This window comes from uncultured Sphingomonas sp., assembly GCF_964021865.1.
Taxonomy (GTDB): Bacteria; Pseudomonadota; Alphaproteobacteria; order Sphingomonadales; family Sphingomonadaceae; genus Sphingomonas.
On record NZ_CAXIAM010000027.1, the window covers coordinates 1 to 40,423 of the forward strand.

The following is a 40,423-nucleotide window of genomic DNA, read 5'->3' on the forward strand; positions in this document are numbered from 1 at the left end:
CGGTAACGTCCTCTCCCCTGCGGGGAGAGTGTTGGGAGAGGGGCTGTGTCTCACGGAGGGCAGCGTCTGCGGCGACCCCTCACCCAACCCTCTCCCCGCAGGGGAGAGGGCTATTCGGGCGCTTGTTGTGGAAAGCAGACGTCAGCTAAAATGGAGTTTAGCGGGGAAGCGAGATCACTGTGATTGCCAATTTACCGAGCTTAACCGCTTGAAACTGGATATCCCCGTTCGCGTAACCTATTTCAAGATGCGTAGGATCACGCCAGTGTAGCTCTATCCGGGCAGGACCGTTCATTTGTCCGATTGTCAAAATATTGATTGGCTCGTCAGAAAGTCGCGCTTTAACCTGAATGGTTTCAGTAAGATCGCCCGCGCCCGGCCCGGATGTGTTCGAGCGTTCTATGCGGGTCAGCCACTCTCCAGAAGGCGAAGGCTGCCAAGGCGTTTCAGTTACTTGCGTTGCAGAGCAGGCGCAAAGAGCGGCGATTGCGAACACTGGGAGAGAACGGAGTAGCATAGCAGCAGGGTGCCTCGGCTCCGACACGTCCGCAACTGGGGCGATAGCCGTCACCGTCTTGGCGACTACCTCACCTCAGCGCGCAATCCCCCCCGCCGCGAGCACCGCCAGCGTCACCAGATCGCCGGCGGTCGAGGTCATCGGCGCGATCTGCACCGGCTTTTCCATCCCCACCAGCATCGGGCCGATCATGTCGTCGCCGCCCAGTTCGCGCAGCAGCTTGGCGGAGATGTTCGCCGATTGCAGCCCCGGCATCACCAGCACGTTCGCCGGCCCGGACAGCCGCGCGAACGGGAAGTTCTTGAGCTGGCGCGGGTTGAGCGCGACGTCCGGCGCCATCTCGCCCTCGTACTCGAAGCTCACCTTGCGCTCGTCGAGCACCTGTACCGCGCCGCGGATGTTGTCGAGCCACTGGCCGTTCGGGTTGCCGAAGGTCGAATAGCTGAGGAACGCCACGCGCGGTTCCTGCCCGAGCCGGCGCGCAACCGCGGCGGTCTGCTCGGCGATGTCGGCGAGTTCCTCGGCGGTCGGGCGTTCGTTGACCGTCGTGTCGGCGATGAAGACGGTGTGCGACTGGCCGACCAGCACATGGATGCCGAACGCGGTGCGTCCCGGCGCGGGATCGATCACGCGCTTGATCTCGCGCATCGACTGCGCGAACGGGCGCGTCACGCCGGTGATCATCGCATCCGCCTCGCCGAGCTGCAGCAGCACCGAGCCGAAGATGTTGCGATCCTGGTTGATCATCCGCTCGACCTCGCGGCGCAGGAAGCCGCGGCGTTGCAGGCGCGCGTAGAGGAAGTCGACCATCTTGGGCACCAGCGGCGAGACGCGGCTGTTGTGCAGCTCGTACTCTTCCGGGTTGGCGATGCCGAGCGCGCGCAGCCGGTCGTAGACGTCCTCGCGCCCGACCAGCACCGGCGTGCCGTACCCGCCTTCCTTGAACGCGATCGCCGCGCGCAGCACGACTTCCTCTTCCCCTTCCGCGAACAGCACGCGCTTCGGATTGGCCTTCGCGCCTTCATAGGCGAGGCTGAGCACCGAGGTGGTCGGGTTGAGCCGCGCGCGCAAGGCGGCGGCATAGGCGGCCATGTCGAGGATCGGCTTGGTCGCCACCCCCGAGTCCATCGCCGCCTTGGCGACCGCGGCGGGGACGATCTCCATCAGACGCGGGTCGAACGGCGACGGGATGATATATTCGGGGCCGAAGCTGTGCTGCACCCCGTACGCGATCGCGACTTCCTCGGGCACGCGCTGCCGCGCGAGTTCGGCGATCGCGTTGGCGGCGGCGATCTTCATCGCGTCGTTGATGCCGGTCGCGCGCACGTCGAGCGCGCCGCGGAAGATGAACGGGAAACAGATCACGTTGTTGACCTGGTTCGGATAATCCGAACGCCCGGTGGCGACGATCGCGTCGGGGCGCGCCGCCTTGGCGAGTTCGGGGCGAATCTCCGGCTCCGGGTTGGCCATCGCGAAGATGATCGGGGCGGGGGCCATGTCGACCACCATCTCCGGCTTGAGCGCGCCCGCCGCCGACAGGCCGAGAAACACGTCGGCGCCGCGCAGCGCCTCGGTCAGCGTGCGGCGATCGGTGTTGGCGGCGTGCGCCGACTGCCACTGGTTCACGTCGTCGCGACCCTGATAGATCACGCCGGTCCGGTCGCAGATCAGCACGTTGTCGTGGCGGACGCCCATCGCCTTGATGAGTTCGGTGCAGGCGATCGCCGCCGCGCCGGCACCGTTGACGACGACCTTGATCTCGGAAAGCTGGCGTCCGGTCAGCAGGCAGGCGTTGATGACGCCCGCGGCGCAGATGATCGCGGTGCCGTGCTGGTCGTCATGGAAGACCGGAATGTTCATCCGTTCGCGCAGCGTCTGCTCGATGATGAAGCATTCGGGAGCCTTGATGTCCTCCAGGTTGATCCCGCCGAAAGTGGGCTCCATCAGCTCGACCGCGTCGATGATCCGGTCGACGTCCTCGGTCTTCAATTCGATGTCGATCGAGTCGACGTCGGCGAAGCGCTTGAACAGCACCGCCTTGCCTTCCATCACCGGCTTGCCGGCGAGCGCGCCGAGATTGCCCATGCCGAGGATCGCGGTGCCGTTCGAGATGACGGCGACCAGATTGCCCTTGGCGGTATAGTCATAGGCGGTCGCGGGATCGTCGGCGATCGCCTGCACCGGGATCGCGACGCCGGGCGAATAGGCGAGCGCCAGGTCGCGCTGCGATGCCATCGGCTTGGAGGGGACAATCTCGATCTTGCCGGGGCGCCCCTCCGAGTGAAACAATAATGCTTCGCGCTCGAACTGGACGTTGCGCTCGTCGGCCTGGGTGCGATCGTCGGTCATGGCGACAGCCCTTACGGAATGCGGGCGCGGTTGGGAATGCCTCCTAGCGTTGCTCCAGCGCCAACAGATGTTGCTTGGCGGCCAGCCCGCCCGCGAAGCCGGTCAGCGCGCCCGAGCGGCCGATCACGCGGTGGCAGGGCGTGACGATCGAGATCGGGTTGCGCCCGTTCGCCGCGCCGACCGCGCGGGTGGCGGTGGGGCGGCCGATCGCGCGGGCGATGTCGGCGTAGCTGCGCGTCTCGCCATAGGGGATGGCGTCGAGGGCGCGCCACACGTCGCACTGGAACGCGGTGCCGCGCGGGGCGAGCGGCAGGTCGAAGGCGGTGCGTTTGCCCGCGAAATATTCGCGGAGCTGGGTCGCGGCGGCGGCGAGCACCGGATGGTCGGGGCGCTCGGCGGTCGCTTCCAGCTGCACGCGACCCGGTTTGTCGTCAGGCCACAGGATCGCGACAAGCGCGGCATCGTCGGCGACCAGCGTCAGCTCGCCGAGCGGAGAGGGCAGGGTGGTGCGGTAAAGCATGGCGCTGCTTCTACCGGCTTCCGCTCGCGGTCGCATCCCGTTGCTTGCGGTCAAAGTAGCGGTACTGGTGGGCGCCGCGTTGCTCGCTTCCTCGACGCTGCTGTTCATGACCCGCTGGGCAACGCCGGCTCCCTGATCTACCTGGCGGCTGCCTTCGGCTATACCGGAAGCATCGGACTGCTGCTGCAGCATAAGTTGGCGAGCCCGGAAGCGCGCTTGCTGAACCTTTTCTGCTATGCAGCGCTGGGGACCGGCGCATTGCTGTTTGCAACGATGGCGGTGTCGTTCGTCTGGTTCAGCCGGCGCTATCGTCGCTGACAACCGCGACCCGCGTTCCGGCCTCCGCAAGCGCTATGGCCAGCGGCCCGGCGGGCGCGGCATCGCTGACGAGATCGCCGATCGCGCCGAAGTCGGCGACGTGCCGCGTGCCGTTTCGATCGAACTTGGATCGGTCCGCGACTATTACGCTGCGGCGGAAGCGATCGAGTAGCGCCCGCTTGAAGTGCGCCTCGTCCGGATCAAAATCCAGGAAGCCATGGCGCGCCTCGATCGCACCGATCGACAGGATCGCCACATCGAAGACGAATTGCCGCGCGAAGGCGATCGCGGTCGGATCGAAGGCCGCTCGATAATCGACGTTGAGCGCGCCGCCCGTGAAGAACAGCCGGTGGTCGGACTGGCCGAGGATTTCCGTCGCCACGTCCAGGCTGTTGGTCACGATGGTCACCCCGCGCCGCGCCGACAGCGCGCGCGCTGTCCAGAACGACGTGGTGCCGGAATCGATCAGGATCGTCATGCCGGGTTCCACGATCCGGGCGGCGGCGGTACCGATCGCCTGCTTGGCCGCCGCCGCCTCGCGCATCCGAGCGCGGTACGATCCCTCCAGGTGGTTGCCCGCTATTCGCACGCCGCCGTGCACCTTACTGACGCGGCCCACCTTCTCCAGCCGACGGACGTCGCGCCTGATCGTCTCCTCTGACACGCCTAGGTCCTGCGCCAGCGCCGCGATCGAACAGGCCCTCTGGTCTTCCAGCAGCGACAGGATGCGATCGGTGCGAACGGTCTGCAACATCGGCCGTGCATAGCATAGCGGGGTCGCATGTGAACTCCTGTGGGATGTGCGCTCCTTCGCAATCTCACTGTGTCCGCAGATCTGCTAAAGCCACACAAGTCCACATAACGTCACAGATCCGTCACCGGCTTGTGCAATGGGCGCGCTCATGCCGGGGAGCGGGAAAAGCCGCTCATGGCGGGGGAGATCATCGATGAAGTGGAAGATAGGCGCTGCGATCCTCGCGATCGCGGCAGGGACGGGTCATGCCTGGGCGCAGACCGCACCAGCCGGTAACGAGCCGGCGGCGATCGGCGCGACGACCGGCGCCGAGGATATCGTCGTGACGGGCCGGGCGCAGGCGTTCGCCAGCACGCAGGTGACTGCGCCGATGGTCGAGCGACAATCGGCGCTGACCAGCGTCAACGACGTTATTAAGGAACTGCCGGGCGTCTTCATCGCGGAGGGCGATTCGTTCGGCTCATCGGATTGGGCGACCTCGATCAGCATCCGCGGCTTCAGCTCCGGCGGGGGAGGCGGGCAGCAGATCGGCTCGACAATCGACGGCCTGCCCAACGGCGGCTCGGGCTATGGCGGCGGGTCGCGCGCGAACCGCTACCTCGACGTGCTCGACCTGAAGACCGTCGTCGTGTCGCAGGGCACGGCCGACATCTCCTCGCGCTCGAACGAGGCGCTGGGCGGCACGCTGAACTATGTGACGGCCGATCCGACGCTTGATCCGCGTGTTCGCTTTACCCTGGCGGGCGGGGACTTCAGTGCGCGCAAGATCTACGGCCGCGTCGACACCGGCGAAATCGCGCCCGACACCATCGCTTTCGTCAGCGCCTCGACCTCACGGGTGAAGGACTGGATCGGCGGTTCGGGGGAGACACGCCGCGACCATGTCGACGCAAAGCTCGTCAGCCAGATCGACGCGGTCAAGCTGACCGGCTGGGTTAGTTACGACGATGCCGACGAAGCCGAATATGGTTCGGTCAATCCGGCGATGTTCGCCAGCGATCCGAACCACGATGCCTATACCGACCAGTGGACCGGCATTCCCTATATCGACCAGGCGTACCGCTCGACCTCGCGTGCGCTGCGCCGCAACCTGTTCGGCTATCTGCGCGCAGAAACCGAGTTGGGTGAGGTGAAGCTGTCGGTCAACGGCTATTACCACCGCATGCGCGGCCGCGGCGACTTCGCGCCGCCGTATCTGGTCGACGTCCGCAACGACGGCACCGGCAATCCGGAAAGCGAGTTCACCGGCGCGCTGCCGACGCAGTTCGGCGGGTCGGCGCTCGGCAAGATCTACTTCGTCAGCCCGACCGGGGCGGCGGCAACCTTCATCGCGGGATGCAACGGCACCGCCGCGATCCCCGCGGAATCAGCGCCCAATTGCTACCCGGCTGCATCGTTGCCGGTGATGTCGTACCGGCACACACACTATAAGAACGACCGCGGCGGCATGACCGCGGACGCCGCCTGGACGCATGATTTCGGCGCCATCCAGAACACGCTGCGCGGCGGTATCTGGTGGGAGCGCGGCCGCGCCAACCAGCTGCGCGACTGGCACAAGATCACCAATGCGCTGATCGGGCCAGCCTTCGACGGCAAACCTTATTACGTGCAGTTCAGCACCGATTACGGCCTCGACGAGCTGATGTATTATGCCGAGGACGCGTTGACGCTGGGGCCGGTGACCGCTCGGTTCGGCGTGAAACAGTTCTTCCTCGACCAGACACGCACCGAACTGCTCAACGATCGCGACAGCACGAAGCTGACCTCGCACAGCGATCCGCTGATCTCAGCCGGTGTCGTCTATCACACGCCGCTGGCCGGGCTGGAAACGTTCGCGGGCTATTCGCAGAATTTCGCCGCGATCGGCAACGGCCCGCTGGGCGAGCCGCGCGAGGTGATCGCACGGATTAAGCCCGAGACCGCGAACAACATCGAGATCGGCGCGCGCTACGCCACCGGCCGCGTACAGGCGTCGGTCACGGCGTATGACATCAAGTTCGACAACCACATCCAGTCGATCTCCGCCAACCTGGTCACCGGCATCGACTATCTGGAAGAACAGTCGAGCGTCTACCTGAATGTCGGCGGCATCAAGAGCCGCGGGATCGAAGCGGCACTTGCCTACCGCGTCCTGCCCGCGCTGACCCTGACCGGCAGCTATACGCTCAATCACGCCACCTATATCGGCACCGGCAACGCCGCGCAGGACGAAGACGTCGGCGTCACGCCGGGGCGGCAGGTCATCAACTCGCCACGTCACATGTGGGTGCTGGCGGCGGACTATACGCCCTCGATCTTCAAGCTGGGCGGTGCGGCCAAGTTCGTCGGCGATCGCTTCATCGACACCGCCGGCACCTCCGTCGCGCCCAGCTTTATGACCATCGATGCCTATGCCGGCGTCGACCTGGGGCAGGTGAACGACATGCTGAAGGGCGTGGCGTTGACGGTGCAGGCCAACAACCTGGCGGATCGGCGGTATTTGGCGGGTGCGGACGGCGGCTCGGCCTTCCTGGGTGCGCCGCGCACGGTGACCGCGGCATTGACGCTGGACTTCTGACGTTCAGGCGGGGACGGTGCGTCCGTCCCCGCCCCCTTCGTGGTAGGGACATATCGATGGTCGACCTTTCCCGCCGCTCGCTTCTGTCCGCCGGCCTCGCGATCGGGGGGGGCGGGGTTGCTCCCGGACGCGATCGCCCGCGCCGCCGCGATCGCGCCGGATCTCCGGACCGGCACGCTGCGAGATGTCGAGCATGTCGTCATCCTGATGCAGGAGAATCGCGGCTTCGATCATTATTTCGGCACCTTGCGCGGCGTGCGCGGCTTCGCCGATCGCCTGCCTATCCCGCTAGCGCCGCTGACGCCGGGGGCGGCACCGCGCACCGTCTGGCAGCAGTACGATCGGACCGCCCCGGGCGGCGCGCGGCTGGTTTCGCCATTTCACCTCGACACACGCGCTGATTTCGACCTGATGCGGATGGAGGGCACTCCGCACGCGTGGCCGGATGCGCAAGCGGCCTGGGACGACGGCCGCATGGCGCACTGGCCGGAGGCAAAGCAACAGCGCGCGATGGGACATTACCGGCGCGCCGATTTGCTGTTCCAGTTTGCGCTGGCGGAGGCTTTCACGATCTGCGACGCCTATCATTGCTCGGTCCAGACCGGCACGAACACCAATCGCCTGTTCCTCTGGAGCGGCACCAACGACCCCGCCGGGACACATGGCGGCCCCGCGATCGCGAATTCGCACGACTGTTTCGTCGAACAGGGAGGCGCCGCCGACCCCTATCGCTGGCCTACCGTCGTCGAGGCGATGCAGGCCGCCGGGATCGACTGGCGCATCTATCAGGACATGGACGACAATTTCACCGACAACCCGTTGGTCGGCTTCGCGGCCTTCCGCGACGCGCATCGCGGCGCGGGAGACCCGGAGCTCAAGGAGCGCGCGCTGACCACCTATGGCCTCGATCGGTTGCGCGCTGATGCTGTCGCTGGGCGGCTGCCGCAGGTGTCATACGTCATCGCCACCGCTGCCGGATCGGAACATCCTAATCCCTCCAGCCCCGCACAAGGTGCCGCCTATACGGCGCAGGTGCTGGACGCGCTTACCGCCAATCCGGCGACATGGGCGCGGACGGTATTGTTCGTCACCTTCGACGAGAATGATGGCTTCTTCGATCATGTCCCCCCGCCCGCCCCGCCGTCGCGCGCACCCGACGGAACGTTGGCGGGCGGCTCCAGCATCGATCTGTCGGGCGCCTATCACCTGGTGCCCAGCGCGAGCGATCACGAGGTAGATCTGCCCGCCTATCGCGGTCGCGCCTACGGGCTGGGACCGCGCGTGCCGATGTATGTCGTCTCGCCGTGGAGCCGCGGGGGGTGGGTCAATTCGCAGGTGTTCGATCATACCTCCGTCATACGTTTCCTGGAGAGGCGCTTCGGCTTTCACGCCCCCGGAATATCGGCGTGGCGACGCGCAGTCTGCGGGGACCTGACCTCCGCCTTCGACTTCACAACCGCCGACGTCGCTCCATTGACTCCGCCTGATCCGCGCGCCGAGGCGCGGCGTGCCGCCGCCCTTTCGCACCAAATCTCACCCGCCGCGCCTCCTTCCAGGTCGGGAGCTCCCTGGCAGGAGGTGGGCGTGCGACGATCCCGCCCACTGCCGTACCGGCTTGACGTCACCGTGCGTCGTACCGCGTCCGGATTGGCGCTGGCCTTCGCCGCCGATGGGCAGGGGGCCGTCTTCCACGTCTACGACCGGAAAGCGCTCGGCAACGTGCCGCGTCGCTACACGGTCGCCGCAGGCGATCGGCTGGAGGGTTGTTGGGATTTCGACAGCCAGGGTGAGTACGATCTTTGGGTCCTGGGGCCGAGCGGCTTCCACCGCCATTTCGCCGGCGACCACAACGACGCGCTGCGCGACCTGTCGTGGACAATCACGCCATCCGACCTTGTGCTTCGTGTCCCTGCCACGCTCACCGCGGCGGCGCTGACCATCACCCGTCTGTTGCCCGGCGGCGCTTCGGCTTCGCACCCGCTCATGCCCGGCGATCATCGTTGGTCGACGCGCGACGCACTCGGCTGGTACGACGTCACCGTCGTCGACCTCGCCGGCGCGTATCTCTGCCGGCTAGCCGGGCGCTGCGACGAACCAGGTCGCGCCAGCATCAGCGATCCCTTCTTGCCACTGCCGGGCCTTTTTTGATTGCGCGGTAGGTCCCCGAACCATTTTCTTGATTGGTAACGGCCAGCGAGACGGCCGGGGCCTTCCCAGAAGGATCAGGAACCGGGAACGGAATTGCCTTCTCGAAACCCACGAGCGAATGTTTTCGAGAAGAACCGCACCACCTCTTCACCGAAGCGCCGGTGGAAGGTGACCCGGTCGAAGCCTAAGTTTCGCGACACCCGTCTTGCCGACGCATTTCAGCGCTTGCTGACGTCGCATAAGTCAGCCGTGAAAGCGTTTCCGCTAGCCGCTAGCCGCTAGCCGCTAGCCGCTAGCCGCTCGATGCGGCGCTCGGCCCTGTCTTCGGCCTGTGGGGAGCTCGCATCCGGCAGCCGGATGGGCCCGATCACATGATTCGGATTTAGATACACGAGAAGGTCAGGCCGTTGCTGCGTGGCCCACTGTCTGGGAAAGTGGTTGTAGCACCGGTGCCACAAAGCCGCCCTAAAGCCGTCGTATACGATTGAGGGTGCCCATCCGTTGTCGATAATCCGCGCGATCGATGTCTGGTTCGTCGAGCAGGTCTTGCCGCACGAACGTCAGCTGCTGGCGATCGCCACGCGGATCTGTCCGACCGGCGAGGCCGCGCGCGACCTGGTGCAGGACGTGTTCCTGCGCATGCTGACCCTGACCGACTGGGAGAGCATTGCCAACCCGCTCGGCTACATGCGGCGGATGATCCGCAACGCGGCGATCGACCGCTTGCGGCATGCCAAAATCGTCGATTTTCAATCGATGTCCGAAATCGAGCATATCGATATTCCCGATTATATGCCCGATCAGCATCGCGTGGCGGAGGATCGGGACACGCTGCGCCGGCTGGTACGGGAAGTCGATGGCTTGCCGGAGCGATGCCGCGTGGTGTTCCTCAAATGCCGGGTCCATGGCGCATCCCCGCGCGCGGTCGCGATCGAACTCGGCATCAGCCTATCGACGCTCGAAAAACGTCTTGCTCGCGCGCTGATTCTGCTGAGCGTCGCCATGACCGTCGATCGCAGCGATCCGATCGACGATAGTTTCGACCTGTGGTCGCATCACCGGCGGACCGGGACTGCAACGCACTGACCGATTTATTTGCGGCGTCCTTGGCGGATCGGTGCGATCCGACCGTCATGTCTTTGCGAACGTAAGTGGATGACAGCATTGGCCGATGGGAGCCGGACGGACGATGACGGATTGGCGTTGCGCGAGGCGGCCGATTGGCTCGCCCAGCACCGCACCGGACGGATCGACGAGGCAGCCTTCGCTTGTTGGCGTGATGCGAGCCCGTTGCATGCATTGGCCTTTTGTCGCGTGCTGGCGCTCTGGCGTGCCGATACGGCAGACACTCTCAAGGCTTCCTCCGCTCCACCGCGTCGTGCGCCATTCCGGCCGGCATCCCGACGTGATCTGTTGCGGGTCGGCGCGCTCGCCGGCATCGCCACCGTCCTCGCCGGCGGTGTGATCGTCGCCCCTGCTTATGCCTGGCGTAGTGCGACCACCGAGGTTGGAGAGAGCAGACGCCTTCTTCTGCCCGACGGCAGCGGGTTGGAGCTCAACACCGATACCCGATTGTCATGGCGCTTCTCGACAACCGAACGCGTGTTCTGGCTCGAGAAGGGCGAGGTCTGCATGACGCTGTGCGTCGGGCCGGTAGCCATGCTGCGCGGAGGTCCTGCCCCGATCGTCCTGTCGTCAGGCGTCTTCAACCTGCGGCTGCATGACGAAGGGGTCGAATTGCTGGCCATCGAAGGGCGGGCGAGGGTCGACGGGCCGGGGAGGGCGGGCGCGTCCGTCATTGCCGGATCGGCCGTGGCGAATAGCGCGGTTATCGCCCCTCGCGATACGACGCTGCTCGCCATTGCCACGGACAAGGCCGCCGCCAGCATGGCATGGCGGGAACACGCCATCGTGTTTCAGGATGTGCCGCTGAGCGCCGCGGTCAGGGAATATAATCGCTATCTGGCGCGCCCGATCGTCATCCTCGACCCCGATCTTGCCGATACGCCGGTGGGTGGGCGGTTCGAAACCGGTGATCCGACCGCATTCCTGAAGGCATTGGCAGTCGGCCTTGGTGTCAGCATTACCGCCACGGCATCGGGATATTCGTTGAGCAAGTCGGCGTCACGAAAAGGTAATATTCTGTAGTACCAGCTGCGTCACGTTTGTGATCACGGTTTGGCGGTTTTTCTTACTGCATCCGTCAAGAGAAAGGACGGCGCAGATCGCGTCATCGTCTTGTGGGAATTCATGATCGGTCGTTTTGGTGCGGCGTTGCTTGCAACGTCAACGTTTTGTGCGCCTGTAGCCGAGGCTCAATCGCTGAATGTCATCGCGGATCGCGCATTCGACATCCGCGCACAGCCGCTGGCCAGTGCACTGACCGCCTTCGGTCAGCAGGCAGGGCGACAGATCTTCTTTCCAGCCGGTGCCATCCGGCATCGGCAGTCGCCGCGCATCGTCGGCCGGATGTCGCCGCGCGGCGCGCTGGACCAGCTCTTGAGCGGCAGCGGATTGACGGTGCGAAGCGACGATGGCCATATGATCGTGCTGGGCCTGGTCGCGCCGCAGCCGGTCGCCCCGGCGCGGCCCGCTGACGGCTCTACCCAGACCACCGCCAGCGACGACATCGTCGTGACGGGTTCCGCGCCGCTCGAGGAGGAGAAGGCACTGGCCTGGAAGCGGCAGCAGCCGGGGACGAACGCGGTCATGTCGGGCGAGACGATCGCCCGCCGTCCGGGCGGCAATATCGTCGACATCCTCGCCGTCCTGCCGGGCGTTACGGCGTATGCGGACATGGGATTGGGCCAGGCGGCGACCGGGGAGGCGGAATATATCTCGATCCGCGGCCTCGATTCCAGCTTCAACGAATATTCGATCAACGGCATGCGCGTGCCTCAGGCCGACCCATATACCCGTGCGTTGTCGCTCAAAATGATCGCGCCCTATGGTTTGCGCTCGGCCACCGTCGCCAAGACGCCGACGGCAGCGGACTATGGCAGTTCGATCGGCGGAACGGTCGACATCGCTACGCCGACGGGCTTCCAATATGGCGACAATTATCTACGCGTGACGGGCGGCGGCAATTTTGCCGGACGCGCCGATCACCTCGGCTTTCCTGCCTTTGGCGGTGTCGGACAGATCGAATTGGCCAAGTTGCTGGGTACGGCGCAGAAGGTCGGCTTCTATGCGACCGGCTATTACGAGGAGCGCCGTTCCGCAGCGGAGACGACCGAGGCGCTCCGCTATATCCCCGCGACCCCGACCGCCGCGCGCGACGACCTCGTGGCACTGGGCGTCAAATACGACATGTATAATTCGGTCATCAAGCGCTACGGCGGCAACGCCTCGCTCGACTTTCATGGCGACAACGGTGTCACCGCCTTTCTGCGCGGCTCCTATGGCCGCTACGAAGTATCGTCGCTCGACGTGCAGCACAGCGTCACGAGCGCGCTGCTCCAGTTGATCGGTGCCGCCCCCTTCTACATCAACGGCCAGTACACCCCGCTGGGGACGCTGGCGGGCAGCTATTTCCAGGCGCGTGACCAGCGCTCTACGCTTGCGACGATGCAGGCGGGTGCCGACATGGCTTTCACCGACCGGCTGACACTCTCGGCGCGCGCATCCTATGGCTATGCCGATCAGGCACGTCCGAATTATGTCGAGGGCAGTCTGTACAGTGGGCTAGACCTTGTCAGTGGCAGCAGCGGCCCGATCCCAGGTGTACGTATCGACACATCCGATCCGGCCGCGATCGAGCTCAATTTCGCCGATGCGACACAGCGCGCCGCAGTGCTCAGCCCGCAATCGGTACGCGTCTGGAAGTTCCAAGGACGTGACGTGAAATCCGGCAACCGCATGTACGGGATGCGCACCGATCTCGCCTGGCAGGGCGATGGCGTCTTGCGGAAACTGTCGACCGGTATCGACCTGAACGTCTCCGACCGTTCGCAATATGATCGCGGTCTGCTCGGCAATGATGGCGACAATTTCGTCATTCCCGATGCGTCGGGCGGGCGACCCAATCTGTTCAACGCGCAGGGGCCGACCGCCGCCGCCCTGCCCGGTCGGACGATCACCTTCATGGGCGGCAACTATCCCGACTTCCGCTTCTATGACCGCGGCTATTTCGAACAGGCGATCCTGCCCTACGCCTACACCAACCAGTTCACGCCGAACGGCACCCCGAACCCCGGCAACTACACGCAGAATGATTACAACCGGAACACAGTGTTCGGCAGCGAGACCGTGCTGGGCGGCTATGTTCAGGGCGACGTGCGATTGGGCAGGCTTCAGGCGGTGGGCGGCGTCCGTTACGAACGGACCGAGTTCGCGGCGAGCCATTGGCTCCTCGCCCAGAGCGGCGGTTACTTCATCCACGACGGCAACCGGTACGGCAAATGGCTGCCGAGCCTGAACCTGAGCTATCGACCGACCGACCGTCTGATCCTGCGTGCCGCGGCGCGGCGCAGTTTCGCCCGCCCCGCTTTTGCGCTGATCGCCGGGCCGGAAACCTATGGCTATAACGACCTGACCGGCGCGGTGCAGAGCGTCAGCCGAGCCAATCCCGATCTGAAGCCGGTCACGGCCACCAGTCTCGACACCAATGTTGAATGGTATCCCGATCGTAGTGCGGTGGTCGAGGCGGGGGGCTTCTACAAGAAGCTGTCCAACTTCGTCTTCACTGCGAGCGCCACGGGCAGCGGCCCCAACGGGGTTACCGCCAGCGATGTCGTTGGCGGCATCACTTACACCATGCCGATGAACGGCCGCGAAGCCGAGGTCTATGGTCTGGAACTGCACGGCCGCAAGCAGTTCCGCGAATTCGGGCCGCTGTTCGGTGGCTTCGGTTTGGAGGGATCGCTGACGCTGCAGCACAGCAAGGCCGATCCCGGTCTGACGGGGCGCGGCGACACCGAACTGCCCCGCGCCGCCAAGCTCATCTACAATGCCGAGCTTTTCTACGAGCGACCGCATCTTTCCGCGCGGCTGGCCTGGCAATATGTCGGCCGCCAGCTGCTCAGCCTGAACGACCAGCTCGACAATTACCTTCAACCGATACGCCAACTCAACGTCAACGCGACCTATACGCTGGGCCGCTGGTCGCTGTCGGGTCAGGTGCAGAATCTGCTCGATAGCTACAGCTTCTACAAGACGCTGGGCACCTCGACCCGCTATTTGGGCACGCAGGATGGCGGCGGCAACGGCTCCTACGTGCAGACCGGTCGCTTCTACAAATCCACCCTGTCCTATCGTTTCTGAACGCGGACCGATCGTCCCTGACCGGGAGGGGCCTTGCCCCTCCCACCCACTTGCCCAAGGAAACGAGCCTGTGACCGATATGGATCGCCGCACCGTCATGAAGGCCACGCTGACCGGCGTCGGGATCGCGGCGGCCGGGACGCTGTCCGCCGCAGGACTCACGCGACCACACAAGGCGGTGGTACTGGGCCATCGCGGCGCCTGTGCGCTGCGCCCCGAACACACGCTGGCGTCCTATGCCAAGGCGATCGCCGATGGCGCGGACTATATCGAACCTGATCTAATGCCGTCGAAGGACGGTGTCCTAATGGCGTTGCACGAACCCGATCTGGGCAAGGTCAGCGACGTCGCCGTCCATCCCGAATTCGCCGATCGCCGCAAGGCGGTGTCGCTCGGCGGCCAGCGGGTCGAGGGCTGGTTCATCACCGATTTTACCTTTGCCGAGCTGAAACGCCTGCGGTTGAAGGAACGCATCCCCGATATCCGTCCCGCTAACACCCGCTATGACGGCATGTTCCAGATGGTCAGCTTTGACGAGATCATCGATTTCGTCGCGGCCGAGGCTGCGACGCGCGGGCGACCGATCGGAATTGCGCCAGAGCTGAAGGCACCCACCATCTTCGCTTCGGTGGGATTGCCGGTCGAGGATCGCTTTCTCGCCACGGTCGCCGCGCATCGCTACCTACGCGACGCGCCGCTCATCGTGCAATGTTTCGAGATCGCGACACTGAAGCGATTGCGCGCGCATTTTCCGCGCGGCGGATCGGTGCAGTTGATGCAGCTGATCGACGATGCGCCGATGGTCCCGCTCGACGTTTCGGCGAAAGGGGGTACCACGCGCTATGCCGATATGATGACCCGGGAGGGGCTGCGTGGAATCGTCACCTATGCCGACATCGTGGCCCCCGACATCCGCGCTCTGATCCCGTTGCGCGGCGATGGGCTGCTAGGCGAACCCGCGCCGGCGATTGCTTGGGCCAAGGCGGCGGGTCTGCTGGTAGGCGGCTATGAATTCCGGCCCGAGAACCGCTTCCTGGCTGCCGACTTCCGCAATGGCGACGGCGACAATGCGCGCCATCCCCAAGGGTCGATCGCCGAGATCCACGCCTATCTGCGCGCGGGAATGGACCAGTTCTTCACCGACGATCCCGGCATCGGTCGTCAGGCCGTCGAAACCTATCGCGGCTGACTTTGTCATCTGTCAGTTCTGAAAGCCGATGTCAGCCGCAGGTCCGTAATCAATTGCTCAGCGGGATCGGCGTTTGCCACAGGCGGTGTCGCTGGCGATCGAAGTCGATGTCAGCAGCCTGAACTTCTATCGGAGTGGAGGTCGGCAAATGGCGGGAGCGTTTCCAGACCTGAGCCTCGTGCCCCCACCCCTGTGGCAGGAGGCAGAGCGGCGTGCGTCGGTGGTTCCGCCACTTTGCGCTGCCGGCCTGTCCCCGCGAGCAGGCCCGCGCAGCCGCAGTCACCTTGAGCGTATCCGAACGTCATATTTACCGCTTGCTTCGTAGATGTCGTGAGGGTGGCGGTACGCTAACCGCGCTGGTCAGCAGCGGGTCTGATGGCGGACGCGGCAAGAGGCGGACATCACGATCGACTGGCGACCACTCGGGCGACCGCCGGTCGGTGCGATTGTGGAACGGGTAATCGGAACGCCGATGGAGTTGGTGCATGGCCTGCCGGGCACCACCTTCTCCAACGTCATGCAGCGTGGACGTTACGACAGCGACAAGGCCGCGTGTCTGACGCTTGCGGAACTGGAACGATGGTTGGCCGTCGTCGAGTCGTTCAACGGGCGCCTGCGGGACGAATGCCTGAACACGCACTGGTTCCTGTCCCTGGAGGACGCTCGGGCCAAGATCGAGGCATGGCGACGCGACTACAACGAGAGCCGTCCTGAGACATCGCTTGGCTGGCTGACGCCGGTCAAATATGCTGCTGCCGCGGCCAAGATTGCGGCCGAATGAACGCCGGAGACTCACCCTAGACCTGGATGAGAAACTCGAGGACCCTCATTCATTCGCACGAGGTCGTCGGCGAATGGCCGAAGACGTGGGGCAAGCCCGGACGGCTGCCGTTCAAGGAGTGGCTTGCGCGCGGTGATGGCTGACGGCATCGCGATGCGACGTGCGCATCCCTGACACGCCACGCGACTCCCGGACCTCGTTCATGACCACCACCCCCGCCCCGACGCCGATGATGGCGCAATATCTCGCGCTTAAGGCGCACGCCGAGGATTGCCTGCTCTTCTACCGAATGGGCGATTTCTTCGAATTGTTCTTCGACGATGCGCGCGTCGCGGCGCAGGTGCTCGACATCGCGTTGACCTCGCGCGGCGAACATGGTGGGAGCAAGATCCCGATGTGCGGCGTGCCCGTCCATGCCGCGACCGCCTATCTGCAACGGCTCATCAAGGCCGGGCACCGCGTTGCGATCGCCGAGCAGACCGAAAGCCCGGAGGCGGCGCGCAAGGCGCGCGGGTCGAAGGCTTTGGTCAACCGCGCGATCGTCCGGGTCGTCACCGCCGGCACGCTGACCGAGGAGACGTTGCTCGACGCGCGCGCCGCCAATTGGTGCGTCGCGATCGGCGAGGTCGCGGGCGAGGTCGCGGTGGCGGCGGCGGATGTCTCGACCGGGCGGTTCGAGGTGATCGCCTGCGACCGCGCGTCGCTCGGCGCCGAGCTGGCGCGGCTCGGCGCGGCGGAGGTGGTCGCGGCGGAGGGCAGCGACGCGCCCGCCACCGTCTGGCGGCCGCGCGCCGAGTTCGACAGCGCGCGCGCCGAGGAACGGCTGAAGCGCTTGTTCGCGGTCGCGACGCTTGACGGATTCGGTCAGTTCGGGCGCGCCGGGCTGGCGGCGGCGGGCGGGCTGGTCGCGTATCTCGACCATACCGCCAAGGGGCAATTGCCGTTCCTGCGCCCGCCGGTGCTCGCCGCGGCGCGCGACACGATGGCGATCGACGCCGCGACGCGCGAGAGCCTGGAGATCACCTGCACCGCGCAGGGGCAGCGCAAGGGCAGCTTGCTCGACGCGGTCGACCGGACCGTGACGGGCGCGGGCGCGCGGCTGCTCGCCGCCGATCTGGGCGCGCCGTTGATGGAGCGCGGCGCGATCGAGGCGCGGCTCGATCTGGTCGCGCTGTTCCACGACGATGCGGGATTGCGCGACCGCATTCGCGGCGCGTTGCGCGCATTGCCCGATATCGGCCGCGCGCTGGGGCGGCTGGCGGCGGGGCGCGGCAGCCCGCGCGATCTCGGGCAATTGCGCGACGGTCTCGACGGCGCCTGGGCGATCGGCGACCGGCTCGGCAAGCTGGCGGAGGCGCCGCCGATGCTCGCCGACCTCGCGCCGCGGCTGCACGGGCATGGCGTGCTGATCGACCTGCTCAAGCGCGCGCTCGTGCCCTCGCCGCCGATCGAGGCGAGCGACGGCGGCTATATCGCGGCGGGCTACGACCCCGCGCTCGACGCCCTGCGCGACACCGGCAGCGGCGGGCGGCGCGCGATCGCCGCGCTGGAGGCGACGTTCCGCACGAAGACCGGGATCGCCGCGCTCAAGATCCGCCACAATGGTGTGCTCGGCTATCATATCGAGGTGCCGGCGCGCGCCGCCGACCCGCTGATGGCCGCCGACTCGGGCTTCACGCATCGCCAGACGCTGGCCGGCGTCGTCCGCTTCAACGCGCCCGAGCTGCACGAGGTCGCCGCCAGCGTGACTCAGGCCGGCGCGCATGCGCTCGCCGCCGAGGCCGCGCATCTTGAGGACCTCACCGCGCAGGCGCTGGCGGGGCGGCTGGCGATCGCCGCGACCGCCGACGCGCTTGCGCGGCTCGATGTCGCCGCCGCGCTGGCGGAGCGCGCGATCGAGGGCGGCTGGACGCGCCCCGCCTTTGCCGACCACGCCTGTTTCGACGTCACCGGCGGGCGGCATCCGGTGGTCGAGGCGGCGCTGGCGAAGAGCGGCGACCGCTTCGTCGCCAACGATTGCGTGCTCGGCGAACGCTCGCGGCTGTGGCTGGTGACCGGGCCCAACATGGGCGGCAAGTCGACCTTCCTGCGCCAGAATGCGCTGATCGCGGTGCTGGCGCAGGCCGGGGCGTATGTGCCCGCGACGGCGGCGCGGCTCGGGCTGGTCGACCGTTTGTTCAGCCGCGTCGGCGCGTCGGACAATCTCGCGCGCGGGCGTTCGACCTTCATGGTCGAGATGGTCGAGACCGCCGCGATCCTCGCGCAGGCGACCGAGCGCAGCTTCGTGATCCTCGACGAGGTCGGGCGCGGCACCTCGACCTATGACGGGCTCGCGATCGCCTGGGCGGTGGTCGAGGCGATCCACGAGGACAATCGCTGCCGCTGCCTGTTCGCGACCCATTACCACGAGCTGACGCGGCTGGCGGAGCGCTGCGACGCGCTGTCGCTCCACCACGTCCGCGCGCGCGAGTGGAAGGGGGAGCTGGTGCTGCTCCACGAACTCGCCGACGGGCCGGCGGATCGCAGCTATGGCCTCGCGGTCGCGCGGCTGGCGGGGATGCCGACCGCGACGGTGTCGCGCGCCAAGGCGGTGCTCGCGAAGCTGGAGGCGGGGCGCGCCAAGACCGGCGGGCTGGCGGCGGGGCTCGACGACCTGCCGCTGTTCGCCGCCGCCGCGCAGGCCGAGGAGGAAACCTGCGACGCGATCCGCGCCGAGGTCGAGGCGCTCGACGTGGATGCGCTGACGCCGCGCGAGGCACTGGAGACGCTGTACCGGCTGAAGGCGCTCGCGCGCGAGGGGTGAGGGGGGTCCGCCGTCACGGCTGGAAGCGACGGACTGGCACCTTCCGGGGCATTGGCCGGCGACACGGCGGTCGGGGTCAGGCTCCAGCGCGGGCCCGGTCGCGCATACAGTGCCGAACGTCGTCGGTGAGGGCCGTCACCGCAGCGCTGCCGCTGCTCCCGCCGACGAGCGCGAATTGCGCATCGGGCAAGGATGGCAACCCCTCGACTTCGCGCAATCCTGCGGTCTGGCAGGTGGAACGGGTCATCGGCATCACGCCGAGCCCGGCCATGACCGTGATGAGCAGGCCGTCGCCGCTTGAGCTTTGACAGGCGATCCGCCAGTTGCGGCGGACCCGGGCCAAAGCCTCGATCGCCGCGGCGCGATAGGGGCAAGCGTCGGGATAGACGGCGAGCGGCAAGATGCCGGCCGGCACGTCGAAATGGATCGCCGCGCCCCACACGAGCGGTTCCGACCACAAAACATCCCCGCGACGGTCATCGCCGCATCGGCTGCCCAGTACGATGTCGAGTTCGCCGCGATCGAGCGAGTCGAGCAGATCACCCATCAGGCCGATCCGCAACCCGATTTCGATTCCTTCATGAACGGCGCCGAAGCGGCGCAGGCAATCGACCAAAGGCCCTTTTGCCATCCCTTCGCTCGCCCCGACGCGGACGCGACCAGCCAGCGTCGATTGCGTGCCGAGGCTCAAGCGCGCGTCGGTGGTTAACGCCAGGATGCTGCGCGCGTACCCCGACAGCCGACGCCCGGCGGGGGTAAGCGACACGGCTCGCGTCGTCCGCTCGAACAGTCGATGGCCGATATCGCCTTCGAGCCGCCGCAGATGGGCGCTGACCGCCGATTGCGTCAGATGAAGCTGCTCCGCGGCGCGCGTGAAGCTACCGGCGTCGGCCACCGCGATGAAGCTGCGAAGAAGCACGGGGTCCAGCATCGGCTTATCATGAAATGCACTGGATCGGCCCGTCAATCTTCATTTGTGTCATGGGCGACGACGGCGTCATAGCGCGCGTCGATGATCGTTCCCTGTTCGATGCGGTCCGTTGCGGACGGGGCGGCGATCGGGCTCACAACGAGGTGCAACATGCAGCAATCTGCAAACTTCCGCCGACCGACGGGGCTTCGAACCGGCGGCTGGCGGCTGACGCTCGTCCTCACGGGCGTGGTGCTCGGCGTCGCATTGCTGATGATCTTTGGGATCGGCGGCAGCGACGGAGCACGCTTTGCGATCCGCTTCAGCGCGCGGGCGTCGCTGATCCTGTTTCTTGCCGCCTTCATGGCGTCGGCGCTCAACCGCCTGTGGCCGTCGAACGCCGCGCGCTGGCTCGTCCGCAACAGGCGTTATCTGGGCGTCGCCTTTGCGGGGTCGCATCTGGTCCATGCGCTGGCGATCGGCGCCTATGTCATGACCGATGCACACGCCTTCTACGCGTCACAGCAACCGCTGGGATATGTGCTCAATGGAGTGGGATATTTCTATATCCTCGCCATGGCAGCGACATCGTTCCGGCGGCCCGCGCAGGCGATCGGGCCGGTAGCGTGGCGATGGCTGCACCTGACAGGCGGCTATTATATCTGGTTCGCCTTTGCGAAATCCTATTTTCCACGGGCGGTTCACCACGGGTTCTTTGCCCCCTTCGCGATCGCCCTCATTTTGGTGCTGGCGATGCGGATCGCTGTTGTGCTTCAGGGCACCCGTCTGAAGCCGGCCCAGGGACAGGGTGCAGGCTGAGCCAATTCCGCCAAAACAGGCGACCTTTTAACCCCGACCCGCTATCTCCCCGCGCATGACCGGCCGTTTCGACCACCTCCCCAATCGCCGCGCGATCGTAGACCGTCGCGTGCTTGCCGAGCAGGTCGCGGCCGCGACCGGAAAAGACACTGCGGCGCTTCGCCATCAGGTAAGCCTTTTGCTCAAGAGCGCGCTGGAGGCCGGGCGCGCCGAGATCGCGCGGCGGCTGACCGCCAACCCCTCACGCGGGATCGAGGCGGCGAATGCGCAGGCGTATCTGGTCGACCAGTTGCTGCGCGTGCTCGCCGATTTCACGACGCAGCGGCTGTACCCGCTCGCCAACCCGACCACCGGCGAGCGGCTGCTGCTGCTCGCGGTCGGCGGCTATGGGCGCGGCGAGATGGCGCCCTTCTCCGACGTCGATATCGGCTTCCTTACCCCGGGCAAGCAGACCGCATGGGCCGAGCAGGTCATCGAATCGATGCTCTACGCGCTATGGGATCTCGGGCTGAAGATCGGCCATTCCAGCCGCTCGCTCGACGAGATGGTGCGGCAGGCCAAGAACGACGTGACGGTGCGTACCGCGTTGCTCGAAGGACGCTACGTCTGGGGCGACGAGGATCTGTACGACGAGGCGTCGCGGCGCTTCCACGACGACGTGCGGCGCGGCACCGAGCGGCAGTTCGCCGCCGACAAGCTCGCCGAGCGCAACGCGCGCCACGTCCGGATGGGCGACACCCGCTATGTCGTCGAGCCCAACGTCAAGGAAGGAAAAGGGGGCCTGCGCGACCTCCACGCCTTGTTCTGGATCGGCAAATATACCTGGCAGGTGCAGCGCTCGAACGAACTGGTCGCGGTCGGGCTGTTCACGCGCGAGGAATATCGGCTGTTCCAACGCGCCGACAATTTCCTGTGGGCGGTGCGCTGCCACCTGCACCTGATCGCGGGGCGCGGCGAGGATCGGCTGACCTTCGACTATCAGCGCGAGATCGCGCAGCGGATGAATTACGCGGACCGTCCCGGCAAGCCGGCGGTCGAGCGCTTCATGCAATTCTATTTCCTGCAAGCGCGCACGGTCGGGTCGCTGACGGGGCTGTTCCTCGCGCATATGGACGAGCGCTTCTCGCGCCGCCGGCGACTGGGGCTGAAGATGGCGCGGACGCCGCGCAAGCTCGACGGCTTCGCCAATGATGGCGGGCGGATCGCGCTGCCGTCTGACGATTTCTTCCAACAGGACCCGCGGCGGCTGGTCGAGATTTTCGCGCTCGCCGCCGAACAGGGGATGGAGATTCACCCGCTGGCGCTGCGCTGCGCGACGCGCGATGCGCGGCTGGTCACCGCGGTACGCCGCGACGCGCGCGCCAATGCGCGCTTCCTCGATCTGCTCGCCGGCGCGCACGATCCCGAATTGCCGCTGCGCTGGATGAACGAAACCGGAGTGCTGGGGCGGTTCGTGCCGGACTGGGCGCGGATCGTCGCGCAGATGCAGTTCGACATGTACCATCACTACACCGTCGACGAACATACGATCCGCGCGATCGGGCTGCTCGCGCGGATGGAGGCAGGGGCGCTCGCCGACGATCATCCGCTGCCCAGCGAGATCATGGCGCAGATCGTGTCGCGGCGGGTGCTGTATGTCGCGGTGCTGCTGCACGATATCGCCAAGGGGCGCGGCGGCGACCACTCAATCCTCGGCGCGGAAGTGGCGGAACGATTGTGTCCGCGCTTCGGGCTGACCCCGGCCGAAACCGAGACGGTCGCGTGGCTGGTGCGGCACCATCTGTTGATGAGTTCGACCGCGTTCCGCCGCGACCTCACCGATTTCAAGACAATCCTCGATTTCACCGAAGTGGTGCAGAGCCCCGAGCGGTTGCGGCTGCTGCTGGTGCTGACCGTGGTGGATATCCGCGCGGTCGGGCCGGGAACGTGGAACGGCTGGAAGGGGCAGTTGCTCGGCGACCTGTACGATCGCGCCGAGGAAGTGCTGCGGCTCGGCCACAAGCAGAAGGGCCGGGGCGAGCGCGTGGTCGCCAAGCAGGAAACGCTGCGCACCGCGTTGCACTGGGATGCCGAGACGCTGGCGGCCTATGTCCGCCGGCTGCCCGAACCCTATTGGATCGCCGAGCCCGATGACGTGCTCGCGCACAATGCCGCGTTCGTCACGCAGACCGGCGACGTGCAGTTGGCGATCGATGCACAGGTCTATCCCGAGCGCGGCGCGACGCTGGTGACGGTCTATGCCGCCGATCATCCCGGCCTGTTCAGCCGCATCGCAGGGGCGATCCACGTCGCGGGCGGCAACATCATCGACGCGCGCATCCACACGACGCGCGACGGCATGGCGCTCGACAATTTCCTCGTCCAGGACCCGCTCGGGCGGCCATTCGACGAACCGGGGCAGTTGATGCGGCTCAAGACCGCGATCGAGGATGCGCTGGCCGGGCGCGGCAAGCTGACCGACCGGCTGAAGGCCAAGCCGCTGCCACGCGCGCGCGCCGATGCGTTTCGGATCGAGCCCAACGTGCTGGTCGACAACAAGGCGTCGAACCGTTTCACGGTGGTCGAGGTGGCGGCGCGCGATCGCCCGGCGTTGCTCAACCAGCTCGCCTATGCGCTGTTCCTGTCGAAGGTGACGATCCATTCAGCGCATGTCGCGACTTATGGCGAGCGCGCGGTCGACGTTTTCTATCTGACCGATCTGACCGGCGACAAGATCGCGTCGGCCACGCGCGTCCGCGCGCTAGAGAAACGCCTGCTCGCCGCGGCGTCGGGCGCGCCGCAGGAAGAGGCGGCGTGAACCCGGCCATGATCCGAGCGTAGCGAAGCAGTCGGAGATGTCCCGGTCCGGCTCTGGACCGCTTCGCGACGCTCGCGATGGCGGATTATGGCCACACAAGCGCAGCATAACGCTGAATACGTATGTGGCTTTCTTGGCGGCACGGCCGGTGCGGGCCTAGTCGGCTCCCATGACACCCGAGGATCGTCCGCATGAACGCGGACGCCGGGAGCAGGGGAGGATTTCCATATGACCCGTCCGACACCTATGCCTGCAACACGCCGTTGGGCCGGCGCCAGCGCGCTGGCGCTGCTGGTCGCCACACCGGCGCTGGCGCAGGAAGCGACGCCCCAGGCGAACGCGCCGACCGGCAATCCGACCGCGAAGGTCACCGCCGAGCAGCCGGCGCCCGTCGCCGATCCCACGCCCGACGCCAACGCCAATCCGGATCCCACCGCGACCGGCGCGGACGAGATCGTCGTCACCGGCATCCGCGCCAGCCTCGCCAAGTCCGCGGATATCAAGCGTCGCTCGACGCTGATCGTCGACTCGGTGTCGGCCGAGGACGTCGGCAAGCTGCCCGACGTGTCGATCGCCGACTCGCTCGCGCGGCTGCCGGGCGTCACCGCGCAGCGCGTCGAGGGGCGTGATCAGAGCCTGTCGATCCGCGGACTCGGTCCCGACTTCTCGACCACCCTGCTCAACGGCCGCGAGCAGGTGACGGTCGGTGACAACCGCGGCGTCGAGTTCGACCAGTATCCGTCGGAATTCTTCAGCAACGTCAACGTCTACAAGTCCGCCGACGCCTCGCTGATCGCGGCGGGCGTGTCGGGCACGGTCGACCTGCGGATGCTCCGCCCGCTCGACCAAAAGGACCGGTTGTTCATCGTCTCGGCGCGCGGGCAGCTCAACGGCATCGGTAAGCGCAACCCGGACGGCGAGCGGTGGGGCTATCGCGCCACCGCCACCTATGTCGACAAGTTCGCCAACGACACGCTCGGCATCGCGCTGGGCGTCGCGGCGCAGGAATCGCCGACCAATTACGACCGCTACGAGGCGTGGGGTTATCCCAACCTCAACAACCTGTCGCAGAATTGCACCGGCGATGCGGCCGGGCCGTGCGTGCTGGGCGGCGCCAAGCCCTATGTGCAGTCGAACATGCTCAAGCGCTATGGCGGTGTCGGGACGATCGAGTGGGCGCCCAGCGATGCGTTCCACTCGACGTTCGACGCGCTCTACACGCACTTCACCGAGACGCAGAAGCTGCGCGGGATCGAATTCCCGCTCGCCTATAACGTCGCGCCGACCGCCGGGACGGTGACCGTCACCGACGGGTTCGTCGACAAGGCGACCTTCAGCCCGCAATATACGGTGCAGCGCAACGACCTGAACGACCGCAAGTCCGACATGTTCTCGCTCGGCTGGAACAACAATGTCCGGCTGAACGACGCGATCCAGCTCAACATCGACGCCGCCTGGTCGCGCGCGACGCGGCAGGACGAGCTGATCGAGACCTATTCGGGCACCGGCTATGGCGGCACCGGGCAGCGCGACACGATCACGATCACGCGCCAGAACAACGGCACCTACCAGATCGTCCCGACGCTGGATTATGCCGACACCAACGTCATCAGCATCACCGATCCGGGTGGCTGGGGCTATAACGGCACCAACGCAGTGGTGCAGGCCGGCTTCCAGAACCGGCCCAAGTTCAGCGACGACCTCAAGTCGTTGCGCGCCAACCTGACCGGCGACTTCCAGGGCGCGCTGGGCATCATCAAGGGCTGGGAGATCGGCGGCAATTACTCGCAGCGCGAGAAGAAGGCGCGCTTCACGTCGTACTTCTATTGCCCGCCGGGCGGCGGCACCAACTGCACCGTCGCGAGCGGCACGCCAAAGTCGATCGCGGTGCCGAGCGACGTGGTGCTCGACGAGCAGGTCTCACTGGCCTTCCTGGGCGTCCCGCGAATGCTGACGCTCGATCCTCGTGGTGTGCTCGGGCTGCTGACGCCGGTGTTCGACAATCGCCCGGAATCGCTCGCCAAGGTGTGGGGCGTGAAGGAGAAGGTGACGACCGGCTACGCCAAGCTGGTGATCGACGGCGAAGCCGGCGGCAAGGCCGTAAAGGGCTCGATCGGCGTGCAGGTCGTGCATACCGACCAAAGCTCCGACGGCCGGATCGCGGGGCTCAACGGCGGCGTCGTGACGCTGTCCGATGTGTCGGGTGGCGACAAATACACCAACGTCCTGCCCAGCGCGACCTTCTCGGTCGAGCTGATCCCGAACGGCTTCATCAAGATGGGCGCATCGCAGACGATGGTGCGGCCGCGGCTCGATCAGGAGCGGATCTCGCAGAACGTCGCGATCAATCCCGGCAATGTCGGCGCGGGTTCTGATCCGCTGCGCAGCCCGTTCTCCTCGGACGGCGGCAATGCGGAGCTGCGCCCGTACAAGTCGACCAACATCGACCTCTCGCTGGAGAAGTATTTCCGTGCCGGCGGCTATGTCGCGCTGTCGGGGTATTTCAAGCACCTGACCGACTATGTCGATCCGAACAACAACGTGCTGTACGACTTCTCGCCGTTGCTCTCGTCGCTGACGCCCGCGCAGCAGGCGATTGTGCAGGCGCAGAACGCGCAGTTCGGGCTGTTCAAGAACCCGGCCAATTCGGGGCGTGGCGAGATCATGGGCGCGGAGGCGACCGCATCGCTGCCGCTGCGCATGGTCACCACGGCGCTCGACGGCTTCGGGCTGTTCGGTAGCGGCAGCTACACGCATTCCGCGGTCCGCTACGACAGTTCGCCCGCCACGGTGCAGACGGTGCCGGGATTGTCGAAGTGGGTGCTTAACGGCACGGCCTATTTCGAAAAGAACGGCTTCCAGGCGCGCGCGACCTACCGCTATCGCTCGAGCTTCCTCGCCGAAGTGCGCGGCCTTTCGGCGACGCCGGAGCTGAACACCGCCAAGGGCGAGACGATCCTCGACGCGCAGATCGGCTATGAATTCCAGAGCGGTGCGCTGCAGGGGCTGACGATCCTCGCGCAGGCCAAGAACCTGACCGATCAGGAGTTCTTCCAGTACACCAACGGCGATCCGCGGCAGGTGCGGCGTTACCAGCGGTACGGGACGGATTATTATCTGGGGCTGACGTACCGGTTCTAATCCGATTCGCCGCACCATACCCCCGCTCGCCCTTCGACAAGCCCAGGGCGAACGGGGGAGAGGATCGCGGCGCTACGCCGACGCGCGCACCATCAACGTCGCGGGCAGCATGACATTCTCGGTCGGCTCGCCCGCGATCCGCCGCACCAGCGTGTCGACCAGCAACGCCCCGGCGCGCGCATAATCCTGCGACACGGTCGTCAGCGGCGGGCGTGTCAGCCGCGCGGCGGGGATGTCGTCGAACCCCGCCACCGCGACATCCTCGGGCACGCGCCGTCCCGCCTCGTCGAGCGCGCGCAAGGCCCCCAGCGCGATGAGGTCCGACGCGGCGAACAGCGCGTCGAACGGAATGTCGCGCGCCAGCAACCGCCGCGTCGCCTCATAGCCGACCTGTTCCGACGACAAGGCATCGACGTGCAGCCCCGGATCAACCGGCAGCCCGGCATGGCGCAGCGCCGCGCACAGCCCGCGATAGCGATCGCGGAATTCGGGGTAATGATCGCTCGCGGTGCCGACGAACGCCACACGCTGCCGCCCGCGCGCGATCAGGTGCCGCGCGACATCGCGCCCGCCGCCGAGATTGTCGCAGCCGAGCACCGTGCCCAGCCCGTTGGGCTCGACCGATCCCCAACGGACGTAGCGCGTCGATTGCCCGACCAGCTGTTCGAGTCGCACGCGGTACGTTTCCCAATCGCCGTAGCCGAGCAGGATCAGCCCGTCGGCCTTGCGGCTGTCGGCATAGTCCTTGTGCCAGTCCGCCGACAATTGCTGGAACGAGGTCAGCAGGTCGTAGCCGCGCAGTGCGCACGTCTTCAGGATCGAGCCGAGCATCGACAGAAAGAAGGGGTTGATCGTCGAGGCGTCGGGCAACGGGTCTTCGAAGAACAGCAGCGCCAGCGTCCTGGCCTCACCGCGCCGCAGCGACGAGGCGGCGCGGTCGACTTTGTAGCCCAGTTGCTCGGCGATCGCCGCGATCCGCAGCCGCGTCGCCGCGCTGACCGTGCGGTCGCCGCGCAGCGCGCGCGACACCGTCGGCTGCGAGACGCCCGCGGCGGCGGCGATGTCGAAGGAGGTGACGCGATCGGACAGCGGCGGGGCCTTCAGCAGAAACCATCATCCTACTGCGCGGCGCATGTGCTGTGAATACGTATGCTGCGCGCTTGGCAAAGGCCGGCGCGGCTGCGCATCACGCCACGATCGGGAGAGAGAGCATGAGAAGCATGATCGCGGGCGCGCTGGCTGCGCTTTCGCTGGCGGGAACTGCGTCGGCGCAGGATTATCGCGCGCGCTTGCCGCAGGACGAGGTGATCTATTTCGCGCTTCCCGATCGCTTCGACAACGGCGATCCCGCGAACGACCGCGGCGGGCTGACCGGCGATCGTCTGACCACCGGCTATGATCCGACGTCAAAGGGTTTCTATCACGGCGGCGACCTCAAGGGGCTGCTGCGCCGGCTGGATTATATCGAGGCGCTCGGCGCGACCGCGATCTGGGTCGGCCCGATCTTCCGCAACAAGCCGGTGCAGGGGCCCAAGGGGCAGGAAAGCGCGGGCTATCACGGATATTGGATCACAGACTTCGAGCATGTCGATCCGCATTTCGGCACCGATGCCGATTTCGCGGCGCTGGTGGCCGCGGCGCACGCGCGGGGGATGAAGGTCTATATGGACATCATCGTCAACCACACCGCCGATGTGATCCGCTATCGCGAGTGCGGCGACTGCGCCTATCGGTCGCGCGCCGATTACCCGTATCAGCGGCGCGGCGGGGTGAACGGCGCCGCGATCAACCCCGGCTTCGCGGGCGATCAGGTGCAGACCGCGGCCAATTTCGCCAGGCTGACCGATCCGCGCTACGCCTACACGCCCTATGTTCCTAGGGGCGAGGAGCGCGCGAAATCGCCGGCGTGGCTCAACGACGTCACGCTCTATCACAATCGCGGCAACACCACCTTTCGCAACGAAAATTCGACGATGGGCGATTTCGTCGGGCTCGACGATCTGATGACAGAGAATCCGCGCGTCGTGTCCGGCATGATCGACATCTTCGGCGGCTGGATCGACCGCTTCGGCATCGACGGCTTCCGCATCGACACCGCCCGCCACGTCAATCCCGAGTTCTGGCAGGCGTTCGTGCCCGCGATGCAGGCGCGCGCCACCGCGCGCGGCATTCCCAATTTCCACATCTTCGGCGAGGTCGCCGCCGACCAGCTCGACGCCGGCCCGCTCGCGGTCCACACGCGCGTCGACAAGCTGCCCGCCGTGCTCGACTTTGCATTCCGCCGCGCGGTGCTCGATACTGTCGCGGGGACCCGCGGCACCGATGCATTTGAAACGCTGATCGCGGGCGATGCGCTCTACGAAGGCGGCGCGGCGGCGGCAGAGCGCTTGCCGACCTTCGTCAGCAACCACGACAATGGCCGCTTCGCCTTCTTCGTGCGGCAGGCACTCCCCGACGCCGACGCCGCCGAGGTGCTGCGGCGCACGATGCTTGCTCATGCGATGCTGCTGACGCTGCGCGGCGTGCCGACCATCTATTCGGGCGACGAACAGGGCTTCACCGGCGATGGCGGCGATCAGGACGCGCGCGAAGATTTGTTCGCCAGCCGCGTCGCCAGCTACAACGACAATCGCCTGCTCGGCACCGACACGACGACCGCGACCGCGCATTTCGGGCGGGACAATTCCCTATTCCGGCAGATCGCGATGCTGGCGCGCGTGCGGCGCGCGCACCCCGCGCTGACCCGCGGCCGCACGATCCTGCGCGCGCGCGAGGAAGCGCCGGGACTGCTTGCCGTCTCGCGCGTGGACCCGGCGACCGGGCGTGAAATCCTGCTCGCCTTCAACACCGCCACCACCCCGCTCGACCGGCTGGTCGAGGTGGGTGGTGCGGGCAAGGCAACGACGCTGGCCGGGGAGGGCTGCGCCGTGCAGACCGCTGCGCCGGGATCGTTGCGCGTCCGCCTTCCTGCGCTGGGCTATGCCGTCTGCGCGATCGGAGAAACCCGATGACCCATCCGTGGTGGCAGGGTGCCGCCGTCTATCAGATCTATCCGCGCAGCTTTGCCGATGCGAACGGCGACGGCGTCGGTGATTTGCGCGGGATCACCGCGCATCTCGATCATGTCGCGTCCTTGGGCGTTGATGCGATCTGGATCTCGCCTTTCTACACCTCGCCGATGGCCGACTTCGGCTATGACGTCGCCGATTATTGCGACGTCGATCCGGTGTTCGGGACGCTCGCCGATTTCGACGCGCTGATCGCGCGCGCGCACGATCTCGGTCTGCGCGTCATCACCGACCAGGTGTGGTCGCACACCTCCGACCGTCACGCGTGGTTCGTGCAGAGCCGCGCGCGCCGCGATGGCGACAAGGCCGACTGGTACGTCTGGGCGGATGCCAAGGCGGACGGGTCGCCGCCCAACAACTGGCAGTCTGTGTTCGGCGGCCCGGCGTGGACGTGGGACGCGCGACGCCAGCAATATTACCTCCACACCTTCCTGAAGGAACAGCCGCAACTCAACGTTCGCAATCCGGCCGTGCAGGCGGCGCTGCTCGGCGTCGGGCGCTTCTGGCTCGATCGCGGCGTCGACGGTTTCCGGCTCGACGCGATCAACCATGCGATGGGCGCGGCCGATTTGCGCGACAACCCGCCGGCCGCGCTGTCGAACAAGCCGCGCACGCGCTCGTTCGATTTCCAGCAGAAGACGCACAGCCAGGATCAGCCCGACATGCTGCCGTTCGTCGAACGGATCCGTGCGCTGACCGACGAATATGACGCGCGCTTCTCGGTCGCCGAGATCGGCGGCGACGAGAGCGACTGGGTGCGCAAGGCCTATACGCAGCCGGGCCGGCTGGAGACAGCCTATGGCTTCGACTTCCTCTACGCCGATCACCTGACGCCGGCGGCCGTGCAGGCCGCCTTGTCGCAATGGCCGGGCGCGGAAGGCGAGGGGTGGCCGAGCTGGGCGTTCGAGAATCACGACGCGCCGCGCGCGGTGTCGCGTTGGGCGCTGCCCGCGCATCGCGACGCGTTCGCGCGCGCCAAGATGGTGCTGCTGGCCGGGCTACGCGGCAACATCTTCCTCTATCAGGGCGAGGAACTGGGACTGACGCAGACGGCGGTGCCGTTCGAGAAACTGCGCGACCCCGAGGCGATCGCCAATTGGCCACTGACGCTCAGCCGCGATGGCGCGCGGACGCCGATGCCGTGGTTGGCGGACGCGGCGGGACATGGCTTTACCAGCGGCGAGCCGTGGCTGCCGTTTGGCAGCGACCATGCCGGCATGGCGGTCGATGTGCAGGAGGCGGCGGCGGACTCGCTGCTGCATTGGACGCGGCGCGTGCTGGCGGTGCGGCGCGCGGCGCCACCGTTGCGGTGGGGAACGCTGCGCTTCGTGGACGCGCCGGCTGACGTGGTCGCGTTCGAGCGTGAGCATGACGGCGATCGCTTGCTGTGTGTGGTGAACCTGTCGCCAGAGGAACGTGACGTGGCGATGGACGATGGCGAGGTGCTGTTGGCGTCTGGCGTCAACGGCGCGCATTTCGCAGGCTATGGCGCGCTGATCGCGAGGCTGGTGTGATGGACGGCTCCCTCTACACCAGCCGTTATGCCGGCGAAGGCCAAGACCCATTCGCGGGACGCGGCCGCATCTCGCGAGTTGCCCGCCACTGGACGCCGGTCTCTGTCGGGGTGACGGGTTATTGCGGTACCGGAGTGGCCGCATGACTGCCCCCCGCCGCCGTTACCAATCGCTCGCCGGGCTGGCGAACATCTCGTTCGGCTTCTTCGGCATTCAGATCGGCTTCGCGCTCCAGAACGCGAACATGAGCCGGATTTTCCAGTCGCTTGGCACCTCGCTCGACGATCTGCCCGCGCTTTGGGTCGCCGCCCCGCTCACCGGGTTGCTCGTCCAGCCGGTGATCGGCCATTTCAGCGACCGGACATGGCTCGGCCGCTTTGGGCGGCGGCGGCCGTACTTCCTCGCCGGGGCGGTGCTCGCCGCGCTGTCGCTGTTCGTGATGCCGCTCAGCCCGGCGCTGCTCGTCGCGGCGCTGATGCTGTGGGTGCTCGACGCCTCGCTCAACATCTCGATGGAGCCGTTCCGCGCCTTCGTCGGGGACATGCTCGATCGCGACCAGCATGCCGCCGGCTATGGCGTGCAGACCGCGTTCATCGGCGCGGGCGCGGTGTTCGGCTCGATCTTCCCGTGGCTGCTCGAACAGGCCGGCGTGTCGAACGTCGCGCCGCCGGGACAGATTCCTGATTCGGTCAAATTCGCCTTCTGGTTCGGCGGCGCCGCGCTGCTCGCCAGCGTACTGTGGACGGTGGTAACGACCCGCGAATATTCGCCCGCCGAAATGGCGGCGTTCGACGGCATCGCGGCGACGGACGACGGCAGCACCGCGCGAATGCTCGCTGCGCGGCGTTCGACCGCGCCGCTGTTGTGGATCGCGGCGGGCGCGGCGGTGGTCGTGCTGGTCGCGCTCGCGAAGCTCGAAAAGGAGATGTACCTGCTCGGCGTGCTGCTCGCGGGCTATGGCGTGGCGAGCCTCGTCGCGATCCGCGCCGCGCGGGCGGGGCGCTCGCCGGGCCTGCTCGGGCATATCGTCGGCGATTTCGCGGGCATGCCGCCGCTGATGAAGCGGCTGGCGGTCGTCCAGTTCTTCAGCTGGTCGGCGCTGTTCATCATGTGGATCAACACCACCCCGGTCGTGACGCAGGTGTTCTTCGCCGCGCCCCATGCCGCCAGCCCGGCGTATCAGCGCGGCGCGAATTGGGTCGACGTTCTGTTCGCCACCTATAACGGCGTCGCGGCGGTGTCGGCGTTGGTGCTGCTGCCGTGGCTGTCCGCACGGATTGGCAAGGCGCGGACGCATGTCGTCGGATTGCTGTGCGGCGCGGCGGGCTTCGCAAGCATCTTCGTGATGCCCGACGCGCACTGGTTGCTCGTCAGCGAGATCGGGATCGGCATCGCCTGGTCGACGATCCTCGCAATGCCCTATGCGATCCTCGCCTCGGCGCTGCCGCAGCGCAAGCTCGGCATCTTCATGGGGTTGTTCAACGTCTTCGTCGTGACGCCGCAATTGCTGGTCGCGACGGTGATGGGATCGATCACCCGCCATTTCTTTCCGACCGAGCCGATCTGGACGATGGCGTTCGCCGCGGTGACGATGGCCGGCGCGGCGGTCGCGATGCTGCGGGTGCGGGAATAGGGCTGATCAGCAGTGCCGGATCGATCACCCTGAACCGTTCGTGCTGAGCCTGTCGAAGCACGTGCCCCGCGGCACTCCCTTCGGCAGGCTCAGCACGAACGGTGGAGATGTGCACCGGATCGCCAGTGCCGTCGCCCCGGGTCGAGCCGGGGCGAAGCGGCGTTACTCCACGAACGGCTCGACGCTGATGTGCCGCCCACGCAGGAAGACGTCCGCCACCGCGCGCAGCGGTGCGACGTCGACGTCCGACACGCCCGCGCGCACGATCGCGCCGAAACGGTGATAGAGCCCCGGATATTCGCCGTGCAGGTCGGCGTCGTGCGCCAGCGCTTCCTTGCCGTCGATCGTCAGCACCGATCCGCCCTTCGACAGCAGCAGCGTGCCGTCGTCGGTTTCGACCTCGATATCCCAATGCTGCGGGCCTTCCTGGCGGAAGTCGAGGTCCATCGCGATCTCCGCCCCGGCGGTGTCGCGGAAGGCGACGCGCGCCGCGATCGGCGCGGCGCGGTTCGACGGCACGTCCAGCTCGGCGGTTTCGACGAAGAACGGGCGCGGCAGGATGCGCGTCGCAATCGACAGCGCGTTGATGCCCGGATCGAACACGCCGAACCCGCCCGGCTCCCAGATCCAGTCCTGCCCCGGATGCCAGACGCGCACGTCCTCGCGCCAGGTGATCTTGGCGCGCTTCACCTCGCGCTCGGCCAGCCATGCGCGGGCGGGTTCAACGCCGTCGGCGTAGCGCGAGTGCCAGCTCGCGAACAGGCTGACGCCCTTCGCCGCGGCGGCGTCGCGCAGCGCGATCACCTCGGCCAGCGTCGCGCCCGGCGGCTTTTCGAGGAAGACGTGCCAGCCCTGCTCGATGCAGAATTGCGCAATCGCGCGGCGGACCTGCGGCGGGGTGCACAGCGACACCGCGTCCACCTCCACACCGCTCTCGGCGAGTTCGTAGACGTCGCGGAAGAACGGCAGGCCGTTCACGCTCTCACCGCTGCGGCTGACCGTGGCGACGAGGTCGAAGCTCTTGCCGGCTTCGATCGCGGGCAGATGCTGGTCGTGGGCGATCTTGCCCATGCCGACCAGCGCGAGGCGGATCGGCGCGGTCACAGCGCGCGCACCACGACGGGCGCGGCGGCCGCGTCGGTCAGCGTGTTGCGCAAGGGCAGCGCGAACGGCACGGCGGCGATCTCGAACACGTCCCCGGGCTGCGTCTTCACGCCGTCGGCGACCGACAGCGTCGCGGTGCCAAAGAAATGGACGTGAATGTCGCCGGGACGGCGGAAGCCGGCATATTTGAAGTGATGATGCTCCAGATTGGCGAGATGGTGCGACATATTGTCCTCGCCGGTCAGGAACGGCTTCTCCCACAGCGTCTCGCCGTCGCGGACGATCTTGCTGGTGCCGCGAATGTCGGACGGCGGGGTGCCGAGCAGCAGCTCCGCGCCTAGAGATGCCTGGCGCAGCTTGGAATGCGCGAGCCACAGGTAATTGTGCTTCTCGGTCACATGATCGCTGAACTCATTGGCGAGCGCGACGCCAAGACGATACGGCGTGCCGTCGTCACCGATCAGGTAGATGCCGGCCAACTCGGGCTCCTCGCCGCCGTCCTGCGCGAACGCGGGCGACGCGAACGGCGCTTCCGGCGCGACCAGCGACTGGCCGTCGCCCTTGTAGAACCATTCCGGCTGCTGGCCGACCACGCCGTCGGCCGGCTTGCCGCCCTCGACGCCTTCGAGGAACATCCGCATCGAATCGGTCTGGTGCTCCGCCGAGGAGGCCGCCTTGTGCATCGCATCGCGCCCGGACGCCGAGCCGAGATGCGTCAGCCCGGTGCCCGCCAGCATCAGCCGCGCGCTGTCCTCGTGATCGATCGCGGGCAGCAGGTGCCCGGCGTCCAGCTCGGCGGCGATGTCGACCGTTTCGTCGCTGCGGCGCTCCGCCGCAGCCTCGGCGAGCGTCGTTCCCGCGGCGATCGCCGCCAGTGCCAGTTCGCGGGTCGTCGCGACGCCGGTCAGAAAGACCGCGCGCTCGCCCTCGGCGAGGATCACACGGCGACGCCCGTCGTCACCGCGATGTTGAAGCAGACGGGTATCGGTCATGCGAGGTCCTTGAGCGCGGAAAGATAGCGGCGCGCCTCGGCGGCGACCGCGTCGGCGGATTTGCCGGGACGGTACAGGTTGGAGCCGAGCCCGAAACCGTCGGCCCCGGCGGCGCGCCAGTCGGCGACATTCTCGGGCACGATCCCGCCGACCGCCAGCATCCGCACCGTCTTGGGCAGCACCGCGCGCTGCGCCTTCAGATAGGCGGGGGTGGTGCCGTCGGCGGGGAACAGCTTCAGCGCGGTCGCGCCGGCGGCGAGCGCGGCAAAGCCCTCGCTCGCCGTGAAATAACCGGGCATTGAGATCAGCCCACGCGCCGCGGTCGCGGCGATCACGTCGGTGTTGGTGTTCGGCGAGACGATCAGCGTGCCGCCGATATCATGGACCCGCGCGACATCCTCGACGGTCAGCACCGTGCCCGCGCCGATCAGCGCGCGGTCGCCGACGCGCTCGATCAGCAATTTGATGCTGTCGAACGGGTCGGGCGAGTTAAGCGGCACCTCGATCAGCGTGAACCCGGCCTCGACCAGCGCGTCGCCGACCGCGGGCGCCTCGGCCGGGGTCAGCCCGCGCAGGATCGCGACCAAAGGCGCGGCGGCGAACGCGGCGTCGAAGCGCGTATGTGTCTCGGTCATCGTGTCAATTCCCACAGGCGATGGATACCGGCGGCAAAGGCGCGTTCGCTGTCGAGCGTCACCGGCGTGCCGCCACCGTGCCGGATCGCGGCGGCATAGAGATCGGCGAGCGCGCCGCCCGCCAGCAACTGGACGGTGCGCCCCGCGAGATCCTCACGCGCGCCGACGTCGGCCCCGATCAGCACCCCGCTCGCGAACGCCGCCGCATCGTCGGGGGCGAGCCGCCCGAGCAACACGCGCGCGCGCACCTCGAACAGCGCCACGGTCAGGTCGCGCGCGCCCGCGCCGCGCGTCAGCCCGTCCTGGAACGCCGTGCCGTCCGCGACCGCGCCGTCGAGCATTCCGGCAAGGATGCCATGCCCGCGGAGCAACGCGAACAGCTCGCCGGTCAGCGCGGTGGCGATATCGGTGACGCGCCCGGCCTCGGTCGCGATCCATTTGTTGTGGGTGCCCGGTTGGCAGAACAACGCGTCGGCAGGGGCGAGCCCGGCGGCGATCGCGCCGAGCACCTGCACCTCCTCGCCGCGCATCACGTCGGCGCGCGCCGCACCGCGCAACGCGACGCCGGGCACCAGTGTCGCCGCCGCATCGGCGATCGTCAGGCAGCCCGCCGCGAGCGTTTCGATCCCGGCGGGCGCGTCGACATACGGCACCTCGCGCCAGCCGCGGTTCGAACCGACCATCCCGGCCGCGATCACCGGCAACTCGCCAAACGTCGCGCGGATCGCGCTGATTTCTGCGGGATATCCCTCCGGCGTCAGCGACAGGATGCCGCGCCCGTCCTTGACCGACGCCTCCGCCACGCCCGCGGCGGACATCCGCCACGCACGCCGGTTCGTCGTTCCCCAATCGATGGCGATATAGTCGCCCGGCACCTCATCCTCCCATTTATTTGTAGGACATAAAGCCTTCCGCGACGAGGTCAAGGCTGTCCGCCGCGCGCGTGATCCTGTAGGCCGATTGTTCGGGACGATGGAGAGACAGATGACCGAAGTGCGGACATTGTGGCGCGGCGCGGCGACGCTGGGCGAGGGCCCGGCGTGGGATCCGGTGCAGGGGGTCCTGTGGTTCGTGGATATCAAGCAGCAGCGCGTGCACCGCTACGATCCGATCTCCGGCGAGGTCGCGGCGTGGGCCGCGCCGGCGCAGGTCGGCTGGGTGCTGCCCGGCGGGGGCGGCGCGCTGCTGGCGGGGTTGCAGACCGGCCTCGCGCGCTTCGATCCCGACACCGGCGAGTTCTCGCACGTTGCCGATGTCGAGCCCGACCTGCCGGGCAATCGCCTCAACGATGCGACCGTCGCGCAGGACGGGTCGGTCTATTTCGGATCGATGGATGACGGCGAAAGCGCGATCACTGGGCGCGTCCACCGCTGGGACGGGCAACAGGTGACCACCACTGCGATCGATCCGGTCGCGATCACCAATGGCCCCGCGCTGTCGCCCGATGGCGCGACGCTGTACCATGTCGATACGCTGGGCGGCGTGATCCATGCCGTGGCGCTGGCGCCCGACGGCACCACCGGCGCGGCGCGCGTGTTCGCAACGATTGACCCGGCCGATGGCCACCCCGACGGCGTGACGGTCGATTCGGGCGGCAACGTCTGGGTGGGGCTGTGGGGCGGCTGGTGCGCGCGCTGCTACGCGCCCGACGGCACGCTGCAACGGGAGGTGAAGCTGCCCGCCGCCAACATCACCAAGATCGCGTTCGGCGGCCCGGATCTGAAGACCGCGTTCGCGACCAGCGCGCGCAAGGGCCTCGACGACGCCGCGCTGGCGGACCAGCCCGACGCTGGCGCGCTGTTCGCGTTCGATGTCGAGGTGCCGGGCCAGTCGCTCGCGCCGGCGCGGTTCGGCTGACACGGAAAAGGCCGGCGGCTCGCAGGAGCCGCCGGCCTCTCGTCATCCCCGCGCTCACGGGATGATGAAAAGGATTTAGTGCGCCGTTTCTTCGGCCGGCACATCGGGCAGCGCGTTGGTCGCCTTGGCGCCCCACAATGCATAGAACAGAATGTACAGCTCGCACGCCGCGGTCAGCAGGAACGACGGCTGCAGGCCATAGGCATCGGCCAGCTTGCCCTGCACCACCACCAGCGCACCGCCGGCGATCGCCATGATCAGCAGCCCCGAGCCTTCCTCGGTCAGCGGCCCCAGCCCCTTGATGCCGAGCGTGAAGATCGTCGGGAACATGATCGAGTGGAACAGCCCCACCGAGATCAGCGCCCACATCGCGACCGGCCCGGTCGTGAAGACGGTGATGAGCATGACGATGAACGCGCCGATCGAGAAGGCCGCGAGCACCGTCTCCGCCGGGATGCGCTGCATGATCGCCGAGCCGGCAAAGCGCCCGATCATCATCCCGCCCCACAGGAAGGTCAGGTAACGCCCGGCCTGTTCGGCGGTGATGTTGGCGATCTGCGGCTGGCTGACGAAGTTCACGAACAGATTGGCGACGCCGATCTCGGCGATTAGATAGATGAAGATCGCCGGGATGCCGAACACCAGGTTGCGGTGCTTCCACAGCGAATGGTTCTTGCGATCCTCCTTGGCCACGCGGCTGGTCGATCCGCCCATCGCGGGCAGCGGAAAGCGCGCGATCACGACCGCGAGCACGACCAGCACGATCGCGACGAGGACATAGGGCAGGATCACCGACTGCGCGTCGGCCAGGCGTTCCGCCTCGGTCAGCACCGTGCCGGTGGCCGCCGTGCCGCCCTTCGAGCGGCCGAGGATCAGATACGCGCCGAACAGCGGCGCGAGCATCGTCCCCGCCGAATTGAGCGCCTGCACCAGATTGAGCCGCGACGACGCGGTCTCCGCGGGTCCGATCACCGCGACATACGGATTGGCGGCGACCTGCAACAGCGTGATGCCGCTGGCGATCACGAACAGCATGACCAGCGTGACGCCATAGCTCGGCAGACTGGCGGCAAGCACCATGCCCAGCGCGCCCGCGGCCATGATCAGCAGGCCGACGACCAGCGACTTCTGATAGCCGATCCGCTCGATCAGCTTGGCGGCGGGGATCGAGGCGAAGAAATAGGCGATGAACCAGACGCTTTCGATCAGCGTCGTCTGAGTGTAGTTCAGGTCGAACACGCTGCGCAGGTGGGGCAGCAGCGTATTGTTGATGACGGTGATGAACCCCCACATGAAGAACAGGCTGGCCAGCAGCGTCAGCGCGCGGCCATAGCCGGGCATCGCGCCGCCTGTGCTGCCGCCCGCGCGCGCCGCGCCCGGTGAAATGGGGGGTCCGGCCATCATCCTCTCCTCAACCTGATCATGTTCGCGCGGCGGGGTTGCGCCGCAGAGATATGTCTGACTATATTCGCCGCGAAGAAGTGGTCAATGCGGCAAACGCTGTTGGCTGGCAAGTGCGGGAGGGGTGTCGGTGAGCATTTCGGTGGCGCGTTGGAGTCTGGGCGCAAGCATGGCGCTGGCGGGTGTTTTGGCGGCCTCCTCGGCCGGGGCGGCGACGGCGGAGCGCGCCGCGTTCGGCACCTTGCCGGACGGGACCGCGATCGAGGCGGTGACGCTGAAGGGCAGCAACGGCGTCAGCGCGCGGATCATGACGCTCGGCGCGACGCTCCAGTCGTTCAACGCGCCCGACCGTAATGGCAAGGTCGCCGACATCACGCTCGGCTATGACGATGCCGCCAGCTACGTCACCAACCCCAATTTCTGGGGCCAGACCGTCGGCCGCTACGCCAACCGCATCGCGGGCGGCAAATTCACGATCGACGGCAAGGCCTATCAGCTGCCGCTCAACGACAAGACCAACTCGCTCCACGGCGGGACCAGGGGCTTCGACAAATATATCTGGCGGATCACCTCGGTGAAATCCGGTCCGCAGGCCAGCGTGACGATGGTCATCACCAGCCCGGCGGGCGATCAGGGCTATCCCGGCACGCTGCAGGTCTCGGCGACCTACAGCCTCGATGACAAGGGCGCGCTGACGATCGACCTCGATGCCAAGACCGACGCCGCGACGGTCGTCAACCTGACCAACCACGCCTTGTTCGATCTGGCCGGCGAGGGCTCGGCGACGGGCATCTATCCGCAGAAGCTGACGATCCCGGCCGCGCGCTACACGCCGGTCAACGCGGCGCTGATCCCGACCGGCGAGCTGGCCCCGGTGGCGGGCACGGTGTTCGACTTCACGAAGCCGCGCGCGATCGGGCAGAGCGTCCGCGACGGCAGCGAGGCGCAGATCGTGATCGGCCGCGGCTACGACCATAATTTCGTGCTCGACAAGGGCGCGACGAAGGAGCCGGGGCTGGCGGCGCGCGTCGAGGACGATGCGTCGGGCCGCGTGCTCGAGGTGTTGACCACCGAGCCGGGCGTGCAATTCTATTCCGGCAATTTCATCGACGGCAGCTTCGTCGGCAAGCAGCGCCACGTCTATCGCATGGGCGACGGTTTCGCGCTGGAACCGCAGAAATTCCCGAACACCCCCAACCAGCCGTCGTTCGGCTCGGCACGGGTCGATCCGGGCAAGCCCTATCACCACCGCATGGTGTACCGCGTCTCGGTGGCGCGCTGATCCCCGGAGTTTTCTGACATGACCGCCCCTCTTGATCCGACGAAGCTGCGCAGCCGTGCGTGGTTCGACAAT

Annotated in this window: 26 protein-coding genes and 1 pseudogene; 16 read left to right on the forward strand and 11 right to left on the reverse strand. The window is 67.0% G+C overall.

Annotation, left to right across the window (positions count from 1 at the left end):
* Window positions 1-592 precede the first annotated feature (592 nt).
* From AADI75_RS08980 to AADI75_RS08990, 3 genes are all read right to left on the reverse strand, one after another.
* Window positions 593-2,866 (reverse strand): NADP-dependent malic enzyme, encoded by a 2,274-nt coding sequence (locus AADI75_RS08980; protein WP_341208696.1) that lies wholly within the window; start codon window positions 2,864-2,866, stop codon window positions 593-595.
* A gap of 43 nt (window positions 2,867-2,909) precedes the next feature.
* On the reverse strand, window positions 2,910-3,386 hold the full coding sequence (locus tag AADI75_RS08985) for a methylated-DNA--[protein]-cysteine S-methyltransferase (RefSeq protein ID WP_341208697.1): 477 nt from the start codon (window positions 3,384-3,386) through the stop codon (window positions 2,910-2,912).
* 295 nt (window positions 3,387-3,681) lie between these two features.
* Complete coding sequence (locus AADI75_RS08990; RefSeq protein WP_341208698.1) at window positions 3,682-4,458, reverse strand: DeoR/GlpR family DNA-binding transcription regulator; 777 nt, start codon at window positions 4,456-4,458, stop codon at window positions 3,682-3,684.
* Between the two features lie 193 nt (window positions 4,459-4,651).
* Here AADI75_RS08990 and AADI75_RS08995 point away from each other — a divergent pair, with 193 nt between their 5' ends.
* From AADI75_RS08995 to AADI75_RS09010, 4 genes are all read left to right on the forward strand, one after another.
* Window positions 4,652-7,015 (forward strand): TonB-dependent receptor, encoded by a 2,364-nt coding sequence (locus AADI75_RS08995; RefSeq protein WP_341208699.1) that lies wholly within the window; start codon window positions 4,652-4,654, stop codon window positions 7,013-7,015.
* A gap of 117 nt (window positions 7,016-7,132) precedes the next feature.
* Window positions 7,133-9,163 (forward strand): phospholipase C, phosphocholine-specific, encoded by a 2,031-nt coding sequence (locus tag AADI75_RS09000; protein WP_341208700.1) that lies wholly within the window; start codon window positions 7,133-7,135, stop codon window positions 9,161-9,163.
* A 546-nt stretch (window positions 9,164-9,709) separates the two neighbouring features.
* Window positions 9,710-10,249, forward strand: a complete 540-nt coding sequence (locus tag AADI75_RS09005; protein WP_341208701.1) for a sigma-70 family RNA polymerase sigma factor — start codon at window positions 9,710-9,712, stop codon at window positions 10,247-10,249.
* A gap of 69 nt (window positions 10,250-10,318) precedes the next feature.
* On the forward strand, window positions 10,319-11,311 hold the full coding sequence (locus AADI75_RS09010) for a DUF4880 domain-containing protein (protein ID WP_341208702.1): 993 nt from the start codon (window positions 10,319-10,321) through the stop codon (window positions 11,309-11,311).
* A gap of 138 nt (window positions 11,312-11,449) precedes the next feature.
* On the opposite strand, the gene AADI75_RS09015 is transcribed toward AADI75_RS09010, so the two are convergent.
* The gene (locus AADI75_RS09015) at window positions 11,450-11,704 is read right to left on the reverse strand and encodes a hypothetical protein (RefSeq protein WP_341208703.1); all 255 of its coding nucleotides are present in this window, start codon (window positions 11,702-11,704) and stop codon (window positions 11,450-11,452) included.
* Between AADI75_RS09015 and AADI75_RS09020 the strand changes: the two genes are divergently transcribed.
* The 4 genes and pseudogenes from AADI75_RS09020 (at window position 11,705) to mutS (ending at window position 19,198) form a co-directional block, all read left to right on the forward strand.
* On the forward strand, window positions 11,705-14,425 hold the full coding sequence (locus tag AADI75_RS09020; protein WP_341208704.1) for a TonB-dependent receptor: 2,721 nt from the start codon (window positions 11,705-11,707) through the stop codon (window positions 14,423-14,425).
* 79 nt (window positions 14,426-14,504) lie between these two features.
* The gene (locus tag AADI75_RS09025; protein WP_341208716.1) at window positions 14,505-15,614 is read left to right on the forward strand and encodes a glycerophosphodiester phosphodiesterase family protein; all 1,110 of its coding nucleotides are present in this window, start codon (window positions 14,505-14,507) and stop codon (window positions 15,612-15,614) included.
* Between the two features lie 586 nt (window positions 15,615-16,200).
* A pseudogene (locus AADI75_RS09030) lies at window positions 16,201-16,395 on the forward strand (transposase); the annotation flags it as partial.
* A 229-nt stretch (window positions 16,396-16,624) separates the two neighbouring features.
* A complete protein-coding gene (gene mutS / locus AADI75_RS09035; protein ID WP_341208717.1) occupies window positions 16,625-19,198 on the forward strand; it encodes a DNA mismatch repair protein MutS in 2,574 nt (857 codons plus the stop codon).
* 76 nt (window positions 19,199-19,274) lie between these two features.
* Here mutS and AADI75_RS09040 read toward each other — a convergent pair whose 3' ends face one another.
* Window positions 19,275-20,129 (reverse strand): LysR family transcriptional regulator, encoded by an 855-nt coding sequence (locus AADI75_RS09040; RefSeq protein ID WP_341208705.1) that lies wholly within the window; start codon window positions 20,127-20,129, stop codon window positions 19,275-19,277.
* Window positions 20,130-20,279: 150 nt separating this feature from the next.
* On the opposite strand from AADI75_RS09040, the gene AADI75_RS09045 reads away from it, so the two are divergent.
* The 3 genes from AADI75_RS09045 (at window position 20,280) to AADI75_RS09055 (ending at window position 26,865) form a co-directional block, all read left to right on the forward strand.
* Complete coding sequence (locus AADI75_RS09045; protein ID WP_341208706.1) at window positions 20,280-20,927, forward strand: hypothetical protein; 648 nt, start codon at window positions 20,280-20,282, stop codon at window positions 20,925-20,927.
* Between the two features lie 55 nt (window positions 20,928-20,982).
* Window positions 20,983-23,724: a [protein-PII] uridylyltransferase gene (locus AADI75_RS09050; RefSeq protein ID WP_341208707.1), complete on the forward strand. Its 2,742-nt coding sequence runs from the start codon at window positions 20,983-20,985 to the stop codon at window positions 23,722-23,724.
* A gap of 228 nt (window positions 23,725-23,952) precedes the next feature.
* A complete protein-coding gene (locus AADI75_RS09055) occupies window positions 23,953-26,865 on the forward strand; it encodes a TonB-dependent receptor (RefSeq protein WP_341208708.1) in 2,913 nt (970 codons plus the stop codon).
* Between the two features lie 72 nt (window positions 26,866-26,937).
* Here AADI75_RS09055 and AADI75_RS09060 read toward each other — a convergent pair whose 3' ends face one another.
* Complete coding sequence (locus AADI75_RS09060) at window positions 26,938-27,969, reverse strand: LacI family DNA-binding transcriptional regulator (protein WP_341208718.1); 1,032 nt, start codon at window positions 27,967-27,969, stop codon at window positions 26,938-26,940.
* 116 nt (window positions 27,970-28,085) lie between these two features.
* On the opposite strand from AADI75_RS09060, the gene AADI75_RS09065 reads away from it, so the two are divergent.
* From AADI75_RS09065 to AADI75_RS09075, 3 genes are all read left to right on the forward strand, one after another.
* Window positions 28,086-29,876 carry an alpha-amylase family glycosyl hydrolase gene (locus AADI75_RS09065; RefSeq protein ID WP_341208719.1) on the forward strand — a complete coding sequence of 597 codons (1,791 nt, stop codon included), beginning with the start codon at window positions 28,086-28,088 and terminating at the stop codon, window positions 29,874-29,876.
* Window positions 29,873-31,447 carry an alpha-glucosidase family protein gene (locus AADI75_RS09070; RefSeq protein ID WP_341208709.1) on the forward strand — a complete coding sequence of 525 codons (1,575 nt, stop codon included), beginning with the start codon at window positions 29,873-29,875 and terminating at the stop codon, window positions 31,445-31,447. Before AADI75_RS09065 ends, AADI75_RS09070 begins: the two co-directional genes overlap by 4 nt.
* Window positions 31,448-31,589: 142 nt before the next feature.
* Window positions 31,590-33,080 carry an MFS transporter gene (locus AADI75_RS09075; protein ID WP_341208710.1) on the forward strand — a complete coding sequence of 497 codons (1,491 nt, stop codon included), beginning with the start codon at window positions 31,590-31,592 and terminating at the stop codon, window positions 33,078-33,080.
* 162 nt (window positions 33,081-33,242) lie between these two features.
* Here AADI75_RS09075 and AADI75_RS09080 read toward each other — a convergent pair whose 3' ends face one another.
* From AADI75_RS09080 to AADI75_RS09095, 4 genes are read right to left on the reverse strand one after another with little or no spacing between them, the layout of a single operon-like run.
* Window positions 33,243-34,184, reverse strand: a complete 942-nt coding sequence (locus AADI75_RS09080) for a Gfo/Idh/MocA family oxidoreductase (protein WP_341208711.1) — start codon at window positions 34,182-34,184, stop codon at window positions 33,243-33,245.
* Entirely contained in the window at window positions 34,181-35,176 is a 996-nt protein-coding gene (araD1, locus tag AADI75_RS09085; RefSeq protein ID WP_341208712.1) for an AraD1 family protein, read from the reverse strand. Before araD1 ends, AADI75_RS09080 begins: the two co-directional genes overlap by 4 nt.
* Complete coding sequence (locus tag AADI75_RS09090; protein ID WP_341208713.1) at window positions 35,173-35,811, reverse strand: 2-dehydro-3-deoxy-6-phosphogalactonate aldolase; 639 nt, start codon at window positions 35,809-35,811, stop codon at window positions 35,173-35,175. Before AADI75_RS09090 ends, araD1 begins: the two co-directional genes overlap by 4 nt.
* Window positions 35,808-36,686, reverse strand: coding sequence for a 2-dehydro-3-deoxygalactonokinase (locus AADI75_RS09095; protein WP_341208714.1), 879 nt, complete (start codon window positions 36,684-36,686; stop codon window positions 35,808-35,810). Before AADI75_RS09095 ends, AADI75_RS09090 begins: the two co-directional genes overlap by 4 nt.
* 109 nt (window positions 36,687-36,795) lie before the next feature.
* Between AADI75_RS09095 and AADI75_RS09100 the strand changes: the two genes are divergently transcribed.
* Window positions 36,796-37,668 carry an SMP-30/gluconolactonase/LRE family protein gene (locus AADI75_RS09100; RefSeq protein WP_341208715.1) on the forward strand — a complete coding sequence of 291 codons (873 nt, stop codon included), beginning with the start codon at window positions 36,796-36,798 and terminating at the stop codon, window positions 37,666-37,668.
* A 75-nt stretch (window positions 37,669-37,743) separates the two neighbouring features.
* Here the strand turns inward: AADI75_RS09100 and AADI75_RS09105 are convergent, their stop codons facing one another.
* Window positions 37,744-39,009, reverse strand: a complete 1,266-nt coding sequence (locus AADI75_RS09105; RefSeq protein ID WP_341208720.1) for a sugar MFS transporter — start codon at window positions 39,007-39,009, stop codon at window positions 37,744-37,746.
* A 229-nt stretch (window positions 39,010-39,238) separates the two neighbouring features.
* Here AADI75_RS09105 and AADI75_RS09110 point away from each other — a divergent pair, with 229 nt between their 5' ends.
* A complete protein-coding gene (locus tag AADI75_RS09110) occupies window positions 39,239-40,351 on the forward strand; it encodes an aldose epimerase family protein (protein WP_341208721.1) in 1,113 nt (370 codons plus the stop codon).
* Window positions 40,352-40,423 lie beyond the last annotated feature (72 nt).

What these genes read in the sequence shown, in the direction of transcription:
- AADI75_RS09070 (WP_341208709.1), top strand. Translation starts at nt 29,873, where the DNA reads ATGACCCATCCGTGGTGGCAGGGTGCCGCCGTCTATCAGATCTATCCG.
- AADI75_RS08985 (WP_341208697.1), bottom strand. Translation starts at nt 3,386, where the DNA reads ATGCTTTACCGCACCACCCTGCCCTCTCCGCTCGGCGAGCTGACGCTG.
- AADI75_RS09090 (WP_341208713.1), bottom strand. Translation starts at nt 35,811, where the DNA reads ATGACCGAGACACATACGCGCTTCGACGCCGCGTTCGCCGCCGCGCCT.
- araD1 (WP_341208712.1), bottom strand. Translation starts at nt 35,176, where the DNA reads ATGACCGATACCCGTCTGCTTCAACATCGCGGTGACGACGGGCGTCGC.
- mutS (WP_341208717.1), top strand. Translation starts at nt 16,625, where the DNA reads ATGATGGCGCAATATCTCGCGCTTAAGGCGCACGCCGAGGATTGCCTG.
- AADI75_RS09110 (WP_341208721.1), top strand. Translation starts at nt 39,239, where the DNA reads ATGGCGCTGGCGGGTGTTTTGGCGGCCTCCTCGGCCGGGGCGGCGACG.
- AADI75_RS09040 (WP_341208705.1), bottom strand. Translation starts at nt 20,129, where the DNA reads ATGCTGGACCCCGTGCTTCTTCGCAGCTTCATCGCGGTGGCCGACGCC.
- AADI75_RS09100 (WP_341208715.1), top strand. Translation starts at nt 36,796, where the DNA reads ATGACCGAAGTGCGGACATTGTGGCGCGGCGCGGCGACGCTGGGCGAG.
- AADI75_RS09015 (WP_341208703.1), bottom strand. Translation starts at nt 11,704, where the DNA reads ATGGCCATCGTCGCTTCGCACCGTCAATCCGCTGCCGCTCAAGAGCTG.
- AADI75_RS09050 (WP_341208707.1), top strand. Translation starts at nt 20,983, where the DNA reads ATGACCGGCCGTTTCGACCACCTCCCCAATCGCCGCGCGATCGTAGAC.
- AADI75_RS09020 (WP_341208704.1), top strand. Translation starts at nt 11,705, where the DNA reads ATGATCGTGCTGGGCCTGGTCGCGCCGCAGCCGGTCGCCCCGGCGCGG.
- AADI75_RS09105 (WP_341208720.1), bottom strand. Translation starts at nt 39,009, where the DNA reads ATGCCCGGCTATGGCCGCGCGCTGACGCTGCTGGCCAGCCTGTTCTTC.
- AADI75_RS09025 (WP_341208716.1), top strand. Translation starts at nt 14,505, where the DNA reads ATGGATCGCCGCACCGTCATGAAGGCCACGCTGACCGGCGTCGGGATC.
- AADI75_RS08980 (WP_341208696.1), bottom strand. Translation starts at nt 2,866, where the DNA reads ATGACCGACGATCGCACCCAGGCCGACGAGCGCAACGTCCAGTTCGAG.
- AADI75_RS09065 (WP_341208719.1), top strand. Translation starts at nt 28,086, where the DNA reads ATGATCGCGGGCGCGCTGGCTGCGCTTTCGCTGGCGGGAACTGCGTCG.
- AADI75_RS08990 (WP_341208698.1), bottom strand. Translation starts at nt 4,458, where the DNA reads ATGTTGCAGACCGTTCGCACCGATCGCATCCTGTCGCTGCTGGAAGAC.
- AADI75_RS09010 (WP_341208702.1), top strand. Translation starts at nt 10,319, where the DNA reads ATGACAGCATTGGCCGATGGGAGCCGGACGGACGATGACGGATTGGCG.
- AADI75_RS09045 (WP_341208706.1), top strand. Translation starts at nt 20,280, where the DNA reads ATGCAGCAATCTGCAAACTTCCGCCGACCGACGGGGCTTCGAACCGGC.
- AADI75_RS09055 (WP_341208708.1), top strand. Translation starts at nt 23,953, where the DNA reads ATGACCCGTCCGACACCTATGCCTGCAACACGCCGTTGGGCCGGCGCC.
- AADI75_RS09075 (WP_341208710.1), top strand. Translation starts at nt 31,590, where the DNA reads ATGACTGCCCCCCGCCGCCGTTACCAATCGCTCGCCGGGCTGGCGAAC.
- AADI75_RS08995 (WP_341208699.1), top strand. Translation starts at nt 4,652, where the DNA reads ATGAAGTGGAAGATAGGCGCTGCGATCCTCGCGATCGCGGCAGGGACG.